Raw genomic sequence first — 47562 nt, 5'->3', positions numbered from 1 at the left:
GGGTTGGGTTGTTGTGTTTGGGGGGGGGGGGGGGGGGGGGGGGGCGGGGGGGGGGGGGGGGGGGGGCCCCCCCCCGGGGGGGGGCCCCCGGCGGCCGGGGGCGGCTCAGCGGGAGTAACGCATCAGCGCCCGCACCATGTGGCACGTCGTGTCGGACGGCGGACGCATCCCGATCCGCTCCGCCGTGGCGTGGATGGTCTCGTTCCGGGCCTCGCCCGGCTGATGGACGCCCGAGTCGAGCAGGGCTATGGCGAGGCGCATGGCCTTCAGGCGCCGGTTGTGCGCGACGTACCACTCGCGCGGCCGTCCGGCCGGCAGGGGGCGCTTGACCACGGGCTCGTAGGGCGAGTCGAACAGCACGGATCGCTGGGCGGTGGACTGGGTCGGCAACGGCTTCGGCCTCAGGGCGGCAGCGGGCACGGGCATCCTCCTGTCGCGGTCAGGGCGACCGCCGGGGGTCCCGGCGTCCACCCTCGAACACTGCTTCCATTCTACTGCCGGGCACTGACAACCGGGGGTGCATGGACATCGACAAAGCCGCAGGTGACGACGGGAATTGGAGCTCCGTCACGGCAGGTGGCGGTGGGGCTGACGAGGCGCCGCGAATTCGAACAGAGGCGGAGCCGGGTACGGTGTGCCGCATGGAGATCTGGATCAATCCGGCCTGCTCGAAGTGCCGTGCCGCGCTCACCCTGCTGGACGCCGAGAAGGCGGAATACACCGTCCGCCGCTACCTCGAGGACGTGCCCGGCGAGGACGAGATCAGGGCCGTGCTGGAGCGGCTGGGCCTGGAGCCGTGGGACATCACCCGCACCCAGGAGGCGGTCGCCGAGGAACTGGGGATGGGTGGCTGGGCGCGGGACGAGGCGTCACGGGGCCGGTGGATCACGGCCCTCGCCGAGCACCCCCGGCTGATCCAGCGGCCCATCATCACCGCCGACGACGGCACCGCCCTTGTCGGGCGCACCGAGGAGGCCGTACGGGAGGCGGTGTCCCGCGGCAGCGGGAGCTGAACGCTTCTCAACTCCGCTGTGATCCAGGTTACTTGAGTCGGCACCCGGACCACTGAGTCACTTCGTTCGGTATCTCGTACATAGCGGCGTACGCTCCCCTAGCTCTTCAGGAGGCGCGCATGTCGCGCAGGAGAAGTCCCGGTACGAAGAAGAAGATCGCGCTGCTCGTCGGCGCCGCGGCGGTGGCGGGCGGTGGGGCCTTCGCGCTGGCCGGCACGTCCGGCGCCGCGCAGCCACCGCAGGCGAGGACGCTCTCCGCCGGTGACACGACGGTCTGCCAGGGGCTCGCCACCGCTCTCGGCAACAACCAGAAGTTCATCGACGGCCAGAAGGCGAACCCGGACGCGCAGTCCGCGGCCCGGATCGCCAACCGGCAGGCGGTCATCGCCCAGATCAAGGTCCAGCAGAAGGCGTCCGGTTGCACCGTCGGGGAGTCGGCTCAGGACTCCCAGTCGGCGCCGGCCGGGGGTGCCCAACAGGGTGCCGGCCAGCAGGCGGGAGGCGCCGAGCAGGGCGCCGGGCAGCAGGGCGCGGGCCAGCAGGCCGGGGACGCCGGGAAACCGGCGGGAGGTGCCCAGCAGGGTGCCGGCCAGCAGGTGTGCAAGGGGTCCACCGTGACGCTCTCCGGTGAGGGCGGCGCCCCGGCCGCGTCCAGCGGCCAGTTCCCGGCGGGGACGACGCTGAAGGTCACCAACCTGGACAACAACAAGTCGACCACGGTGAAGGTGACGTCCGTCTCCGGCAGTTGCGTGCTGCTGAACAACGCGGCGTTCGAACAGGTCCGCGAGCCGGGCAAGTTCCTCATCCGGCGGGCGGTGATCGAGAAGGTGGGCTGACACCCCGGCCCGGTCGCCGGTGAAGGACGGCGGTGCCGCCTGGAGGACCGCCGCCCGCACCGAAGGGGCGCCCGCCGTCACGGCGGGCGCCCCTCACGCGTTCCACCGCCCCCGGCGGTGGCCGTACCGTCCGGACAGTGAGACGGATTCCCGGACGTCCGAACCGATCATCACGCCTGTGACCAGTGGTTTCGTCCGGTGCCGTGGTCGCGCGCAACGTCAATTTCATGCCAAGGAAGCGTCCAAGCAGTGAGAGGAGACTCCTTCCGGACGTGCGCCTCTGCTTCAATGGGCCCATGGTCGGCTTCCAGAAGATCCCCGCGACGGGTCGTCACGACCTCGAGCCGTTCTGGCCTTCCCGCCAACACCACGACTTCGACCGTGTGTGTTGCCGCGCGATGAACGCGCGGGCCCTCTAAAGCCGTACCCCCGGCCTTCGGCCAGCGCGAAACGACGTACGTCCCCGGCGCGCCCGACCACGAATCGCGGCCGCCGTCCTGCCCGACGAACCTCTCGCGCGAAAGAGCTGACCTCTCATGGCGACCACCCGTTCCCTCTCCACCGCCACCGTCGACTCCCCCGCCCAGAACACCTCCCGGCACCGGCTGCGCGCCGTCGACCGGGACGAGGTGGTGGACGTCGCGGACTTCCTGCCGCCGGGCGCCACCTGGCTGCCCGCGCCGCAGCACACGCTGCCCACCCTGCCCGGCCAGCCGCCGATGGTCGGCTACCTGGTGCTGGTCCCCGCCGACCAGCGGCCCCCGTTCCTGCCGGTCGCGGTCCCGGACCGGCCGACGGCCGAGCGGGACACCGAGCCCGGTGACGAGACCGGGGACAGCGGAGGCACCGAGCCGCTGGTGCGGATCGACGCCGTGCAGCGCACCGCCAGCGTCAACGGTCGCGAACTCGACCTCACCTACCTGGAGTTCGAACTGCTGGCCCACCTGGTGGCGCACCCGCACCGGGTGCACACCCGCGACCAGCTGGTCACCACGGTGTGGGGGTACGGCCACGTCGGTGACGGCCGCACCGTCGACGTCCACATCGCGCGGCTGCGCCGCAAGCTGGGCGCCCAGCACCGGCAGACCATCCAGACGGTGCGCCGCGTCGGCTACAAGTACACCCCGCCGACGGGCCGTTGACCCCAGGGCCTGTTCGTTCGGATCATCCCGGCGTCGCGGGGCCCGGCACGCGCAGGTGGGCTGACAGGCACCGCACTGCATGGCCGGCCTAATCCGAACGAAAGGTCCTGGCTCTGCCCTCGGCAGAGTCCGGTTCCGGTCCGCCCCCGGACGGGGCACTCTCCCGGCATGAGACTTCTGGTGCTGGGCGGTACGGAGTTCGTGGGGCGGGCCGTCGTGGAGGGCGCGCTCGGGCGCGGCTGGGAGGTGACCGTCTTCCACCGGGGACGGCACCGGCCGCCGCCGGGCGCGCGGGTGCTGCACGGTGACCGGACCGCCGCCGGCGGTCTCGCCGCGCTCGCCGCGGCCGGCGGCGGCTGGGACGCCGTGGTCGACACCTGGTCGGGCGCGCCGCGTGCCGTGGACGCGGCGGCCCGGCTGCTGCGCGGCCGGGCCGGGCGGTACGTGTACGTCTCCAGCCGGTCGGTGTACGCCTGGCCCCGGGTGGCCGGCGACGCGGAGGACGCCCCGCTGGTCGAGGGTGCCGCCGCCGGCGCGGAGTCGACGGACTACGCCCGGGACAAGCGGGGCGGTGAACTGGCCGCCGTCGGGGCCTTCGGCGCCGCCGGTTCCCTGCTGGTACGGGCCGGGCTGATCCTCGGTCCGTACGAGAACGTCGGCCGGCTGCCCTGGTGGCTGAACCGGATGGCCCGCGGCGGCCCGGTCCTCGCCCCGGGACCGGGCGGGCTGCCCGTCCAGTACGTCGACGCGCGTGACCTCGCCGACTGGCTGCTGGGCGCCGTGGAGGGGGAGTTGGGCGGACCGTACAACCTGGCCGGTCCGCTCGGCCACACCACGACCGAAGAGCTGCTGCGGGCCTGTGCGCGCGTGACCGGCGCGCGGGCGGAGCTGCGCTGGACCGACCCGGAGGTGATCCTCGGCGCCGGGATCGAGCCGTGGACCGAGCTGCCGGTGTGGGTGCCGCCGGACAGCGAGCTGCACACCGCCGTGTACGGCGCCGACGTGTCGCGGGCGCTGGCGACGGGCCTGGTCTGCCGGCCCGTCGCCGAGACGGTCGCCGACACCTGGCGGTGGATGACGGAGGCCGGCGGCACGGTGCCGCCGCGGCCGGACCGCCCCGCGCCGGGCCTGGACCCGCGGGTGGAGGCCAGGGTGCTGGCGGGCGCCGGGGGTGTACCTGGCACCACCCCCTGACGTGGGGCTCCGCCCCGTGACCGGGCGGGCCGCGCCGGACAGACTGGCGTCATGGAAACGGACACCCACGAGGACGACTTCCGCGGCCGCGCCCGGCAGGCGGTGCTGGCAGCGGTACGGGGACTCGTCCTCGCCCTGGTGATGCTGCCGGTGACGCTGCTGTGCCTCATCCTGACCCTGGTCTCGCTGGAACTCCTGCCGGTCGGCCTCGGGTTCCTGCTGGCGCCCCGGATGCTCGGCGTGCTGAGGGGCTACGCGGACACCCGGCGCCGGCTGGCCGAGGAGTGGTGCGGGGTGCGCATACCGGTGGCGTACCGGCCCGTCCCGGACGGCGCCGGCCCCTGGACGCGCACCCGCACCCTGCTCAGCGACCCGCAGACCTGGCGGGACGTGCGCTGGCTGCTGGTCGACGCGACGGCCGGTTTCTTCACCGCCCTGCTCCCGGCCCTGGTGCTGTTCTTCCCGCTCCAGGGACTGCTGCTGCCGGCGGGACTGTGGCGCGCGTACGTCTCCGGTCCGGCCGACACCTACTGGTACGCCTTCGTGCCGGTCACCGGCGAGGCCACCGCCTTCCTCGCCGCCGCGCTCGGCGCCGCGGTGCTGGTCCTCGCCCACCGGTTCGCCCCCCGGCTGCTCCTCGCCCACTTCCGGCTCACCCGGGCCGTCCTCGGCGGCGACCAGGGGGAACTCGTGGAGCGGGTGCGGGTGCTGACCGAGACCCGGCAGGACGCGGTCGACACCTCGGCCGCCGAACTGCGCCGCATCGAACGGGACCTGCACGACGGCGCCCAGGCCCGGCTGGTCGCGATGGGCATGGACCTGGGCACCATCGAGGCGCTGGTCGACCGGGACCCGGAGCGGGCCAAGGGGCTGCTAGCCCAGGCCCGGCGGAACTCGGCGGAGGCCCTGGAGGAGCTGCGCGACCTGGTGCGCGGCATCCACCCGCCGGTCCTCGCCGAACGGGGACTCGGGGACGCGGTGCGGGCGCTGGCGCTGCGGCTGCCGACGGCCGCGGAGGTGTCGGTGGAGCTGTCCGGCCGGGCGGAGGCGCCGGTGGAGTCGGCCGCCTACTTCGCGGTCGGCGAGGTGCTCACCAACGCGGTCAAGCACTCCGGGGCCGACCGGATCTGGATCGACGTGCACCACGACGGGGGCCGGCTGCGGATCACCGTCACGGACAACGGGCAGGGCGGCGCGGCGGCCGGGCCCGGCTCGGGGCTGGCCGGTGTGGAGCGGCGGCTCGGTACATTCGACGGCGTCCTGGCCGTCAGCAGCCCCGCCGGCGGTCCCACCATGGTGACCATGGAGATCCCGTGCGTGTTGTCCTAGCCGAAGACCTGTTCCTGCTGCGCGACGGACTGGTGCGGATGCTGGAGGCCTACGGCTTCGAGATCGCCGCCGCCGTCGGGTCGGGCCCCGAACTCGCGCGGGCGCTGGCCGAGTCGGCGCCGGACGTGGCGGTGGTGGACGTACGGCTGCCGCCGACGCAGACCGACGAGGGTCTCCAGTGCGCGCTGGCGGCCCGGCGGGAGCGGCCCGGGCTGCCGGTGCTGGTCCTCTCCCAGCACGTCGAGCAGCTGTACGCGCGCGAGCTGCTCGCCGACGGCGACGGCGGCATCGGCTACCTGCTCAAGGACCGCGTGTTCGACACGGACCAGTTCGTGGACGCGGTGCGCCGGGTGGCGGCGGGCGGTACGGCGATGGACCCGCAGGTGATCCAGCAGCTGCTGTCGCGGCGGTCGGCCGGCGACCGGGGGCTGGCCCGGCTCACCCCGCGCGAGCGGGAGGTGCTGGAGCTGATGGCGCAGGGCCGGTCCAACGCGGGCATCGCGGCCCAGCTGGTGGTGACGGAACGGGCCATTGCGAAACACACCTCCAACATCTTCGGCAAACTGGGCCTGGAGGTGTCGGACGATGACAACCGGCGCGTTCTGGCCGTGCTCGCCCACCTGGACCGCGACCGCTGATTCTTTTCGGAACTTCCGCTGGTCAAACGCCTGTTGGGACGCGGATCGCGTGGTGGTCCGGTGAAGAACCGGCGCGAGGGCTGAACACCTCGGCGGCGGCGTGCGTATGGAAGGGCGCCGCTTCACTCCTGTCGGGCGCCTCGATGCTGCCCCGCAAGGAAGTCAGAGGAGTTCCATGGGACGCAACACACGAAAACGCCGTACGCCGCTGGCCACCAAGGCCATAGCCGCATCGGCGGCCCTAGCGCTCGGCGGGGGCGGGCTGATCTGGGCGAATTTCTACGCCTCGGCGCACGAGCCGGACCATCAGACGTGGGGAGGCAACCAGACCAAGGCCGCGACGGCGCAGGTCGCGACCATCTCCTGCCCCGATGTCGGGCAGAAGCTGACCAACGTGCCGAACGCGGCCCGGCAGGGCGTGGCGACGGAGCTGGCCAACCTCGACAAGCAGATCACCGAGGCCTACACCCGGCTCGCCGCCACCCGTAACGCCCAGTCGAGGGACGCGAGCTTCGTGCAGAACGCGATCGTCGGCCCCCTGAAGGAGAAGCGGGCGGCGACGATCGACCGGATCCGGATCGACATCCGGCGGGTCGGCGGCTCCTTCAACGACGCGCTCCGGCAGCTCGCCGCGTGCACGACGCAGGCCGCCAACCAGACCAACGCCGGCGGCCAGCAGAACGGCGGTCAGCAGAACAACAACGGTGGCCAGCAGAACAACACCGGCGGGCAGCAGCAGAACGGCGGCCAGCAGAACACCGGCGGCCAGCAGCAGGGCCAGAACGGCCAGCAGCAGGGCAATGTCGGCGGCCAGGCCGGCAACGGTCCGGCGGCGGCCGACTTCGTCGACATCACCAAGGTGGCGCCGAACGTCCAGGGCAAGCCGCGCCGGAGCGGCAACGCCTCGACCGGCACCTTCACCACGCGCTGCGGGGTGAACGCCAACAAGAACCACAACACCGACAACGTGATCGTGGCGCCCGGCGTGACCAACGGCGCGCACCACCTGCACGACTACGTCGGCAACCAGAAGATCGACGCCTTCGCCAGCAACAACACGTTCCTCCAGGGCGGCACCAGCTGCCAGAACCGGAGCGACCTGTCGTCGTACTACTGGCCGGTCGTACGGGTCCAGGACGGCAGCCAGGACTTCGACCAGAACAAGGACGGCGGCGGCAAGGAAGGCAACGTCGGCAAGATCCTCACCCCGTCCCAGGCCCAGATCAAGTACGTGGGCAGCCCGGCCGCCAAGGTGGTCGCGATGCCGCAGTTCCTGCGGATCATCACCGGTGACGCCAAGACCACCACCAACGGCCTGGCCAACGCCAACGCCCACTGGAGCTGCACCGGCTTCGAGAACAAGGTGCAGCTGACGCAGCAGTACCCGATCTGCCCGCAGGGCAGCAAGGTGGTGCGCACGTTCGCCTTCCAGAGCTGCTGGGACGGCCAGAACACCGACAGCGCCAACCACCGTACGCACGTCGCGTTCCCCGACCCGGCGAGCGGGGTCTGCCCGAACGGCTTCAAGGCCATTCCGCAGCTGACGATGCGGCTGGTGTACGACATCGCCCCGCCCACCGTGCAGAACGGCCAGGTGAAGAACGCCTACGCGGTGGACGGCTTCCCGGAACAGCTGCACAAGGCGGCCACGGACCACGACGACTTCATCAGCATCACGAAGAACGGACTGGCCAACAGGATCGCCAACTGCCTCAACCGGGGCCAGAACTGCTCCTGATCCCTCCGAGGGGCGCATGACAGAAGGCCGGTGACGAGACCCCCTCCCGTCACCGGCCTTCGCCGTGCCCGCGGCGCCGCCGGATCAGCCGCCGTGCGCGTGGTGGTCGGTGCCGGTCTCCAGGTCGCCGCCGAGCGTGCCGCGCAACGCCTTGACCACCCCGTCGTCGCCGACGGCCACCCACTTGCGGCCGACGAGGTAGTGGCCGCCGTAGTCCTTGGCGTCGTTGATCCATTCGCGCTGGCCGCGGTCGGTGGCGAAGGTGGCGAGGATGAACCGCCCGTCGTCGTTGCGGCAGATGGCCTGCCGGATCTCGTCGGCGTCGGTCTGCATGTCCGGCGCGCAGCGCACCTCGGCGGCCAGGTGCTCCAGGCTGCCGGTGGCGGTGGGCGGCACCGCCTCGGTGCGACCGTCCGGGGCGCAGCCCGCCAGCGCCGTCACGGCGGCGGCGCCGAGCAGCAGCCTTGTCAACCTCATCTGTTCCTCCGGGTCCGGTGCGCCGGGCGTGCCCCGGCGTCCACGGATACGGCTCCCGGCTCCCCCGCGCTCAAATCCCTCGCCGCGCCGCGTACTCGTGTGCGAGGGTGGCGCGGTGAACGAGGACTGGGAAGACCGCGTGGCCGCCGCCTGGGCGTCCTTCGCCGATTATCCGCAGGAGCGGGCGGAGGAGTTCCGCGGGGTGATCGAGGGCCTGGTCGCCGAGCTGCCGGCCGAGAGCCCGCTGGGCCCCTTCGAGTCGGCCTGTGCCTGGGACTCGACCGGCCACTCGGACCGGGCGGTGCCGCTGTACCGGCTGGCGCTGGCCCGCGGCCTGTCGGGGTACCGGGGCCGCCGGGCCCGCATCCAGCTGGCGAGTTCGCTGCGCAACACCGGGCAGGCGGCGGAGGGTGTCCGCCTGCTCACGCCCGAACTGGACGCGCCGTCGGACGAGTTGGACGACGCCGTCCGCGCCGTCCTCGCCCTGTGCCTGTCCTCCCTCGGCCGGGACCGCGAGGGGCTCGCCCTGGTGCTCGGCGCCCTGGCCCCGCATCTGCCGCGCTACCAGCGGTCGATGGCGGTCTACGCCCGCGCCCTCACCGCACCGGAGGCGTGAACCACTCGTCCGGCGGTGACCAACCCACGGCTCACTCGTTCTTCCGGACGTGCAGTCACAGGATGTAGCCCCGCGTCACGCACCCGCCACCGCCGCTCCCGTCGGCGCCGAGCAGGCCGAGGCCGCGCTCGTCGAGCACTACCCCCGGCTGGTCCGGCTCGCCTACCTCGTGCTGCCGCCGGGCCCCGGCCGCAGTCGCCGGGTGCTGACCGCACACGCCCTCGCCCAGCGCGCCCTGCCCCGCGGCCGCAAGCGGCCGGCCGTGCTCCCGGCCCAGGCGGCGGGCCGGACGGACGACCCCGGCTACGCCTACCTACGCGGCCGGGTCGTGCGGGCGGCCCTGGAGGCGGCCCGCCCGCGCACGGGCCTGCCCCGGCTCTCCCAGCTGCCGCCGCCGCTGCCCCTGGTGTGGGGCCTGCGGCTGTTCCCGCGCTCGGGCGGCGCGGACGCGCTGGCGCTGGACCAGCGGCTGTCCGCCCTGTCCGCCCCGGCCCGCGCCGCCTACGTGCTGCGCGGCCTGGAGCAGCTGTCCGACCGGGACGTCCGCGAGGTGCTGGAGGCCGCCGGCGTGGACGACCCGGGCGGCGCGCTCGCCTCGGCGAAGAGCGTGCCCGCCGAGCCGGGGCTGCTCGCCTCCCCCGAGTTCGACCCGTGCGCGCTCCAGGCCCGGCCCACCGACCTGGCGCGGCGCCGCCAGCACGCCAGGGCCGCGCTCGCCGCCGCCGCCGCGCTCGCGGTGTGCGGCGTGCTGGTGGCACTGCCGGGCGGCGGCTGGGGCCCGGACGGCGCCGCCGCGCCCGTCTACGCGGAGAACCCGGCCGCCGAGGCCGCCCTGGACCCCGGCAGGCTGACCCGGGTCTCCCCCACCGCCTGGCAGACCTCGGCGCGCACCGACTTCTCGGTGTGGCCGGCGCGCGGTCCGCTCACCGGGGACACGGCCCTGCTGCGCCGCGCGCTCGCGGTCTGGGCCCGCCCCGGGGGGACGGTCCGCATCTCGGCGACGCCGGGCACCGCGACCGGCGGCCCGGCCGGCCCGCCGCAGCTGCTGTACGCGGGCGAGGTCGACACCGCCCGTGTGGTGCTGCTCTACGACGGCCTGCGCGTCGCCCGGTACGCCGAGCCGAGGGACGGCACCCGCGGCGCGGCCCTCGACTTCGCCCGGGTCGACGGCGCGACGGGCGCCGGGGCGAGCGCGCTGGTGCTGGGCCGTGCCGACGGCAACGTCCGCTACCTGACCGCGCCGTGGGTGCGCAAGGCTGCCCAGCGGGACCTGACGAAGCCGCAGGCGCCCGCGAGAGCGCTGGCCATGACCGACGGGGTGACCGCGCCGCTGGCCAGCCCCGCCCTGCGGGCCGGTGCCTGCACCTCGTGGACCGTGCTCCAGCTGACCGCCGGTCCCTCCGGCACCCAGGTGGTCGGCGACCTCGGCGAGCTGGTCCCGGCCCACCTGACGACCGGCCGGCCCGGCGCGCCCGGGGAACTGACCGGCGCCGCACGGCTGCGCACCTGGGCGCCGTTCGCCTGCTCGCTGGCGGCCGAGCGGTCGGCGGGCATCCGGAGCGTCAACGCCTGGGCCTACGCCGAACAGCCGCTGCCCGACGGCAGCGGGGACGGTGCGTGGGTGTGCACCCGGGCGGAGACCTGGCGCGGTGACGGCACCGCCGCGCTGGCCCAGTTCCGTACGCCGGGCGGGGCCACCGGGGCGGTCGTCGCCAAGGCCACGGACGTACCGGCCTGCGGGCCGCGCGATCCCCACGTGCTGGCCGGGGTGCTGTGGAAGTCGGCGGGCGGGCACTGGTACCTGCTGGCCGCGGGCGGTCCGGGGACGGCGTCCGTCGCGGCGACGGGCGGGGTGACCGCGTCGGCGCGGGGCCCGCTGCTGGTCGCCGGGGCCACCCGGGGCGCCCAAGCCGAGCTGGCCGGCACACTGGCGGACGGGGAGCGGATCGCCGGACTCCACTGACCGGCGCCGGTGCCCGACGGCCGGACACCGGCGGCCGAATCCGGTCGGTAAGGTGTTCGCATGAGTACCGGGGTTCGCCGCAGGATGGGCGTCGAGGAGCGGCGGCAGCAGCTGATCGGTGTCGCCCTCGACCTCTTCAGCCGGCGTTCGCCCGACGAGGTCTCCATCGACGAGATAGCGACGGCCGCCGGCATCTCGCGGCCGCTCGTCTACCACTACTTCCCCGGCAAACTCAGCCTGTACGAGGCGGCGTTGAAGCGGGCCGCGGAGGACCTCGCGAGCCGTTTCGACGAGCCCCGCGAGGGTCCGCTCGGCGCGCGGCTGCTGCGGGTGATGCGCCGCTACTTCGACTTCGTGGAAGAGCACGGACCCGGTTTCTCGGCGCTGATGCGCGGCGGGCCTGCCGTGCCCGCGGACGGCGTCGGCTCCCGGGAGCACACCTCGGCGACCAACGCGCTCATCGACTCCGTACGGCAGGCCGCGTACGACCAGATGCTGTCGCACCTGGGGGTGACCGAGGCGTCCGCGCGGCTGGAGCTGGTCGTGCGCTCCTGGATCTCGCTGGCCGAGTCGACGGCGCTGCTGTGGCTGGACGGCCGCCGTATCCCGCGGACCGAACTGGAGCGGCAGCTCGTGCACGACTTCGCCGCGCTGGCCGCCGTCTGCGCCGCCCACGACCCGGACACGGCGACGCTGATGCGCACGATGATGCGGGACGAGCCGGCCGACGGCCCCTTCGCGGAGCTGGCCGGCCGGCTCGTGTCGCTGGCGTCCTGAAGGACGCTCAGCCGTCGTACTTGCGGTACGAGGCGTCGAGGTCGCGGACCTCGGCGGAGGCGTGCACGGTGACCGCCGTCCCCGCCACGTGCTCCCGCAGGAGTTCCAGGACCGCCTCGGTGAGCTTCGCCTTGGTCTCCTCGGCGCGGCCGGCGAGGAGCCCGATCGTCACGTGCACGACGGCGTGCCCGCGCGCTTCGGGATCCTCGTACCCGAACACCGTGTAGGCGCCGGGCCGGAACTGCGTCTTGCAGGCCTCCGGCTCGGCCGCCGCGATCTCCACGGTCGCCCGGTGCAGCGCCCGCGCGAAACCCGCGCGGTCGAAGGCGTCCCCGACGGTGTCGGAGTAGTCGATGGTGATCTGCGGCATGCGCGCTCCTGTCCTGTGGCTACGGCCTCACCCTAGGCCCTCTCGTTCGGATCATGCCGGGCTCACGGGCCCGATCCGAACGAAGGACCCTGGCTCCCGGTCCGGGTGAACACCGCCACGGTCCGCGCCGGGACGGTGAAGGTGCCCGGGCCGGCCGCGTAGGAGGCGGTCCTCACCACCGGGTCGGCGCCGGCCGCCTGCACCGGGTGCAGCCGGTAGTGCTCGCCGGCGAGGGCGCCGACGGTCTGCTTCTGTTCGTGCGGGGTGGCGTTGAGGACCACGACCAGGTCGCCGAGGCGCATGGTGATCACGCCGGGCGTCTCGTCCTTGCCGGACAGCGGGAAGGAGAGGTGCCGCTGGACCTGGGCGGCGGTGGCGAGGGAGAAGGCCTTCTCGGTGGTACGGATCTTCAGCAGGTCCCGGTAGGCGGCGGAGGCCCCGGTGATCTGCGGGCAGCCCACCTCGACGCTTCCCAGCAGCGGCCTGGCGTAGTCCCACTTGGACTTGTTGCCGGCGGCCGGGGGAAGGCCGCGGCCGAAGCCGTTGCCGTCGGCGCAGTTCCAGTGGATGGCGTTGAACCAGTCCCCGCTGTCGAAGGAGTCGCGGTCCAGGGACTTGGAGCGCAGCAGGTCGGTGCCGGCCTGGGAGAGGGACGGTCCCTGGGAGAGGGTGGCCGTGGCCATCGCCAGGACCTGCATCCGGGCCCGGTCCGCCGGGCTCGTCGAGGCGGGCAGCTTGTAGGCCAGCGCGTCGAAGAGCGACTCGTTGTCGTGGGCGTCCGCGTAGGCGACGGCGTCGCCGGGTGCCGCCGCGTATCCGGCGGGTGAGCCGTTGTAGTCGACGCCGGCCCCGGTGACCTCCTTGCCGTCGGTGTCGGTGAAGGTGAACGACTTCAGGCTGCCGGTGAGACCGATCTTGATCAGGTCCTGGTAGTGCAGCAGCCGGGCCTTCTGCTCCTCCTGGGAGCCGTTGGCGGTGGAGGAGTTGGGGTCGGTGTAGAGCCCGGAGGCGAAGCCCTGGACGCCGGGGTCGGCGTCGAAGGGGCTGCCGCCGCGCACGGCGTCACGGGCGCGGTCGGAGAAGGTGGCGATGCCGGTGCCGGCCATGTTCTTCTGCGTGGCCTGCACGAACCGGGCGTCGTCGGCGACCTCGCCGAAGTTCCAGCCCTCGCCGTAGAGGATGATCTTCTTTCCGTCGACGCCGTCCTTCTGCGGCGTCAGCGCGTCCAGGGCCTTGCGGACGGCGAGGATGTTGGCCTTGGGGTGGTGGCCCATGAGGTCGAAGCGGAACCCGTCGACCTTGTACTGCCTGGCCCAGGTGACGACCGAGTCCACGACCAGCTTGCCCATCATGGCGTTCTCGGGCGCGGTGTTGGCGCAGCAGGTGCTGTTGGCGACCGAGCCGTCGGCCAGCAGCCGCTGGTAGTAGCCGGGCACGATCCGGTCCAGGACGGAGGTGTCCGCCTGGCCGCTCGCCGCGGTGTGGTTGTAGACGACGTCCATGACGACCCGCAGGCCGTCCTGGTTGAGCGCCTGCACCATGCGGCGGAACTGGACGGTGCGGGCGGTGCCGTCCGGGTCGGTGGCGTACGACCCCTCGGGCACGGTGTAGTGGTACGGGTCGTACCCCCAGTTGTAGGCGTCCTTCGCGGCGGTCTTCGCGACGCACGCCTGCTGCTGGTCGGAGTCGGCCGGGTAGGACGCCAGGTCGCAGTCCGGGACGGCCTGGTCGGCTTTCTTCTCGGGGATCGTGGCGATGTCGAACGCGGGCAGCAGGTGCACGTAGGACGTGCCGGCCGCGGCCAGCGCCTTCAGGTGCCGGGAGCCGTCGCTGTCCTTGTCGGTGAAGGCCAGGTAGGTGCCCGGGTGCCGGGCGGTGGGGTCCCCGACGGAGAAGTCCCGGATGTGCAGTTCCTGGATCTGCGCGTCCCGCAGCGGTACGGCCCGGGGCTTGCGCAGCGCCGACCAGCCGGCCGGTGCCAGGGACCTGTCGGCCAGGTCCACGACGAGGCTGCGCCCGGAGTCCGCGGTCAGGGCGACCGAGTACGGGTCGGTGACCTTGTTGGTGACCAGCTTGCGGACGCTGGGCGCCCACACCCGCACGACGTACCGGTAGGGCTTGCCCTTCCAGGAGGCGGGGCCGGTGACGGACCAGACGCCGGTGGCGTCGTCGCGGCGCATGGACTTCACCGAGCCGTCCAGTTCCAGCGCGACGGAGCGTGCGGTCGGCGCCCAGACGGAGAGGGTCGGCCGGCCGTGGTGGAAGACGGGACCCAGCCGGGCCTTGGTGGCGCCCGGGTAGAGGTCGTCCAGCACGCCGGCGGTCTGCACGCCGGTCGCGGCGAGGACGGCGCCGTTGGCGGCCCGCTGCGAGGCGACGAGCTGGCCGGTGAGCGCCTCGCGCACCCGGTCCCGGTCGCGCGGGTCCACGGACCAGGCGGTGTAGCCCGACAGGTGCGGGAACCGCGCCTTCTGGGCGTCGGTGAGCGTGGTCCTGGTCAGTCGCAGCCAGCGTTCGTCGTCGCTGGTCAGCGTCGCGTCCTTGACGGTGATCGAGCCGTCGCGGGAATACAGCAGCTGGGTGGAGGCGGCGCCGTCGGCGCCGTTCCAGACGAGGGTGTCCCGGTCGATCCAGACGGCCTTGGAGGTGGTCAGGTCGAGGGCGGCGGCGTTGCCCGCGGGCTGCGGCAGCAGGTACTTCTCCTCGCCGTTCACCAGCCACGCCTCGTGGCCGTCGGCGGTGAGGTCCAGGGACCGGTCGGTGGCGAGTTCCTTCTCGTCGCCCTTGTGGATGATGTAGCTGAGGCTGCCGGCGCCCTCGGTGAGGGGCACCTCGAAGACCGCGCCATAGGCGTCAGTCTTCACCGGCTCCAGGGGTTTCGACCAGTCGGTGGGGTGCGCGGCGCCCGTCCAGACGTGCAGTCCCCAGCCGGCGTAGTTCCCGTCGGCGCGGTGGTAGTGCAGGACGGCCTTGGTGGCGTCCGGGGCCGGTAGGTCGGGCCGTTCGGTGCGGACGTCCGCCTTGCCCTGCTCGATCCAGACCTCGCCCGTCCTGGTGACGTCGATCGACCGGTCGGCGGAGACGTCCTTGTCGCCGTCCTTGTCGATGACCAGGAAGCTGACGTTCGAGGCGCCCGGGCGGAGCTTGACGTAGGCGAAGGCGCCGTAGGCGTCCCGGCCGGTGAAGGGGTGGCTGGCCGGCCAGTTCGTGGCCTCGCCGTCGGCGAGGTCGCCCCAGGCGTACAGGCCCCAGTCGGCGTAGTCGCCGTCGGTGCGCCTGTAGTGGACGACCGCGTAGTCCCGGGAGGTGGCCGTGGGGACCTCGGGCGCGGGCGGGGTGCCCGTGGTGCTGCTCGTGGTGGCGCTCGCGGTGTGCCCGGCCGCGTCGACGACGACGGCCTTGTAGCCGAGGGCGGTGCCGGCGGGCAGGTCCGCGCCGAGGGTCTGGGTGACCTGGTAGGGGGCGTGGTCGGCGGAGCCGAGGACGCGCCAGGGGCCGTCGCCGGTCCGGGCGGCGAAGACGACCCGGTCGAGGGCGCCGCCGCCGGTGCCGGCGCTGACCGTGACGGTGCCGGTGGCGCCGGCGGCCGGGGCCTTCAGGGTGATCGTGGGCGCGGTGGTGGGGGCGGCGAGGCGGCCGGACGCCTTGTAGACGACGGCGGAGCCGGCCGGGACGGTGACGGTGACCTCGCGGTCGGCGCCGGAGGTCACGGAGCCGCCGGCCCCGTGGATGCCCCGGTAGGTCATGCGGGGGGAGCCGGTCGGGAAGGTGGCCGTCTTCGCCGTGCCGGCGTTGTTGAGGGCGACGACGTACTCCTGGCCGGTGCGGGCGTCCGTCCGGGTGAAGGCGTAGACACCGGGGCCGTCGGCCGCGTACCGCTCGGTCTGCACGCCGTCCGTCAGGGCCGGGTTGGCCTTGCGGAGCCTGGCGAGGTCGGCGATCTGCCGGTAGAGCGGGGCGGAGGTGTCGTAGGAGGCGCCGGCGTGGGTGCGGTCGGTGCCGATCTCGTCGTCGTCCAGGTAGTCGGCGACCTTGGAGGCGAACATGGTCTGGCGGGCGTCCTTGTCTCCGCCGGAGCCGGTGAAGCCCTGCTCGTCGCCGTAGTAGACGACCGGGTTGCCGCGGCTGAGGAACATCAGCTCGTTGGCGAGTTCGTCCTTCTTCAGGATCTCGGCGTCGGTCGCCTCGGGGTTGTCCTGCTTCAGGAAGTACCCGAAGCGGCCCATGTCGTGGTTGCCGAGGAAGGTGACCTGTTCGTAGGCGTTGGCCTTGTCGGTCGTGTACCGGTAGTCGTCACCGAAGACGCCGGCGAGCCGCCGGGCGCTGCCGCCCTGGGAGGCGTAGGCGCGGGCCGCGTCCTGGAAGGGGAAGTCGAGGGTGGCGTCGAGGCGGCCCTGGGTGACGTACGGGGAGGTGACGGAGGTGTCGGCGGAGTAGACCTCGCCGAACATGAAGAAGTTCTTCCGGCCGTGCGCGGCGGCGTACCGGTCGAGCGCGGTCGCCCACTGGGTCCAGAAGGGCAGGTCCACGTGTTTGACGGTGTCGATCCGGAACCCGTCGACGGCGAAGTCCCGCACCCACCGCTCGTAGATGCGCTCCATGCCGTGGACGACCTCGGGGCGCTCGGTCCACAGGTCGTCCAGACCGGCGAAGTCGCCGTAGGTGGCCGACTCGCCGGCGTAGGTGGAGTCGCCCCGGTTGTGGTACATCGTCGGGTCGTTCAGCCAGGCGGGGACCTTGTCCCGGGCGGTGACGCGGGGGGTGCGCGGGAAGGAGTCGGCGTCGACGGCGGGGAAGCCCTTGCCGCCTGCCGCGCGGTCGGCGTCGTCGAAGGGCCTGCCGTCCTCGGTCAGGTACGGGAAGGCGCCCTTGGAGAGGTAGCCGTAGGACTTCTCCTCGTTGTCCACGAGGTCGGCGGTGTGGTTGGTGATGACGTCGAAGAAGACCTTCATGCCCTTGGCGTGGGCCTTGGAGATGAGCTTCTTCAGGTCCTGGTCGGTGCCGAAGTGCGGGTCGACCTGGGTGAAGTCGGTGATCCAGTAGCCGTGGTAGCCGGCGGAGGCGTCGGCGCCGGTGCCCTGCACGGGGCGGTTCTTGAAGATGGGGGCCATCCAGATGGCGGTGGTGCCCAGGCCCTTGATGTAGTCGAGCTTGTCCGTCAGGCCCTTGAGGTCACCGCCCTGGTAGAAGCCCTTGTCGGTGGGGTCGTAGCCGGTGCTGAGGCGGGAACCGGTCAGTCCGCCGCGGTCGTTGGAGGTGTCACCGTCGGCGAAGCGGTCCGGCATGACGAAGTAGAACTGCTCGCGGGTGTCGTCGTGCCGGGCGGGCTGGGCGGCGAGTCGCGCGTCCGAGGGGGGCGCGGGCGGGGCGGCGGCGCGGGCGGCCAGTGGCTGGACCAGGGCCGCGGCCAGGGCGACGACGGTGACCGCCGCCGCCCTCGCGTGACGCGGGGTACGGCGCCCGCGGGGCGCCGGCCATCTCGGTATCACAGGCGGTAACTCCTTGCGGTTGCGGCTCTTCGGGGGGCGACCCCGACGCCGGCGGCGCGCCGCGCCGCCGGGCGTCCGCGCGACCGTACCGCCGGCGAAAAGGTTTCAGCAAGAGTCTTGAAACCACGAGAAAGAGGTTTCAGGGACCGGGGGGTGACGGGTCAGCAGCCCGTTCTGCCGGCGTAGAGCGCCAGGGCGGTGTCCGGGGCCAGGGTGGCGGTGAACTGCCCGCCGGAGCCGACGGTCACCGTGGTGTTGTGCTGCACGTCGCAGTACGTGCCGGGCGCGAGGGAGGTCTGGTAGGTGCGGGTCAGCGAGGAGGTCTCGTGGTTGATCGCCACGTACCCCTTGGTGCCGCGTCCGAAGGCGATGGCGTTGTTGCCGTCGTCCCACCAGTTGGTGACCGCCTGGCCGCGGGTGGCGTTGCGGAAGGCCACCATGGACCTGATCTCCGGCCAGGCGTGCTGGCACTTCCAGCCGTCCTGCCAGCAGGCGTTCACCTTGCCCCCGTTGGGCGGCCCGGCGTCGGCGTCGGTCCACTCGTAGCCGGAGTTGATGTCGGGGGCGCCGTAGGGCCAGGCGAGCATGAAGACGTTGGCCAGGGTGTAGCGGGCGCCGGCCTTGTAGTTCAGGGTGCTGCCGTTGCGTTCGGTGTCGTGGTTGTCCACGAAGACGCCCGCCACGGAGCTGTTGAGGTAGCCCCAGCCCTCGCCGTAGTTGCTCAGGTAGGCCAGTTTCTCGCTGGTGAAGACGCGCTTGAGGTCGTAGGCGTAGCGGAACTCCTGGACGTCGCCGTTGCCGGTGTACTCAGTGGGCTGGACGGCTTCGCCGGCGCCGTAGATCACCTCCTGCTTCCAGTAGACGCCGGGGTTGGTGAGGCGGCTCTTGATGTTGGCCAGGTCGGCGCTGTCGATGTGCTTGGCCGCGTCGATGCGGAAGCCGTCGACGCCGAGGGAGAGCAGGTCGTTCAGGTAGCCCGCGATCGTCTTGCGGACGTACTCCTCGCCGGTGTCCAGGTCGGCCAGGCCGACGAGTTCGCAGTGCTGGACGTTCCAGCGGTCGGCGTAGTTCGAGACCGGGGAGGTGCAGTCGTCGAAGTCGTAGGAGGAGTACAGCCCGGGGTAGGCGTACTTCGTGTACGACGTGCCGCCGGTGCCGGTGCCGCTGCCGGCGGACATGTGGTTGATGACCGTGTCGGTGACGACCTTGACGCCCGCCGCGTGGCAGGTGTTCACCATGTTCTGGAAGGACGCCCGGTCGCCGAGGCGGCCGGCGATTCTGTAGGAGACGGGCTGGTACGACGTCCACCACTGCGGGCCCTGTATGTGCTCGGCGGGCGGGGAGACCTGGACGTAGCCGTATCCGGCGGGGCCGAGGGTGGTGGTGCACTCCTTGGCGACCGAGGCGAAGTTCCACTCGAAGAGGACGGCGGTGACGTCCTTGGTGCCGGGCGGGGAGGCCTCGGCATTCGTCGAGTTCATGCCAACCGTGAGGGCGGCGGCGAGGGCGAGCCCCGCGGGGAGGATCCTGCGTGCCATGTGGGGTTCCTTCGACGGTGAAGGTTCTTGCTGCAATGTTTCGAAAACTTGCGGTGACGCAGATGTTAAAGGCCCGCTGCCGGAAAGGCAGCGGGCCGTCATGAAGTTGATGCAAGAACTTTCGGACGGTCCGTCAGACCGCGGCGGCCGACCACCACACGGTCGTGTCCGCGGGCACCTCGACCTCCTCGCCGGCCTGCGTGACCTCCCCGCTGCCGAGCAGCACGCGGCCGTGGGCCGGGACCCGTACCGGCGCTCCCGTGGTGTTCGCGACGCACCCGAAGTCGCCGCGCCGGAAGGCCAGGACGCCCTCGGGCGCCGCCAGCCACTCCACCGCGTCGCCCGCGCCGAGGTCCGGGCGGGTCCGGCGCAGCCGCAGCGCGGTGCGGTACAGCTCAAGAGTGGAGCCGGGCGCGCCGGTCTGCGCCTGCACGCTCAGGGCGCCCCAGCCCGCCGGCTGCGGGAGCCAGCTGCCGCCGTCGCCGAAGCCGTACGACGACCCCTCGCGGGTCCACGGGATCGGCACCCGGCAGCCGTCGCGGAAGCCGTCCTGGCCGGCACCGCGGAAGTACGCCGGGTCCTGGCGCACCTCGTCCGGCAGGTCGACGACGTCCGGGAGGCCCAGTTCCTCGCCCTGGTAGACGTAGGCCGAGCCCGGCAGGGCCAGCATCAGCAGGGTCGCCGCCCGGGCCCGCCGGAGCCCCAGCTCGCGGTCGCCGGCGGTGCGGATCTGGGTGCCGAGGCCGGGTGGGTTGGCGAAGCGGGTGGCGTGCCGGGTGACGTCGTGGTTGGACAGCACCCAGGTCGCGGGCGCGCCGACCGGACGCATGGCCTCCAGGGTGCGGTCGATGACCCCGCGCAGTTCCTCCGCGTCCCACGCCGTGCCCAGGTACTGGAAGTTGAAGGCCTGGTGCAGTTCGTCGGGGCGGACGTAGTGCGCGGTGCGCTCCACGGTCGGGGTCCACGCCTCGGCGACGAAGATCCGCTCACCCGCGTACTCGTCGAGGATGCCGCGCCACTGGCGGTAGATGTCGTGCACGCCGTCCTGGTCGAAGAACGGCATGACATCGTTGCCCAGCAGTTTCAGCTGTTCGTGGGAGCCCAGGTCGGGCAGGCCCTCCGCCTTGACCAGGCCGTGCGCGACGTCGATGCGGAAGCCGTCGACGCCCATGTCCAGCCAGAAGCGCAGGATGGAGCGGAACTCGTCCCCGACGGCCGGGTGGTTCCAGTTGAAGTCGGGCTGCTCGGGGGCGAAGAGGTGCAGGTACCACTCGCCCGGGGTGCCGTCCGGCTCGGTCACCCGGGTCCAGGCCGGACCGCCGAAGATGGACTCCCAGTCGTTGGGCGGCAGTTCGCCGCCGGCACCCTTGCCGGGCCGGAAGTGGTAGCGCTCCCGCAGCGGCGAGCCGGGGCCCTCGGCGAGAGCGCGCTTGAACCACTCGTGCTGGTCGGAGGAGTGGTTGGGGACCAGGTCCACGATGATCCGCAGCCCCAGTCCGTGCGCGTCGCGGATGAGCGCGTCGGCATCGAGGAGGGTGCCGAACATGGGGTCCACGGCACGGTAGTCGGCGACGTCGTAGCCGGCGTCGGCCTGCGGGGAGGCGTAGAAGGGGCTCAGCCACACGGCGTCGACGCCGAGGTCGCGCAGGTACGGCAGGCGGGAGCGTACGCCTTCCAGGTCGCCCATGCCGTCGCCGTTGCTGTCGGCGAAGCTGCGCGGGTAGACCTGGTAGATGACCGCGTCCCGCCACCAGTCGCGGCGGTCGGCGACGGTGCCGGCGAGGTGGCGGGCCGGTGCGGCGGAGTGCTGCTGGCTCATGGCGTCCTTGATACGTGACAGGGGCATGGTGGGCGTGGGGTACGGCGGCGGACGGGGAGCACGGGGCGGGCCGCGGGGCCGGCGGGGCTGGTCGCCCCCCGCCCGGACGGCGGGGGGGAGGCCACCGCGGCCCGCCGGCCCGCGCGGCCGGGCCGCGCGGGAGTCGCTCCCCGGCGGGCGTCAGCCCTTGGTGCCGCCGGCGGTGAGGCCGGTGACGAGGTTCTTCTGCACGAGGTAGAAGAACGCGGTCACGGGTATCGCGATCAGCACCGCGGTGGCGGCCATGTAGTTCCACTGGGCGTCGTGCTGGCTGACGAAGGTCTGGAGGCCGACGGCGAAGGTGTACTTGGAGTCGTCCAGCAGGAAGGTGGTCGCGAAGGCGACCTCGCCGACGGCGGTGATGAAGTTGTAGAACGCGGCGACGGCCAGGCCCGGGCGGGCCAGCGGCAGGATCAGCCGGAAGAACGTGCCGAACGGGGTGAGCCCGTCCACCCGACCGGCCTCGTCGATCTCGAAGGGGATGGTGTCGAAGTACCCCTTGAGCAGCCACGCGCTGTACGGCACGGCGGTGGTGCAGTTGACGATGATCAGCGACCAGTAGCTGTCGATGAGGCCCAGCTCGCCGAAGATCTCGTACATCGGCACGATCAGGATGGCGATCGGGAAGGCCTGCGTGAGCAGCAGCACCCACATCAGCTGCTTGTAGCCGGGGAAGCGCATGCGGGAGACCGCGTAGCCGGTGGTCGCGGCGACGAAGACACCGATGACGGTGGTGCCGAGGGCCACGATCATCGTCGACTTGAACCAGTCGAAGAAGGCGGTGTGCTCCAGCACGAAGCGGTAGTTGCCGAGGGTCAGTTTGTTCGCGATCTTGCCCGGGTGCAGGTAGTCGTCCTTGTCCGGGCCGAGGGACAGGTAGAACAGCCAGGCCACCGGGGCCAGGGCGATCAGGCTCGCCACGGTGAGCCCGCCGTGCAGCAGGGCGGTGCCGAGCGGGCCGCGCTCCCCGCGCCGGCGGGTGCGGTCCCGGGGCGCGGCGGCGGGGGCCGGTGCGGCCACGGTCTTTTCCAGGATCGGGGTGCTCATGGCGGCGGCTCCTGCGGCGTCAGACGGCGAGCTGGTCATTGCGCTTCAGCCAGCGGAAGTAGAAGGAGGTGAAGACGGTCAGGATCGACAGCAGCAGCACGCCGTACGCGGCGGACTGGGCGAAGTCGCGCGGCTGCTGGCCGAAGCCGAGGTAGTAGGCCCAGGTGACGAGGATCTGGGCGTCGGGCGCGCCGGTCGGGCCGAACAGCAGGAAGATGATCGCGAACTGGTTGAACGTCCAGATGACGCCGAGCAGCACGACGGTGGAGCTGACCGAGCGCAGGCCGGGCAGGGTGACGTGCCGGAAGCGCTGCCAGGCGGTGGCACCGTCCATCTCCGCGGCCTCGTAGAGGGTGGAGTCGATGGACTGGAGCCCGCCGAGCAGGGAGAGCATCATGAACGGCACGCCGCACCAGGTGTTGACCATGATGGCGGCGAACCGCTGCCAGAAGGTGTCCTCCAGCCACTGCGGCTGCGGCAGGTGCAGGGCGCCGAGGAACTGGTTGAGCGCGCCGGAGTCGGCGAGCATGATCCGCCAGGAGAAGACGGTCACGAAGGTCGGCACGGCCCAGGGCAGCACGAGCAGCAGCCGGTAGACGGTGCGGCCGCGCAGCTTCTGGTCGAGCATGAGCGCGAGGCCCAGGCCGAGCGCGTAGTGCAGGACGACGCAGGCGGCGGTCCAGAAGACGGTCCACAGGAAGTGCGACCAGAACCGGTCGTAGGCCGTCGGACCGAACAGGATGTCCTTGTAGTTGTCCAGGCCGATGAACCGGTAGGTGGCGGCGATGTGGTTGACGCCGATGGTGCGGGCCGAGTTGAGGCTGTTGGCGTCGGTGAGGGTGAGGTAGACACCGCGCAGCAGCGGGTAGGCGACGATGCCGCCGAGTACGGCGACGACCGGGGCGATCATCGCGTAGGCGTACCAGTGCTTCTGGTAGCCGTTCCTGATGCGCCGGCCCAGCCCGGGCCGAGGCGCGCGGTCACCGCGGCGCTTGCCGGTCGCGCGGTCGATGGCGACTGTCATGGTTCGACACCTTCAAGAGTTCCGGGGTTGGGCCGGGCACAGGGCGGTGGCCGCCGGATCCTTCCCCTCCTGACGAGAGGATCCGGCGGCCACCGGGGGCTCACTTGCTGAAGTCGGGCACCAGCTTGGCGATGGCCAGCTCGGCGTCGGCCAGGCCCTTGTCCAGGGACTCCCGGCCGCCGGCGATCTTGGGCAGCTCGGTGTCCAGCGGACCCCACAGGGAGCTGTACTCGGGCAGCGCCGGGCGCGGCTGCGCGGCGGCGAGGACGCCCTGGTAGCCGGCGATGCCGGGGTCGGCCTTGACCTGGGCGGTGTAGGCGTCGGAGCGGGTCGGCAGGGTGGAGTTCTTCAGGGCGACGGCCGCCTGGGACTTGGCCGAGGTCATGAACTGGACGAACTTCAGGGCCGCCGCCTGGTGGGCCTTGTCCGAGCCGGCGTAGACCGAGAGGTTGTGGCCGCCGGTCGGGGCGCCCGCCTTGCCGGAGGAGCCGGCCGGGACGGTGGCGATGCCGAGGTTGGACTTGTCCTGGAAGGCCGAGCCCTTGTAGAAGTTCGTGATCTCCCAGGGGCCCTGGATGATCGCGGCGACCTTGCCGTTGACGAACGCGTCCTGGATGTGGGCGTAGGCGTCGGCGGTGGTGTCGGCCTTGTGCAGGCCCTTGCCGGAGAACGTGCTCAGCCAGGTGCCGTAGGCCTTCTTGGCGGCGGCGGAGTCGACGGTGATCTTCTTGGCGGCGACGTCGACGGTGTCGGTGCCCTCGCCGTAGAGGAAGCTCTGCGCGTAGTAGGCCTGGGTGGAGCCCCAGTACCCGTCGACCTTGGTCTTGGCCTGGACCTTGGCGGCGTCGGACTTCAGCTCGTCCCAGGTCTTGGGCGGCGCGGTGATGCCGGCCTTCTTGAACAGCGCCTTGTTGTAGACCAGCGCCAGGGTGTCGGTGACCAGCGGGACGCCGTAGGTCTTGCCCTGGTACTGGGCCTGCTTGATCAGGCTGGACTGGAACTTCGCCCGGTCGGCGAGGGCCTCGGTGCCGTCCAGCGGCAGGAAGAAGCCCTTCTTGGCGAAGGCGGGGGTCCAGCCGACCTCGGAGCGCAGCACGTCGGGGGCGCCCTTGGAACCGGCGGCGGTGTCGAACTTGTTCTGCGCCTGGTCGAAGGGGACGTCGACGTAGTTGACCTTGATGTCCTTGTGGGCGCTCTCGAACTGCTGGACCAGGGCCTTGTACGTCGGCGCCTCGTTGGTCGCGTTGGAGGTGTCCCACCAGGTGATGGTCACGGGGCCGTCCGACTTGCCGCCGTCGCTGTCGTCCCCGCCGCACGCCGTCGCCGTGAGGGCGAGGGACGCCACCAGCGCGGAGGCCGCTATGCCACGCCGCATGAGTTCTCCTTGAGGGTTGAGCCCGAGTGGTGCAGGAGGCGGTACCGTCCGCCGGCCCTGCGACTTGCCGACTGCGCCGTTGCCACGGCCGGGCGACAGGGAACGTAACAGCGATGTAAGCGTTGCGAAAGACCTTGCAGAAAAAAAGTGCAAGGAGACAGGATGGTTACCACCCCGTGATCGGGTCTCGACCGCGGCGCGACCCAACGGGGGCATGGCTGAGCGGCGAGGACGACTCCTGTGCAAGACTCTGCAAGCTCTTGCCACCATGTAACCGAGGGAGCGCGATGAGGCAGCAACCCACGGCAGGCCCCCCGGCCGCCCGCGCCCGGCGTCCGGCCGGTGTGCAAGGGGACATACGACCGGTACAGTCCAGTGGCGTGACCACACGGCTTGCCGATATCGCTACGCAGGCGGGGGTGAGCGAAGCGACCGTCAGCCGGGTCCTGAACGGGAAGCCGGGCGTCGCCGCCGCCACCCGCCAGTCCGTGCTGGCCGCGCTGGACGTGCTCGGCTACGAGCGCCCGGTGCGGCTGCGCCAGCGCAGTGAGGGCCTGGTGGGCCTGATCACCCCGGAGCTGGAGAACCCGATATTCCCGGCCCTGGCGCAGGTCATCGGCCAGGCGCTGACCCGCCAGGGGTACACCCCGGTGCTCGCCACCCAGACCCCGGGCGGGTCCACGGAGGACGAGCTGACCGAGATGCTCGTGGACCGCGGCGTCGCCGGGATCATCTACGTCTCCGGGCTGCACGCGGACACCACCGCCGACATGCAGCGCTACGACCGGCTGCGCGCGCAGGGCGTGCCGTACGTGCTGGTGGACGGGTTCTCGCCGAAGGTGCAGGCGCCGTTCATCTCCCCCGACGACCGGGCGGCGATGGCGCTGGCGGTGACGCACCTGGTGTCGCTGGGGCACACCCGGATCGGGCTGGCCCTCGGGCCGAAGCGGTTCGTGCCGGTGCAGCGCAAGATCGAGGGCTTCGTGCGGACCGTGCAGGAGCAGCTGGGCATTCCCGCGCAGACCGTGGAGACGGAGCTGGTCCAGCACTCGCTGTACACCCTGGAGGGCGGTCAGGCGGCCGCGACGGCGCTGATCGAGCGGGGCTGCACGGCGGTGGTCTGCGCCAGCGACATGATGGCTCTGGGGGCGATACGGGCGGCGCGGCAGCGCGGCCTGGAGGTGCCCCGGGACGTGTCGGTGGTCGGCTTCGACGACTCCCCGCTGATCGCCTTCACCGACCCGCCGCTGACGACCGTGCGCAAGCCGGTCCCGGCGATGGGCCAGGCCGCGGTGCGCACGCTGCTGGAGGAGATCGGCGGGACGCCGGCGCCGCACAGCGAGTTCGTCTTCATGCCGGAGCTGGTGGTGCGCGGGTCCACCGCCTCCGCCCCGCACACCCTGCGTACGCCGTAGAAGGTGCGCCGCGGATCCGCCCGGGGGATGATCGGGCGGGGAAACCTTTTCTGGCAGACTCTGTGTCCATGGGTGACTCGACCGTGACAGAGCCGGAAGGTCGCGAGCAGGTGGCCGTTCCGCGGGTCGTCACGGGCGAGGCCGGACGGGGTCCGCTGGGCCGGCTGCGGCGTCCGCGACGGCCGCGGCTGTGGTTCGAGGTCCTTCTGGTCGCGGTGAGTTACTGGACGTACTCGCTGATCCGCAACGCCGTGCCGGAGCAGCGGGCCGAGGCGCTGCGCAACGCGCGCTGGATCTGGCGCGTCGAGCACGATCTGGGCGTCGCCGTCGAGCAGTCGGTGAACCACGCCGCCAACTCGGTGACTTGGCTGATCGTCGGGATGAACTACTACTACGCCACGCTGCACTTCGTCTTCACGATCGGCGTCCTGGTGTGGCTGTACCGGTGGCATCCCGGGCGGTACGCGGCGACCCGGCTGGCGCTGTTCGCGACGACCGGCGTGGCCCTGGTGGGGTACTACCTGTTCCCGCTGGCGCCGCCCCGGCTGATGGGCGGCGGGCGCTTCGTCGACACCGTGCTGACGCACCACACCTGGGGCTCGATGGCGTCCGGCGACCTCAAGCACATGTCGAACCAGTACGCGGCGATGCCGTCGATGCACATCGGCTGGTCCCTGTGGTGCGGGCTGACCGTCTTCGCGCTGGCCTCGGTGCCGTGGGTCCGGGTGCTGGGGCTGGTGTACCCGGCGGCGACCCTGCTGGTGATCGTGGCCACCGCCAACCACTTCTGGCTGGACGCGGTGGGCGGCGTGGTCTGCCTGTGCTTCGGCTTCGCGGTGGCCCGCCTCTGGTACGGCCACCTGCCCCATGCCCTGCCGCGGCGGGTGGCGGTGCCCGCGGGCGAGCCGGTGCCCGCCGTCCGGTCCGCGTGACCGTACGGCACCGCGCCCCGCGCCGGCCCGGGGCGCGGGCGCCGGGTCAGTCCGCGTAGAACAGCTCCTCCACGACCGTGCGCGCCCGGCGGGCGGTACGCCGGTAGGCGTCCAGCATGTCCCCGGCGTGCCCGGCGCCGTGCCCCAGGTAGCGGCCGACGGCGGCCAGCTCGCGGGGCTCGGTGGGGAAGGTGTCCCCGGCCCGGCCGCGGACCAGCATGACCGCGTTGCGTACCCGGGTGGCCAGCACCCAGGCCTCGTCCAGGATCTCCGCCTCCGCCGCCGGCAGCAGCCCGGCGTCACGGGCGGCGGCCAGGGCCTCGCGGGTGCGGGTGGTGCGCAGGCCCGGCTCGTGGTGGGCGTGGCGCAGCTGGAGCAGCTGGACGGTCCACTCGACGTCGGACAGGCCGCCGGGGCCCAGCTTGGTGTGCAGCTTGGGGTCGGCGCCCCGGGGCAGCCGTTCGGACTCCATGCGCGCCTTCAGCCGGCGGATCTCGCGGACCGCGTCCTCGCCGAGGCCCCGGGCCGGGTAGCGCAGCGGGTCGACGAGGGCGGTGAAGCGCCGGCCCAGCTCCTCGTCCCCGGCGACCGGCTCGGCCCGCAGCAGCGCCTGCGACTCCCAGACCAGGGACCAGCGGCGGTAGTACGCCTCGTACGACTTCAGGGTGCGCACCAGCGGGCCCGACTTGCCCTCGGGGCGCAGGCCGGCGTCGATGAGCAGCGGCGGGTCGGCGCTGGGCAGCTGGAGCAGGCGGCGCATCTCGGCGACGATCCGGTTGGCGGCGGCGGACGCCTCCTGCTCGTCCGCGCCCTCATGGGGTTCGTGCACGAACAGGACGTCCGCGTCGGAGCCGTAGCCCAGCTCGTGCCCGCCGAAGCGGCCCATCCCGATGATCGCGAACCGGGTGGGCAGCGCGTCGCCCCAGCCCTCGCGGACGACCGCGCGCAGGGTGCCGGCGAGGGTGGCCGCGGTGAGGTCGGAGACGGCCGCGCCGACCCGGTCGACGAGGGCGCCCTGGTCGGTCTCGGGGGCGTTGGCCTCGGTGCCGTAGGAACCGACGATGTCGGCGGCGGCGGTGCGGAACAGCTCGCGGCGGCGGACGCCACGGGCCGCGGTGACGCCCTGCCCGGCGTCGGCCGCGCGGCCCACCGCGGCCATGATCTCCTGTTCCAGCGGGACGCGGTCCCGGGGCGCGAGGCCGCCGGAGTCGCCGTCGCCGAGCAGGGCGACCGCCTCGGGGGCGCGCATCAGCAGGTCGGGGGCGAGCCGGCCGGCCGACAGGACGCGGGCCAGGTTCTCGGCCGCCGCGCCCTCGTCGCGCAGCAGACGCAGGTACCAGGGGGTCTTGCCGAGCGCGTCGGAGACCTTGCGGAAGTTGAGCAGGCCGGCGTCGGGATCCGCGGAGTCGGCGAACCAGCCGAGCATGACCGGGAGCAGGGTGCGCTGGATGGCCGCCTTGCGGGTCACCCCGGAGGACAGGGCCTCCAGGTGGCGCATGGCGGCGGCCGGGTCGGCGTAGCCGAGGGCAACCAGCCGGGCGCGGGCCGCCTCGGGGCTCAGCCGGGTCTCGCCGGGTGCCAGCTGGGCCACCGCGTCCAGCAGCGGGCGGTAGAACAACTTCTCGTGCAGCCTTCGTACGACGCCGGTGTGGCGCCGCCACTCGCGGTTCAGCCCGGTCACCGGGTCGGTGCGCAGGCCCAGGGAGCGGCCGAGGCGGCGCTGGTCGGCCTCCGCCTCGGGGACGAGGTGGGTGCGGCGCAGGCGGTACAGCTGGATGCGGTGCTCCATCGAGCGCAGGAAGCGGTACGCCTCGTCGAGGCGGGCGGCGTCCTCCCGGCCGACGTAGCCGCCGCCGGCGAGGGCCTGGAGGGCGTCCAGGGTGGTGCCGCTGCGCAGGGTGGGGTCGGTGCGGCCGTGCACGAGCTGGAGGAGCTGCACGGCGAACTCGACGTCGCGCAGGCCGCCCGGGCCGAGTTTCAGTTCGCGGTCGACCTCGGCCACGGGGATGTTCTCCACCACGCGGCGGCGCATCCGCTGCACGTCCGCCACGAAGTTCTCGCGGTCGGCCGCCTGCCACACCAGGGGGTGCAGCGCGTCCAGGTAGGCCCGGCCGAGGTCGGGGTCGCCGGCCACCGGGCGGGCCTTGAGGAGCGCCTGGAACTCCCAGGTCTTCGCCCAGCGCTGGTAGTAGGCGAGGTGGCTGCTGAGGGTGCGCACGAGGGGGCCGTTGCGGCCCTCGGGGCGGAGGTTGGCGTCGACCGGCCAGATGGAGCCCTCGACGGTCGTCTCGGAGCAGATCCGCATGAGGTGCGAGGCGAGCGCGGTGGCGGACCGGAGCGCCTTGGGCTCGGGGGTGCCTTCGGCCGCCTCGGCGACGAAGATGACGTCCACGTCGGAGACGTAGTTCAGCTCGTGGCCGCCGCACTTGCCCATGGCGATGACCGCGAGGCGGCAGGCGGCGGCGTCCTCGGGGGCGGCGCGCCGGGCCATGTCCAGGGCGGCGCGAAGGGTGGCGGTGGCCAGGTCGGCGAGTTCCGCGGCGGTCTCGGCGACGTCGGTGGTGCCGCAGACGTCGCGGGCGGCGATGGAGAGCAGGCAGCGGCGGTAGGCGACGCGGAGGGTGACCGGGTCGGTCGCCTCGGCCAGACCGCGTTCGAACTCCGCGAGGCCGGGGTGCAGGTCCTGCGGCTCGTAGGTGACCAGGACCTGCCAGTCGGTGGGGTGGCGGGCCAGGTGGTCGGCGAGGGCGGCGGAGGCGCCGAGGACGCCGAGGAGGCGGTCGCGCAGGGGCTTCGCCGCGATGACGGTGTCCAGCAGGGAGCGCCGGGCGCCGGGGTCGTCCTGCGCCTCCAGCAGGCGGACCAGGCCGTCCAGGGCGAGGTCGGGGTCGGCGGTGGCGCCGAGGGCCTCCAGGAGCACCGGGTCGTCGCGGACGGGGCCGAGTTCGGGGCCGTCCAGGAGGCGCTCGGCGGCGGAGGGGTCGGTGAAGCCGTGCCGCAGCAGACGGGTGAAGGTGCTGCTCCTGCGCCCCGGCGTCATCTCCGTGGTCTCCCCTCGGGATCTTCGGTCGTCCTGGCCAGAGCCTAACGGCAGCCCGCCGAGGCAGCTCCGCCCACGGCCCAGCGGGGCGGGGCCGGGTTTCCCCGCCGCGGGCGGGACGTACACCGGGGCGGCCCGGCAGGTCCCGCACGGCTCGGGGAGGCGGTTCGCGGACCACCTCGAAGATCGGCCCCGGGGCCGCCCGGCCGCGCTCACCTCCGGACGGACCGGACGCCGCGCCGGCCCGGACGCCGGGGACCGTGGTGGATGCGTTTCTCGCCGGGCATCGGACACCGGGCGTGCCGCGTGCCCCGCGGGTGGGCGGGTCCGGGGGATGCGGTTCGCGGGCGTACAGCGGGGACATCAGCGGCCGTGGGGACCACCTCGAGGAACGAACCCGGCGCCGCCCGGCCGCTGCTCGCCTCCGGACAGGCAGGCGCCGGGGCCCGTCCTTCGCGGCGGGGCCGCGTCTCCTCGTCGGGTGTCCGGCGCGGGGCGTGCCGCGTGCCCCGAGGCCCCGGCGGGTCCCGCACGGTCCGGGGAGGCGAGACGCGGGCGCAGTGCGGAGTCCATGACGGCGGCGGCCGGTTCGACTGCCGGCGGGAGCAGTGGCCGGGGGGGACCACCTCGACAGCCGGAACCGGCGCCGCCCGGCCGGTGCTCGGTGCTCGCCTCCGGACGGACCGGGGTTCCGGCGGTCGCCCGGGCGCCGGAGGCTCGTCGTGCGGGGCGGGGCCGCGTTCCTGGCCCTGCCGCCCCCGGCCGGGTCAGGCGGTGACCCGGCCGGCGGGGTGGCGCTGGTGGGGGAACGCCGTCGTCAGCAGGTCGTGCATGGCCCCGGCCGCCCTCGGTGCCGCGTCGCCGCAGCAGTTGTTGAAGAGAAGGTGCACCTCCTCGGCGTGCCGGGACAGGTCCCGGACGCGGGGCAGCCATTCGGTCAGTTCGGCGGGTGTGTAGGTGTGGCGGAAGCGCTCCTCCTTGGTGCCCGTGCCCCACAGGGGACTGCGGCCGTGGAAGCGGACGACGGCGAGCCGGGGGGTGGTCACGACGGCCGGGCTCATGCCCTCGACGGTGTCGGTGGCCACGGCGGTGGCGTCGATGTCCGCGAGGAAGGCGGCCGTACGGCCGGTGCGCCACCAGGCGGGGTCGCGGAACTCGGCGGCGAACGGCCAGTCGCGGGCGCGTTCGCGCGCGGCGCGCACGAACCGCTCGGCCGGGGCGCCGGGGGTGAGGGACGGCGGGAACTGGAAGAGGAGGGTGCCCAGGCGGCCGGCGTCGCGCAGGGGGGTGAGCGCCTCGGCGTAGCGGGTCCAGACCTCGGCGCGCAGGGCCTCGTCGCGGGGGTGGCCGCGCAGGTCCGGGGGGAGCGCGGCGGGGCGGGTGGGGTGGCCGGTGAGGAGGGAGAAGGCCTTGACGTCGAAGCGGAAGCCGGGGGGCGTGCGTTCGGCCCACTGGGCGGTGGTGCGCGCGGCCGGCAGGGCGTAGTACGGGGAGTCGACCTCGACGACGGGGAAGCGGGTCGCGTAGTGGCGCAGGCGTTTCTCGGCGTCGCGGTGGCCCGGTGGGTACCAACCGCTGGTGAGCAGTGCCGGGTCCGTCCAACCGCAGGTACCGATGAGGATGTCCGCCATGGGGCGCGGGTACCCGGCGTTCATCGGGTCTTCACCCACGGGGACGGCTCGCGTGGGCCACCGGAATATTGGCGTGCGCATGCTCTGAACGCGCACCGCCAACCGCCCACCCACACTCGGAGGTCGATGTGTCCGGCAGTTCCGTGTACCGCCGTGCCCGTACCGTCGTCGCGGCCACGTCCGCCCTCGCCGCGGCCGCGTTCGGGCTGTGGACCGGGCTCGGCAGCGGGTCCGCGCACGCCGCGGCCACCGTGCCCAGCCCGGACCACGTCGTCGTCGTGGTCTTCGAGAACCACGCCTACAGCCAGGTCATCGGTTCCTCCAGCGCGCCGTACCTCAACTCGCTGAAGACCGGCGGCGCGAACCTCACCCAGTCGTACGCCGAGACCCACCCGAGCCAGCCCAACTACTTCGCGCTGTTCTCCGGTTCGACCCAGGGCGTCACCGACGACAGCTGCTACACGCCGGGCTTCTCCTCCGCGCCCAACCTGGCGTCCGAGCTGATCGCCGCCGGGCGCAGCTGGGCCAGCTACAACGAGACCCTGCCGAGCCAGGGTTCGACCACGTGCAGCAGCGGCAACTACGCGCGCAAGCACAACCCCTGGTTCGGTTTCAGCAACGTGCCGGTGTCGTCCGCGAAGACGTTCGCACAGTTCCCCGCGGACTACTCGACGCTGCCCAAGGTGTCCTTCGTCGTGCCGAACCTGTGCAGCGACATGCACGACTGCTCGGTGTCCACCGGCGACACCTGGCTGAAGAACAACCTGGGCGCGTACGCGACCTGGGCCAGGACCCACAACAGCCTGCTCGTCGTCACCTTCGACGAGGACAACCGGCTCAGCGGCAACCGCATCCCGACCGTGCTCTACGGACAGCCCGTGACCCCCGGCTCCAGCTCCGCGGTCACCTACGACCACTACGACCTGCTGCGCACCCTGGAGGACACCCAGGGCCTGACCACGCACGCCGGCAACGCGGCCGGCGCCGAGGACATCACCGGCGTCTGGGCGTCCTGACGTGTACGTAGCGGACAGTCGCGCGTCCGCGCCCGCCCACGGCACCGCCCGGCCCACCGCCGGGCGGCGCCGTGCCGCGGTCGCGCCGACGGTGGTCGCGCTGGGGACGGTCAGCCTGGTCACCGACGTGTCGTCGGAGATGGTGACGGCGGTGCTGCCGCTGTACCTGGTCACCGGACTCGGCCTGTCGCCCCTGGGATTCGGGCTGCTCGACGGCGTCTACAACGGCTTCTCGGCGCTCGTCCGCCTCGTCGGCGGGCACCTCGCCGACCGGGGCGGCGGACGGCACAAGTGGGTCGCCGGACTCGGGTACGGCATCTCGGCCCTGTGCAAGCCGCTGCTGCTGGTCGCGCACTCGCTGACCCCCATCGGGGCCGTGCTCGCCGCCGACCGCACCGGCAAGGGGCTGCGCACGGCCCCGCGCGACGCGCTGATCTCGCTGTCGAGCACGCCTCAGACGCGCGGGCGGGCCTTCGGCGTGCACCGCGCGATGGACACCGCCGGTGCCCTGCTCGGACCGCTGGCGGCGTTCCTCATCCTGCGGGCCACCGTGGACGGGTACGACGCGGTGTTCGCCGTCAGCGGCTGCGTGGCCGCGCTCGGCCTGCTGGTGCTGGTGCTGTTCGTACCGGGCGGCCGGCGCACGGCGCCCCCCGGTGAGCGGCCCACCCTGCGGGCCGCCGTCGCGCTGCTGCGCCACCGCGACCTGCGCCGGATCACCGTGTGCGCGCTGCTGCTGGGCCTCGCGACGGTCAGCGACTCCTTCGTCTACCTGCTGCTGCGGCGCCGTCTCGGGGTGCCCGACCGCTGGTTCGCGCTGCTGCCGCTGGGTACGGCCGCCGCGTTCCTGCTGCTCGCCGTGGTGTTCGGCCGGCTCGCGGACCGGGTGGGCGGCTGGACGGTGTTCCTGGCCGGGCACGGGGCCCTGCTCCTCGCCTACGCCCTGCTGCTGACCTCCTGGCACGGCATCGGGCTGCCGTACCTCGTCCTCGCCCTGCACGGCGCCTTCTACGCGGCCACCGACGGGGTGCTGATGGCCGCCGCCTCCGGGAGCGTCCCGGAGCGGCTGCGCTCCTCCGGTCTCGCCGTCGTCCAGACCGGGCAGGCGCTGACCCGGTTCGCCTGCTCGCTGCTGTTCGGGGCGGCCTGGACGGCGTGGGGCGACCGGGCGGCGCTGGCGGGCGCGGCGGTGGCACTGGCCGGGTGCGCCGCGTTCTCCCTGACCCTGCGCCCGGCGAGGACGGTGACCGCGTGACCGTACGCTCACGTGTCCTCGTCCTCGTCGCGGCCGTCGCCGTGCTGGCGGCGGTCGGGCTGGCCGCCGTGCTGCACGCCTCCGCGCGCGCCGAACGCCGTGACCACACGCGGGCGGGCGGTCCGCGCGTCACCCCGGGGACGGTGACGCTGAGCGGGCCCGGACGCCTCGTCTTCCGCAACATGGCGTGGGGACCGCACCGCGACGAGCTGACCGCCGTCCCGGCCGCCGAGCCGGGCGGACCGCGCACCGCCGCCGGCCTCAAGTGCCTCCGCTTCCACGCCGCCGCGGGCACCGGCGTGTGCCTCCAGGCGGTGCACGGGCCGGTCTCGGACACCTACCGCGCGCTGGTCCTGGACGCCCGGCTGCACATCGTGGACCGCTACGACGTGCCCGGCATACCCTCGCGCGCCCGGACCTCCCCCACCGGGCACTTCGTGTCCTGGACGGCGTTCGTGGGCGGTGACTCGTACGCCGGGACGGACTTCTCCACGCGCGCCGCGATCGTGGACACCCGCACGGGGAGGCTGATCCCGTCGTTGGAGTCCTTCCGGATCGTCCGGGACGGGCGGACCTACCGGGCGGCCGACGCCAACTTCTGGGGCGTGACCTTCGCGGCCGACGACCGCACGTTCTACGCCACCCTGGCCACCGGGGGGCACACCTACCTGGTCCGCGGCGACCTGCGCGACCGCACGGTCACCACCCTGCACGGCAACGTGGAGTGCCCGTCGCTGTCCCCGGACGGCACCCGGATCGCGTACAAGAAGCGGGTGCCCGGGCTGCCCGCGGACGCGCCCTGGCGGCTGTACGTCCTGGACCTGCGCACGATGCGGGAGACCCCGCTCGCCGAACCGCGCAGCGTGGACGACCAGGCGCTGTGGCGGGACACGCGCACCCTGGTGTACGCCCTGCCCGGGGACTACGGCGCCGACCTGTACGAGGTCCCGGCGGACGGGTCGGGACGGCCCCGGCGGATCGCCGCGTCCGCGGTGTCACCGGCGTACCTCGGATAGCCGCGCCCCGGGTCAACACGCCGGCCGCCCTTTCCGCCATCACGGTGTCTTCCCGACCCGGGCTCCCGCGCTCGCGGCGCGCCGCCCCCGAGACTGCCCGGGGTGGCGGCCGGTGGGCTGCCGGGAGAGACGAGGGCACGGATGTCCGACAACAAGATCCTGGTCGCGGTGGCCGAGCATCCGCGTGCCGAGGGCGCCGCGGCGGAACAGCTGCGCAAGATCCGGGACGCGGTGGAGGCGGGCGGCTTCGGGGTGCGCTGGGCGGTCACCGCCGAGGACGCGGAGGCGGTCCTGCGCACCGAGGCGGGACTGGCGGCGGCCCTGGTCGCCTGGGACCTGCCCGGCGACGGCACGCGGCCGCGGATCACCGGCGACGGCCCCGGGGCCGCGCTCGCCACCCCGCCCGTGCTGGACGGCACCACCCACCCGGGCGCGGAAGCGGCCACGGGCGGGGCGGCAGTGCTCCGCCGGATCGGGCGGCGGTTCCGGGACCTGCCGGTGTTCCTGGTCATGTCCGACGAGGGCGTGCAGGACCTGCCGCTGTGGGTGTCGGAGACGGTCGTCGGCTACGTGTGGCCGCTGGAGGACACCCCCGGGTTCATCGCCGGACGGATCACCACCGCCGCCCGCGCCTACCGGGAGGAGGTGCTGCCGCCGTTCTTTCGGGCGCTGCGCCGCTTCGACGACGCCCACGAGTACTCGTGGCACACCCCCGCCCACTCCGGCGGCGTCGCCTTCCTGAAGTCGCCCGCCGGACGCGCCTTCCACGACTACTTCGGCGAACGGCTGCTGCGCAGCGACCTGTCGATCTCCGTGGAGCAGCTCGGCTCGCTGTTCGAGCACACCGGCCCCATCGGCGACGCCGAACGCAACGCGGCCCGCGTCTTCGGCTCGGAGCTGACCTACTTCGTGCTGCACGGCGACTCCACCTGCAACCGGCTGGTGGGCCACTTCAGCGTCACCCGTGACGAACTGGCCCTGGTGGACCGCAACTGCCACAAGTCGGTGCTCCAGGGGCTGGTCGTCTCCGGTGCCCGGCCGGTCTACCTCATCCCCACCCGCAACGGCTACGGCCTCGCCGGCCCGCTGCCCCCGGCCGAGCTGGCCGCGGACTCCATCGCCGCCCGCATCGCCGCCCACCCGCTCGCCGAGGGCGCCGTCTCCCGGGACGCCCAGTACGCGGTGTTCACCAACTCCACCTACGACGGCCTCAGTTACGCGGCCGTCCCGGCGGCGCGGGCGCTGTCGGCCAGCACACCCCGGGTGCACTTCGACGAGGCGTGGTTCGCGTACGCCCGTTTCCACCCGCTGTACGCGGGCCGGTACGGCATGTCGGTGGACGCCGAGACCTTCCCCGGCCCGGACCGGCCGACGGTCTTCGCGACCCAGTCCACGCACAAGCTGCTGGCCGCGCTGTCGCAGTCCGCGATGGTGCACGTGCGGCCGGCGCCCCGGGCCCCGGTGGAGCACGACCGCTTCAACGAGGCCCTGATGATGCACGGCACCACCTCCCCCCTCTACCCGATGATCGCCTCGCTGGACGTGGCGACCGCGATGATGGACGGGCCGCAGGGCGAGTGGCTGATCGACGAGGCGCTCACGGAGGCGGTCCGCTTCCGGCAGGAGATGGTCCGGCTGCGCCGGCGGGTGGAGAGCGCCGGGGACCGGCCGCCGTGGTTCTTCGGCGTGTGGCAGCCGGAGGAGGTCACCGACCCGGCGACGGGCGAACGGCTCGCCTTCGACGCGGCCCCGCCGGAGCTGCTGCGCACCGAGCAGTCGTGCTGGCTGCTGGAGCCGGACGCCGCGTGGCACGGGTTCCCGGGGCTGAGCGAGGGCCACTGCATGCTGGACCCGGTGAAGGTCACGCTGACCTGTCCCGGCATCACCGCGACCGGTGAGATGGCCGACGAGGGCATCCCGGCGCGCGTCCTGACCGCGTACCTGGCCACCCGGAACATCGTGGTGGAGAAGACCGACAGCTACACCACCCTGGTGCTGTTCTCCATGGGCATCACCAAGGGCAAGTGGGGCACGCTGCTGGACGCCCTGATGGACTTCAAGGCCCTGTACGACGGTGCCGCCCCGCTGGACCGGGTGCTGCCCGAGGCGGTCGCCGCGCACCCCCGCCGCTACTCCGGGATGACCCTGCCCCAGCTGTGCCGCGAGATGCACGAAGAGCTGCGCTCGGCCCGCCTGGTGGAGCTGCTGGACACCGCGTTCCAGCAGCTGCCCGAGCCGGTGTTCCCGCCGCACCACTGCTACCAGCGGCTGGTGCGGGGCGGCACGGAGCGGGTGCGGATCGCCGACGCGGCGGGCCGGGTGGCGGCGGCGATGGTCACGGTGACCCCGCCCGGCATCCCCGTCCTGATGCCCGGCGAGTCCACCGGCACGTCCGACGGTCCCCTCCTGCGCTACCTCACCGCCCTGGAGACCTTCGACCGCCGCTTCCCGGGCTTCCGCAGCGAGACCCACGGCGTGACGATCGACGAGGACACCGGCGACTACGAGATCGAGTGCCTCCGCAGGGACTGACCCGCCGAAGTCCCCCCGGAACGACCACCTCGGCCGGCTCCGGGGGGACTTCCGCGTTCCCCTAGGGTCTACGTGTTCGGCCGCTACGAGCATCGGGGAACCACGTCATGACCTGTTCCAGCCTTCGAGCGGCCCGGTTCGCCGGGTGTTCCGTCCTGTTGGCGGCGTTCCTGCTCACCTCGTGCACGACGTCCGGCAGCGGCGGGGACAAGGCGGGTGCCTCACGGTCGCCCACACCGAGTTCGGCCCGGACGGCGACCGAGCACTCGGAGAAGGAACTCGGCAAGCAGGCCCGGGCGGCTCTCGCCGCCGTCCGCGGCGGAACACCGGTCGAGTCCGGCGCGGAGCGCGTGACCGACGGCATCCACAGCGAACCGACGCTGAGCAAAGGCAAGACGTACCGGATCAGCCTCGCGTGTGCCGGTAAGGGGAACGCGCGGCTGACGTTCGTGCCCGCGGACGCCGGCAGCGGGACCACGGTGCCGTGCGACAAGTCGGTGGTCCAACAGCGGATCACCGCGGACAGGCCCGTCCGCGTCGACGTGGACGGCACCCGGGGATCGACCGGCGTGATCGCCTGGCAGATCAACGCCGTGTGATCCGCCCCCCGTGAACGTGTGGCCGGCCGCTCCGAGCGGCCGGCCACACGCACGTCCGGGGCTCGTGAGGCCCCGACCTTCGCCTACAGCACCGGCAGGTTCTTGCGGAGCTCGAAGGCCGTCACCTCGGAGCGGTACTCCTCCCATTCCGACTTCTTGTTGCGGAGGAAGAAGTCGAAGACGTGTTCGCCGAGGGTCTCGGCGACGAGGTCGCTGCTCTCCATGAGGGTCAGGGCCTCGCCGAGGTTCTGCGGGAGGGGTTCGATGCCCATCGCGCGGCGCTCGGCGTTGGAGAGGGCCCAGACGTCGTCCTCGGCGCCCGGCGGGAGTTCGTAGCCCTCCTCGATGCCCTTCAGGCCGGCGGCGAGCAGTACCGCGTACGCCAGGTACGGGTTGGAGCCGGAGTCGATGGAGCGGACCTCCACGCGGGCGGAGCCGGTCTTGCCGGGCTTGTACATGGGGACACGGACGAGGGCGCTGCGGTTGTTGTGGCCCCAGCAGATGTACGAGGGGGCCTCGCCGCCGGCGCCGGCGGTGCGCTCGGAGCCGCCCCAGATGCGCTTGTAGGAGTTGACCCACTGGTTGGTGACGGCGGAGATCTCCGCCGCGTGCCGCAGCAGGCCCGCGATGAAGGAGCGGCCGACCTTGGAGAGCTGGTACTCGGAGCCGGACTCGTAGAAGGCGTTGCGGTCGCCCTCGAAGAGGGAGAGGTGCGTGTGCATGCCGGAGCCGGGGTGCTCGGAGAACGGCTTGGGCATGAAGGTCGCCTGGACCCCCTGCTCCAGCGCGACCTGCTTCATGACCAGGCGGAACGTCATGATGTTGTCGGCCGTGGAGAGGGCGTCGGCGTAGCGGAGGTCGATCTCCTGCTGGCCGGGGGCTCCCTCGTGGTGGGAGAACTCCACGGAGATGCCCATGGACTCCAGCATGGTGATCGCCTGGCGGCGGAAGTCCATGCCGACGTTGGTGGGCGTGTGGTCGAAGTAGCCGGAGTTGTCGGCGGGGGTGGGGCGGGAGCCGTCGAGCGGGCGGTCCTTCAGCAGGAAGAACTCGATCTCCGGGTGGGTGTAGAAGGTGAAGCCCAGGTCGGAGGTGCGGGCGAGGGCGCGCTTGAGGACGTAGCGCGGGTCGGCGAAGGACGGGGAGCCGTCCGGCATGAGGATGTCGCAGAACATGCGCGCCGTGCCGGGGGTCTCCGCGCGCCAGGGCAGGACCTGGAAGGTGGACGGGTCCGGCTTGGCGATCATGTCGGACTCGTAGACCCGGGCGAAGCCCTCGATGGCGGAGCCGTCGAAGCCGATGCCCTCGTCGAAGGCCTGTTCCAGCTCGGCGGGGGCCACGGCGACGGACTTGAGGAAGCCCAGCACGTCCGTGAACCACAGGCGTACGAACCGGATGTCGCGCTCCTCCAACGTCCGGAGCACGAACTCCTGCTGCTTGTCCATCTTCCGCTTCCCCATCCTTGCTGGTCAGGCCGCCTGTCTCCCGTAGCACGGGAGGCGGTCGGGCACCTGAGCATCCCACCACAACACCATTTCACGCGCGTTGCGGACCTTGATCGCCCGAGCGTCCTGGGTGTGAACGCCTCTCCTACGGCAGGTGTACCGCTCTGCCGCCCATCTTGCCTGCTCGGGCCGTCATCCGTAATGGCCGGTCCGGCGTGCGGCGACCGGTCCGGCGGCGGTGGGCCTCCGGCGGGGGTGTCCGGTCCGTTCCGGTGGTGAGCGACACCACGCCCGTTTAATTTGCATCCAATATGCAAGTTTACCTAGCGTGCCGGTCGGCCGAGTCGTATCCCCCGAGGAGCCCCGATGCTGACCGAGCAGTCCGCAGCCACCGTCCGCGCCACCCTCCCCGCCGTCGGCGCGGGGCTCGGCGAGATCACCGAGCGCTTCTACGGCCGCCTGTTCGCCGCCCGGCCCGAGCTGCTGCGGGACCTGTTCAACCGCGGCAACCAGGCCTCCGGGACCCAGCAGCGGGCCCTCGCCGGTTCGATCGCCGCGTTCGCCTCCCACCTGCTGGACCACCCGGACCGGCGGCCGGACGCGATGCTCGCGCGGATCGCGCACAAGCACGCCTCCCTCGGGATCACCGAGGAGCAGTACGAGGTCGTGCACGAGCATCTGTTCGCCGCCATCGCCGAGGTGCTCGGCGACGCCGTCACGCCCGCGGTGGCCGCCGCCTGGGACGAGGTGTACTGGCTGATGGCGCACGCGCTCGTCGCCGTCGAGAAGCGGCTGTACGAGGAGAGCGGCGGCCCGGGTTTCCGGGAGTTCGAGGTCGTGGAGCGGATCACGGAGACCGCGGACGCCGTCACCTTCCGGCTGCGGCCGGCCGACGGGGGCCCGGTGGCCGCCTTCCGCGCCGGGCAGTACGTGTCCGTCCGCGTCGCCCTGGCCGACGGGGCCCGGCAGATACGGCAGTACAGCCTGTCCGGGGCGCCCGGTGAGACGGTGCGGCAGATCACGGTCAAGCGGGTGCGCGGCGGCGCGGCGCCCGACGGCGAGGTCTCGCACCACCTCCACACCCGCGTGCACCCCGGTGACCTGCTGGAGCTGTCCGAACCGTTCGGCGACCTGGTCCTGGCCGGTGGCCCGGACACGCCGCTGCTGCTCGCCTCGGCGGGTATCGGTGTGACCCCGATGGCCGCGATGCTGGCCGACCTCGCCGCCTCCGGCCACCGCGGCCCGGTCACCGTCGTGCACGGCGACCGCTCCCCCGCCGACCACGCCCTGCGCGCCGACCAGAGGGCGTACGCCGACGCGCTGCCGGACGCGTCCGTGCACCTCTTCTACGAGCGGGACGCCGCACCGGGCGAGCGGACCGGCCTGGTCGACCTGGCCGGCATCGCCGTGCCGCCCGGCACACACGCGTACCTGTGCGGCCCGCTGCCCTTCCTGCGCGCGGTCCGCGCCCAGCTGATCGGGCGGGGCGTGGCTCCGGCGGACGTGCACTACGAGGTGTTCGGCCCCGACCTGTGGCTGGCCCAGGACTGAGCGGCGGCACCCGGGGGCGGGGGCCGGGAGCGGTCAGGCCGGTCCGGGCCCCTGGGAGATGCCCAGCAGCAGCGCGCCCGTCGGCTCGGCGGCGATCTCGGCGACCGTGACCGGGTCCAGGCTGGCGAAGAAGGCCTCCTGGGCGCGGCGCAGGGCACCGCGCAGGCGGCAGCCGCCGCGCAGCGGGCAGGGGGTCGTCCCGTCGCAGTCGACCACGTCGCCGTCGCCCTCGAAGGCGCGCACCACCGCGCCGACCGACGCGGTCCGCCCCCGCTCGGTCAGAGCGATGCCGCCGCCCCGGCCGCGGCGGGCGTCGACGAGGCCGAGGTGCTGGAGTTCGGCGACGACCTTCGTGGCGTGCGTGTAGGGCACGTCCATGTCCGCGGCGACCTGGCGGGTGGTGGGGGTGGTGCCGGCGGTGACCGCGAGTCGCATCAGGACGCGCAGCGCCAGGTCGGTGGAGCGCAGGAGCCGCATACCGCGAGGGTAGGCAACGCGCATCCCCGCTTCAAATCAGCCGGTTCCCGCGTCCGCCCTACGTGATCGCGGGGCCCGCGCACTACGATCAGCGGGCCCCACCTTCCACGTCTCGCTTTCGCAGAAGGACACGCCTCATGGGTTCCGGCAAGAACAGCAGCACCGCGGCGCGCAAGGCGCGTATAGAGGAGATGCGGCGCGCGGACCGGGTGCGCGAGCGCCGCAACCGGGCACTGACCGTCGCCGCGAGCGTGGTCGTCGTCGCCGGTCTCGCCGTCGGCGGTGTGGTCCTCGTGCACAAGCAGTCCGGCGACAAGGACACGGCCGCGAGCGGTGACGCCAAGGGTTCCGGCGACTCCGGGCACTTCACCACCGGCAAGGACGGGGTGCGGACCTGGTCGGGCAAGCTGTCCCGGACCCACGTGACGACGAAGGTGTCGTACCCGATGCACCCGCCGGTCGGCGGCAACCACAACCCGGTGTGGCTGAACTGCAACGGCGACGTGTACACCAAGCCCGTGCAGGACGAGAACGCCGTGCACGCGCTGGAGCACGGCGCGGTCTGGGTGACGTACACGGGCAAGGCGGCGAAGGCGGACGTCGAGGCGCTGGCGGCGAAGGTTAAGAAGACGCCGTACTCGCTGATGAGCCCGTACGAGAACCAGGGCGCCCCGCTGCTGCTGTCGGCGTGGGGCCACCAGGTGGCGGTGAAGAGCGCGAAGGACCCGGAGGTCGACAAGTTCTTCGCCGCCTACGTGCAGGGCAGCCAGACGCCCGAGCCGGGTGCCTCGTGCACCGGCGGGGTCATGAAGTGAGGCGGCGGCGGGCCGGCTGGATCGCGGGGGCCGCGGCGGCGGTGCTCGTCGCGGCCGGCGGGATCACCTACGCGGTCGCCGGAGAGTCGGGCGGGGCGGGTACGGGGGTGCCGGGCGCGGAGTCGGCCGACGCCGGGTTCGCCCGGGACATGGCCGTCCACCACCAGCAGGCGGTGGAGATGTCGTACATCGTGCGGGACCGCACGAAGAACGCCGAGGTCCGGCGGCTCGCCTACGACATCGCGCAGACCCAGGCCAACCAGCGCGGCATGCTGCTGGGTTGGCTGGACCTGTGGGAGCTGCCGAAGGTGTCCGCCGAGCCGCCCATGACGTGGATGGGCATGGGGGACATGCCCGCCGGCCGGGACGGCGCGCTGATGCCGGGCATGGCGACCGACACCGACCTGAGGAAGCTCGGGACGCTGAGCGGAAAGCGGGCCGAGGTCTTCTACCTCCAGCTGATGACGGAGCATCACAAGGGCGGTGTCCACATGGCCGAGGGGTGTGTCGCCAGGTGCACCGTGGGCGTGGAGAAGCGGCTCGCGCGGGGCATGGTGGAGGCCCAGCAGTCCGAGATCCAGCTGATGGCCGGCATGCTCGAGGCGCGGGGCGCGCAAGCCCCTTCGTAACACCACCGTAAGGACGAAAGGCTCAAAGCGCCCTTGTGGGCGACTCCTTGAGCTTCTCTTGACTTTTACGTTCCCCTGACATGAACGGTTCATCGCAAGAGTGACCCCCATCGTGTGATCCCTTCGCCGGCCGACACCGCCGCGGGCCGGCGCGCGGAACCACGACGTACCGACCACTACATGCATGCGAAACGCATCGCAGGGGGTTCTATGAGATCCAACCGTGCCACCATGCGCGCCGGTGTGAGCATGGCAGCGACACTGCCCATGATCGCCGGTGCGCTGGCGCTCGGCATACCCGCGGCGCACGCCGCGGGCTCCCCGGCCCGCGACACGCTGAAGGGCACCAAGCCCGCGTGGGCCACGGCCAAGGCGGACAAGGGCGCGACCTCCGACAGCGCCCAGGTCAAGGCCCGGGTCTACCTGGCCGGCCGGGACGCGGCGGGCCTCGCGGCCTACGCCAAGCAGGTGTCCGACCCCGCCTCGCCGCTGTACGGCAAGTACCTCGGCGCCAAGAAGGCGCAGGCCCGCTTCGGGGCCACCAAGGCCCAGGTGGCCGCGGTCACGTCCTGGCTGAAGTCGGCCGGTCTGACCGTCACCGGGGTCACCGCGCACTACGTCGCCGTCTCCGGTGACGTGGCCGCCGCCGAGAAGGCGTTCGGCACCCAGCTGCACAACTTCGCCAAGGGGGCCAAGACCTACCGCGCCCCCGCGGTGACCGCGTCGGTGCCGGCCGGCCTGAAGGGCGCCGTCCTCACCGTCACCGGTCTGGACAACGCCCCGCACAAGGCGAACCACGAGGACCAGCTGCCGCCGCCGGACGCCGTGTTCAAGAACTCCGGGCCGTTCTCCTCGTACTACGGCTCGAAGACCGCGAGCACGCTGCCGGACGCCTACGGCCACAAGATTCCGTACGCGGTCAAGGGCTACACCGGCAAGCAGCTGCGCGCCGCGTACGGCGCCGGCGCGTACACCGGCAAGCACGTCCGCATCGCCATCACGGACGCGTACGCCTCGCCCACCATCGCCTTCGACGCGGGCAGTTACGCGAAGAAGCACGGTGACGCGGCCTGGAAGACCGGCCAGCTGCACCAGTCGCTGCCGGCGAACTACACCAGGACCGAGGAGTGCGGGGCGGCCGGCTGGTACGGCGAGGAGACCCTCGACGTCGAGGCCGTGCACGCGGTCGCGCCGGCCGCCGACGTCACCTACGTGGGCGCCGCGTCCTGCTACGACGAGGACCTGCTCGACTCGCTCGACAAGGTCGTCGACAACCACCTGGCCGACATCGTCTCCAACTCGTGGGGCGACATCGAGGCCAACCAGACGCCGGACCTCGCCGCCGCGTACGACCAGGTCTTCCAGCTGGGCGCGGTGCAGGGCATCGGCTTCTACTTCTCCTCGGGCGACGACGGCGACCAGGCCGCCAAGAGCGGTGCCAAGCAGGTCGACACCCCCGCCAACTCGGCGTGGGTGACGGCGGTCGGCGGCACCTCGCTCGCGGTCGGCAAGGGCGACGCCTACCAGTGGGAGACCGGCTGGGGCACCCAGAAGGCGGCGCTGTCGGCCGACGGCAAGAGCTGGACCAACTTCCCCGGCGCGTTCACCTCGGGCGCGGGCGGCGGCACCAGCAAGACCGTCGCCGAGCCGTACTACCAGAAGGGCGTCGTCCCGGACTCGCTCGCCAAGGCCAACAACGCCTCCGGCAACCGCGTCGTCCCGGACATCGCGGCCATCGCCGACCCCAACACCGGTTTCCTGGTCGGCCAGACCCAGTCCTTCCCCGACGGCACCCAGCAGTACAGCGAGTACCGCATCGGCGGCACCTCGCTCGCCGCTCCGGTCATCGCGGCGGTCCAGGCCCTGGCCCAGGAGGCGCGCGGCGGCAAGGCGATCGGTTTCGCCAACCCGACGATCTACGCCAAGTACGGCAAGAAGGGCGTCTTCCACGACGTCACGGACAACCCGACCGGCTCCGGCCTGGCGGTCGTCCGCGTGGACTTCGCCAACGGCCTCGACAAGTCGGGCGGCCTGCTGTACTCGGTCCGCAGCCTCGGCAAGGACAGCTCGCTGTCCGCGGTCAAGGGCTACGACGACGTGACGGGCGTCGGCTCACCGGCGGACGGCTACGTGAAGTCGTACGGCAAGCACTGACGCTCCGCTGAACGGCAGGGGGCGTGTGGTCCGCGTGGACCGCACGCCCCTTCGCGTTTGCCCCTACGCCGACTTCAGGGAAGCGATGAACGGCGCCCAGGCGGTGGCGGGGAGGAGGAGAGTGGGTCCGCCATGGACTTTGGAGTCGCGTACGGGCACGAAGTTGGGGACGTTGGAGGCGACTTCGACGCAGTCTCCGCCGGTTCCGTTGCTGTAACTGCTCTTCAGCCAGAGCGCGTCACTCAAGTCGATCCGGGCGATGGCCATTTCGATAGTCCCCTGCCGCAGCTTTGATCAGGTCAAGGGACGCCACCGGTGACAGCGCGGCGGCCCTCAGCCGATCGTACGACCTTCGGTACGCCCTCACGAGAGCCGGATCGTCGATGGTGTCACCGCTGTGCAGCGCCTCCGTATAAAACAACGGCGGGGCATCAGCGAACGTCATGATCTTCGCCGAGCCGGTCATGAACGGGTGGGCTCCACAGTTCCGCGGCAGAACCTGCGAAGTGATCCGGCGGCGTTCAGCCAACTCCACGATGCGCTCCAACTGCTCAGCCATGCCTTCGGGTGGCAGTACCGAGTCGGTGATCAGCGATTCGTGCAGGATCACCCAGTACTCCGGTGTGTCGTGGTCTGCCTCGAAGAGATCGGCGCGTGCCATTCGGGCACTGACTCTCTCCTCCACCGCGTCATCGAGGCACGTCGGAACAGCCGCCAGGACAACGACTCGCGCGTAGGCCGGAGTTTGCAGCAACCCCGGGAAGAGCATCGGGCACCACTCCTCAATGGTCGTCGCGTGTCTCTCCGCCTCCAATACCTTCTCGAAGTACGCGGCATGCCCGCCCCTCCGTGCCTTCCGCACATCCTCGCAACGCCGCTCGAAGAAACCGTCCGTCCCCAGTACCCGGTCCGCGTGCCGGGCCAGCTCGACCGGCATCCTCCGTTCCCCGTGCTCGATGTCGCTGAGGTACGTCTTGCCGTAGAAGCTGCCTTCGAGGAACGTCTCCAACGACATTCCCGCCGCCTCCCTCTTCCACCGCAACTCCTTGCCGTAGAAGGTCGGGACGCTGACCGAGCCGTCGATGTCCTTGCCGCGAGCCACCACTCACCCTCCTCCGCTGCCCTGGTCGCGAACGCGAAACCTCTTTCACCGTAGCGAGCCGGACGACACTCTGTGAGGTGTTCGTCACAGACCGCACAGAAGGTCATCCACCCCCATGCCCGACCGCTCCCCCACCGCCTACGACGTCACCCTCTGCGTCGAGGAACTCCGCACGGCACTCGCCCTGCACGACATCACGCTGCCCTCCCTCCGCGTCGACCTGCCGAGCTTCGCGGGTGGCTACGAGCCGCCCGCCGGGCTCGTCGTGCTCGGCAGCTGCAACACGGCCACCGCCCGTGCCCTCGCCGCCGCGCTGCGGAAGACGGCGGCCGGGTGATGGCGCCGCTGGAACTGCGTCTGCTCGCCACACCGAAGGCCGCGCCGGAACTGCGCCACCACCTGAGGGAGCACGACTTCGACGTCCGGCTGTGCGCCACGGAGTTGCTGACGAACGTCATCGACCACCTGGGCGAGGGCACGCCGGTGACCGTACGGGTCAGGGCCGCGGCTCACCGCCGTACCCGGGTCGAGGTCACCGATCCGGACCCGCACGCGCTGCCGGTGGTCCTGTCCGCCGCCGGCACGGCGGAGTCCGGCCGCGGCCTGGCCCTGGTCGCCCGGCTCGCCGCCTGCTGGGGAGTGGTCCGGGAGGCGGACCGCAAGACGGTCTGGTGCGAGCTGCCCGAACCGGAACAGCGGGCTGGAACAGGCGAGTGAGAGGCGTTGCCGTGCGTTGGAGTCGAATCACATGACTGAACCCGAATGCGACCTACATCGCCCGCACGGCCGGCCCGGCGTGGACGTACACGTGGAGCCCTTCACTGTGCGGATCCGCCCTCGGTCGTCCGCCGTCACAACAGCGCCTCACAGGCACCGGAGCATGGTGCACGTGAAGGGACTCCGGACCTGAGCCACCCGCGTGCGAGCGCGCCCCGGAGCCGTTTCATTGCCTGAAGCTCCTGTTCTGCGAGGTGCGTCGAACTGTCGCATATTGGCAGGTGATGACCTTTTCCAGGGACGAGGTGGCACCCTGTGGCGCCGCCGCCCCGGCATACCGACTTCGCTCAGCGGCCGGCCGTGTCGGCGCCTTTCCGTGTCGCCCCCGGGATCCACGGCCGTCACCCTCGCAACGCCCTCGGAAGTGACGCGCCCAGCGGCGCACCAAGGAGGCTCTATGTCGTCCCAGGACCCGACAGTGCTCGACTGCCCCTTCGACTTCGCCGACGCGCTCGAGTTCGACCCCTCGCTGGCCTCGCTGGCGGGGCGCGGCCCGGTCAGCCGCATCCGGCTGCCCTACGGCGAGGCCGAGGCCTGGCTGGTGACCAGCTTCGCCGGTGTGCGGCAGGTGACGTGCGATCCCCGGTTCAGCCGGGCGGCGATCATCGGGCGGGACTATCCGCGGATGACGCCGGAGCCGATCGTGTCACCGGAATCGATCAACGTGACCGATCCGCCGTACGTGACCCGGTTGCGGCAGGCGGCGGCGCAGGCGTTCACCCGGGAGCGGGTGGCGGCGATGCGGCCGGCCG

39 protein-coding genes (1 of these 39 cut by a window edge) are annotated in these 47562 nt (G+C 72.5%); 24 read left to right on the top strand and 15 right to left on the bottom strand.

The features are described from left to right. Positions 1 to 105: 105 nt before the first annotated feature. Positions 106 to 420: a hypothetical protein gene (locus tag ACIQVT_RS07630; RefSeq protein WP_403749035.1), complete on the bottom strand. Its 315-nt coding sequence runs from the start codon at positions 418 to 420 to the stop codon at positions 106 to 108. Positions 421 to 641: 221 nt separating this feature from the next. Between ACIQVT_RS07630 and ACIQVT_RS07625 the strand changes: the two genes are divergently transcribed. The 7 genes from ACIQVT_RS07625 (at position 642) to ACIQVT_RS07595 (ending at position 7890) form a co-directional block, all read left to right on the top strand. After that, on the top strand, positions 642 to 1013 hold the full coding sequence (locus tag ACIQVT_RS07625) for an arsenate reductase family protein (protein ID WP_403749033.1): 372 nt from the start codon (positions 642 to 644) through the stop codon (positions 1011 to 1013). Positions 1014 to 1132: 119 nt separating this feature from the next. Continuing rightward, entirely contained in the window at positions 1133 to 1849 is a 717-nt protein-coding gene (locus ACIQVT_RS07620) for a hypothetical protein (RefSeq protein WP_403749031.1), read from the top strand. Between the two features lie 536 nt (positions 1850 to 2385). Then, positions 2386 to 2991 carry a winged helix-turn-helix domain-containing protein gene (locus tag ACIQVT_RS07615; protein ID WP_403749028.1) on the top strand — a complete coding sequence of 202 codons (606 nt, stop codon included), beginning with the start codon at positions 2386 to 2388 and terminating at the stop codon, positions 2989 to 2991. 168 nt (positions 2992 to 3159) lie between these two features. Beyond that, positions 3160 to 4185, top strand: coding sequence for an NAD-dependent epimerase/dehydratase family protein (locus ACIQVT_RS07610; RefSeq protein WP_403749025.1), 1026 nt, complete (start codon positions 3160 to 3162; stop codon positions 4183 to 4185). 51 nt (positions 4186 to 4236) lie between these two features. After that, the gene (locus ACIQVT_RS07605; protein WP_403749023.1) at positions 4237 to 5514 is read left to right on the top strand and encodes a sensor histidine kinase; all 1278 of its coding nucleotides are present in this window, start codon (positions 4237 to 4239) and stop codon (positions 5512 to 5514) included. Further along, on the top strand, positions 5499 to 6152 hold the full coding sequence (locus tag ACIQVT_RS07600; protein ID WP_403749020.1) for a LuxR C-terminal-related transcriptional regulator: 654 nt from the start codon (positions 5499 to 5501) through the stop codon (positions 6150 to 6152). Before ACIQVT_RS07605 ends, ACIQVT_RS07600 begins: the two co-directional genes overlap by 16 nt. Before the next feature lie 175 nt (positions 6153 to 6327). Continuing rightward, on the top strand, positions 6328 to 7890 hold the full coding sequence (locus ACIQVT_RS07595) for a DUF1996 domain-containing protein (protein ID WP_403749017.1): 1563 nt from the start codon (positions 6328 to 6330) through the stop codon (positions 7888 to 7890). An 84-nt stretch (positions 7891 to 7974) separates the two neighbouring features. Here the strand turns inward: ACIQVT_RS07595 and ACIQVT_RS07590 are convergent, their stop codons facing one another. Next, on the bottom strand, positions 7975 to 8367 hold the full coding sequence (locus tag ACIQVT_RS07590) for a hypothetical protein (RefSeq protein ID WP_403749015.1): 393 nt from the start codon (positions 8365 to 8367) through the stop codon (positions 7975 to 7977). A 97-nt stretch (positions 8368 to 8464) separates the two neighbouring features. Between ACIQVT_RS07590 and ACIQVT_RS07585 the strand changes: the two genes are divergently transcribed. Genes ACIQVT_RS07585 through ACIQVT_RS07575 form a run of 3 tightly spaced genes read left to right on the top strand, consistent with a single transcriptional unit; the run spans position 8465 to position 11723 of the window. Then, on the top strand, positions 8465 to 8983 hold the full coding sequence (locus tag ACIQVT_RS07585; RefSeq protein ID WP_403749013.1) for a tetratricopeptide repeat protein: 519 nt from the start codon (positions 8465 to 8467) through the stop codon (positions 8981 to 8983). Between the two features lie 49 nt (positions 8984 to 9032). Further along, positions 9033 to 10946, top strand: coding sequence for a hypothetical protein (locus ACIQVT_RS07580; RefSeq protein ID WP_403749010.1), 1914 nt, complete (start codon positions 9033 to 9035; stop codon positions 10944 to 10946). Between the two features lie 60 nt (positions 10947 to 11006). Next, on the top strand, positions 11007 to 11723 hold the full coding sequence (locus ACIQVT_RS07575; RefSeq protein WP_403749008.1) for a TetR/AcrR family transcriptional regulator: 717 nt from the start codon (positions 11007 to 11009) through the stop codon (positions 11721 to 11723). Between the two features lie 7 nt (positions 11724 to 11730). On the opposite strand, the gene ACIQVT_RS07570 is transcribed toward ACIQVT_RS07575, so the two are convergent. The 7 genes from ACIQVT_RS07570 to ACIQVT_RS07540 form a co-directional block, all read right to left on the bottom strand. Further along, a complete protein-coding gene (locus ACIQVT_RS07570; protein ID WP_403749006.1) occupies positions 11731 to 12093 on the bottom strand; it encodes a 5-carboxymethyl-2-hydroxymuconate Delta-isomerase in 363 nt (120 codons plus the stop codon). Positions 12094 to 12155: 62 nt separating this feature from the next. Then, positions 12156 to 17582, bottom strand: a complete 5427-nt coding sequence (gene pulA / locus ACIQVT_RS07565) for a pullulanase-type alpha-1,6-glucosidase (RefSeq protein ID WP_403749004.1) — start codon at positions 17580 to 17582, stop codon at positions 12156 to 12158. A gap of 161 nt (positions 17583 to 17743) precedes the next feature. Next, the gene (locus ACIQVT_RS07560) at positions 17744 to 19120 is read right to left on the bottom strand and encodes an alpha-amylase family protein (protein ID WP_403749001.1); all 1377 of its coding nucleotides are present in this window, start codon (positions 19118 to 19120) and stop codon (positions 17744 to 17746) included. 133 nt (positions 19121 to 19253) lie between these two features. Continuing rightward, positions 19254 to 20939 (bottom strand): glycoside hydrolase family 13 protein, encoded by a 1686-nt coding sequence (locus tag ACIQVT_RS07555; protein WP_403748999.1) that lies wholly within the window; start codon positions 20937 to 20939, stop codon positions 19254 to 19256. A 180-nt stretch (positions 20940 to 21119) separates the two neighbouring features. Further along, the gene (locus ACIQVT_RS07550) at positions 21120 to 22025 is read right to left on the bottom strand and encodes a sugar ABC transporter permease (RefSeq protein WP_403748997.1); all 906 of its coding nucleotides are present in this window, start codon (positions 22023 to 22025) and stop codon (positions 21120 to 21122) included. Positions 22026 to 22044: 19 nt separating this feature from the next. Next, on the bottom strand, positions 22045 to 23049 hold the full coding sequence (locus tag ACIQVT_RS07545) for a carbohydrate ABC transporter permease (protein ID WP_403748994.1): 1005 nt from the start codon (positions 23047 to 23049) through the stop codon (positions 22045 to 22047). Between the two features lie 100 nt (positions 23050 to 23149). Further along, entirely contained in the window at positions 23150 to 24424 is a 1275-nt protein-coding gene (locus ACIQVT_RS07540; RefSeq protein WP_403748991.1) for an extracellular solute-binding protein, read from the bottom strand. Between the two features lie 380 nt (positions 24425 to 24804). Here ACIQVT_RS07540 and ACIQVT_RS07535 point away from each other — a divergent pair, with 380 nt between their 5' ends. After that, on the top strand, positions 24805 to 25839 hold the full coding sequence (locus tag ACIQVT_RS07535; RefSeq protein ID WP_403748989.1) for a LacI family DNA-binding transcriptional regulator: 1035 nt from the start codon (positions 24805 to 24807) through the stop codon (positions 25837 to 25839). A gap of 68 nt (positions 25840 to 25907) precedes the next feature. Next, complete coding sequence (locus tag ACIQVT_RS07530) at positions 25908 to 26771, top strand: phosphatase PAP2 family protein (protein ID WP_403748986.1); 864 nt, start codon at positions 25908 to 25910, stop codon at positions 26769 to 26771. 46 nt (positions 26772 to 26817) lie between these two features. On the opposite strand, the gene ACIQVT_RS07525 is transcribed toward ACIQVT_RS07530, so the two are convergent. Both ACIQVT_RS07525 and ACIQVT_RS07520 read right to left on the bottom strand, forming a co-directional pair. Then, positions 26818 to 29811 (bottom strand): bifunctional [glutamine synthetase] adenylyltransferase/[glutamine synthetase]-adenylyl-L-tyrosine phosphorylase, encoded by a 2994-nt coding sequence (locus ACIQVT_RS07525; protein WP_403748983.1) that lies wholly within the window; start codon positions 29809 to 29811, stop codon positions 26818 to 26820. Between the two features lie 767 nt (positions 29812 to 30578). Then, positions 30579 to 31442, bottom strand: a complete 864-nt coding sequence (locus ACIQVT_RS07520; RefSeq protein WP_403748981.1) for a DUF72 domain-containing protein — start codon at positions 31440 to 31442, stop codon at positions 30579 to 30581. 128 nt (positions 31443 to 31570) lie between these two features. Here ACIQVT_RS07520 and ACIQVT_RS07515 point away from each other — a divergent pair, with 128 nt between their 5' ends. The 5 genes from ACIQVT_RS07515 (at position 31571) to ACIQVT_RS07495 (ending at position 37860) form a co-directional block, all read left to right on the top strand. After that, positions 31571 to 32458, top strand: a complete 888-nt coding sequence (locus tag ACIQVT_RS07515; protein WP_403748978.1) for an alkaline phosphatase family protein — start codon at positions 31571 to 31573, stop codon at positions 32456 to 32458. Position 32459: 1 nt separating this feature from the next. After that, entirely contained in the window at positions 32460 to 33713 is a 1254-nt protein-coding gene (locus tag ACIQVT_RS07510; protein ID WP_403748974.1) for an MFS transporter, read from the top strand. Further along, positions 33710 to 34729 (top strand): TolB family protein, encoded by a 1020-nt coding sequence (locus ACIQVT_RS07505; RefSeq protein ID WP_403748971.1) that lies wholly within the window; start codon positions 33710 to 33712, stop codon positions 34727 to 34729. Before ACIQVT_RS07510 ends, ACIQVT_RS07505 begins: the two co-directional genes overlap by 4 nt. A gap of 141 nt (positions 34730 to 34870) precedes the next feature. Next, complete coding sequence (locus ACIQVT_RS07500; RefSeq protein WP_403748968.1) at positions 34871 to 37261, top strand: Orn/Lys/Arg decarboxylase N-terminal domain-containing protein; 2391 nt, start codon at positions 34871 to 34873, stop codon at positions 37259 to 37261. A gap of 107 nt (positions 37262 to 37368) precedes the next feature. Beyond that, positions 37369 to 37860, top strand: coding sequence for a hypothetical protein (locus tag ACIQVT_RS07495; protein WP_403748966.1), 492 nt, complete (start codon positions 37369 to 37371; stop codon positions 37858 to 37860). Positions 37861 to 37943: 83 nt separating this feature from the next. On the opposite strand, the gene glnA is transcribed toward ACIQVT_RS07495, so the two are convergent. Next, on the bottom strand, positions 37944 to 39305 hold the full coding sequence (glnA, locus tag ACIQVT_RS07490) for a type I glutamate--ammonia ligase (RefSeq protein WP_403748963.1): 1362 nt from the start codon (positions 39303 to 39305) through the stop codon (positions 37944 to 37946). Between the two features lie 366 nt (positions 39306 to 39671). Here glnA and ACIQVT_RS07485 point away from each other — a divergent pair, with 366 nt between their 5' ends. Next, on the top strand, positions 39672 to 40856 hold the full coding sequence (locus ACIQVT_RS07485; RefSeq protein WP_403748961.1) for a globin domain-containing protein: 1185 nt from the start codon (positions 39672 to 39674) through the stop codon (positions 40854 to 40856). A gap of 33 nt (positions 40857 to 40889) precedes the next feature. On the opposite strand, the gene ACIQVT_RS07480 is transcribed toward ACIQVT_RS07485, so the two are convergent. Beyond that, positions 40890 to 41333: an RrF2 family transcriptional regulator gene (locus ACIQVT_RS07480; RefSeq protein WP_403748959.1), complete on the bottom strand. Its 444-nt coding sequence runs from the start codon at positions 41331 to 41333 to the stop codon at positions 40890 to 40892. 137 nt (positions 41334 to 41470) lie between these two features. Between ACIQVT_RS07480 and ACIQVT_RS07475 the strand changes: the two genes are divergently transcribed. From ACIQVT_RS07475 to ACIQVT_RS07465, 3 genes are all read left to right on the top strand, one after another. Further along, positions 41471 to 42148, top strand: coding sequence for a DUF3105 domain-containing protein (locus ACIQVT_RS07475; RefSeq protein WP_403748957.1), 678 nt, complete (start codon positions 41471 to 41473; stop codon positions 42146 to 42148). Beyond that, complete coding sequence (locus ACIQVT_RS07470; protein WP_403748955.1) at positions 42145 to 42777, top strand: DUF305 domain-containing protein; 633 nt, start codon at positions 42145 to 42147, stop codon at positions 42775 to 42777. Before ACIQVT_RS07475 ends, ACIQVT_RS07470 begins: the two co-directional genes overlap by 4 nt. A 210-nt stretch (positions 42778 to 42987) precedes the next feature. After that, the gene (locus tag ACIQVT_RS07465) at positions 42988 to 44931 is read left to right on the top strand and encodes a protease pro-enzyme activation domain-containing protein (RefSeq protein WP_403748952.1); all 1944 of its coding nucleotides are present in this window, start codon (positions 42988 to 42990) and stop codon (positions 44929 to 44931) included. A 63-nt stretch (positions 44932 to 44994) separates the two neighbouring features. Here the strand turns inward: ACIQVT_RS07465 and ACIQVT_RS07460 are convergent, their stop codons facing one another. Together ACIQVT_RS07460 and ACIQVT_RS07455 are read right to left on the bottom strand one after the other, a co-directional pair. Next, on the bottom strand, positions 44995 to 45198 hold the full coding sequence (locus ACIQVT_RS07460; protein ID WP_403748949.1) for a DUF397 domain-containing protein: 204 nt from the start codon (positions 45196 to 45198) through the stop codon (positions 44995 to 44997). Next, entirely contained in the window at positions 45170 to 46033 is an 864-nt protein-coding gene (locus ACIQVT_RS07455) for a helix-turn-helix transcriptional regulator (RefSeq protein WP_403748946.1), read from the bottom strand. Before ACIQVT_RS07455 ends, ACIQVT_RS07460 begins: the two co-directional genes overlap by 29 nt. A 115-nt stretch (positions 46034 to 46148) precedes the next feature. Here ACIQVT_RS07455 and ACIQVT_RS07450 point away from each other — a divergent pair, with 115 nt between their 5' ends. The 3 genes from ACIQVT_RS07450 to ACIQVT_RS07440 all read left to right on the top strand — a co-directional run. Further along, positions 46149 to 46370 (top strand): hypothetical protein, encoded by a 222-nt coding sequence (locus ACIQVT_RS07450; RefSeq protein ID WP_403748943.1) that lies wholly within the window; start codon positions 46149 to 46151, stop codon positions 46368 to 46370. Then, positions 46370 to 46750, top strand: coding sequence for an ATP-binding protein (locus ACIQVT_RS07445; RefSeq protein WP_403748940.1), 381 nt, complete (start codon positions 46370 to 46372; stop codon positions 46748 to 46750). The genes ACIQVT_RS07450 and ACIQVT_RS07445 overlap by 1 nt, the downstream gene beginning before the upstream one ends. 457 nt (positions 46751 to 47207) lie before the next feature. Further along, positions 47208 to 47562, top strand: partial view of a cytochrome P450 gene (locus ACIQVT_RS07440; protein WP_403748937.1) — the beginning only. 860 nt of this gene lie beyond the right edge of the window; only the first 355 of its 1215 coding nucleotides appear in the window; the start codon lies at positions 47208 to 47210; its stop codon lies off the right edge, out of view.

Origin of the sequence: Streptomyces sp. NPDC100445, from assembly GCF_044759735.1 — a bacterium.
In the GTDB taxonomy this organism is placed as follows: domain Bacteria; phylum Actinomycetota; class Actinomycetes; order Streptomycetales; family Streptomycetaceae; genus Streptomyces.
Note: the sequence above shows the minus strand (reverse complement) of the source record. Positions and strands in the feature narration are given on the sequence as shown.

Coding starts and splice junctions, on each gene's coding strand:
- ACIQVT_RS07520 (WP_403748981.1), bottom strand. CDS start 31,442: ATGGCGGACATCCTCATCGGTACCTGCGGTTGGACGGACCCGGCACTG.
- ACIQVT_RS07465 (WP_403748952.1), top strand. CDS start 42,988: ATGAGATCCAACCGTGCCACCATGCGCGCCGGTGTGAGCATGGCAGCG.
- ACIQVT_RS07590 (WP_403749015.1), bottom strand. CDS start 8,367: ATGAGGTTGACAAGGCTGCTGCTCGGCGCCGCCGCCGTGACGGCGCTG.
- ACIQVT_RS07540 (WP_403748991.1), bottom strand. CDS start 24,424: ATGCGGCGTGGCATAGCGGCCTCCGCGCTGGTGGCGTCCCTCGCCCTC.
- ACIQVT_RS07460 (WP_403748949.1), bottom strand. CDS start 45,198: ATGGCCATCGCCCGGATCGACTTGAGTGACGCGCTCTGGCTGAAGAGC.
- ACIQVT_RS07485 (WP_403748961.1), top strand. CDS start 39,672: ATGCTGACCGAGCAGTCCGCAGCCACCGTCCGCGCCACCCTCCCCGCC.
- ACIQVT_RS07570 (WP_403749006.1), bottom strand. CDS start 12,093: ATGCCGCAGATCACCATCGACTACTCCGACACCGTCGGGGACGCCTTC.
- ACIQVT_RS07625 (WP_403749033.1), top strand. CDS start 642: ATGGAGATCTGGATCAATCCGGCCTGCTCGAAGTGCCGTGCCGCGCTC.
- ACIQVT_RS07615 (WP_403749028.1), top strand. CDS start 2,386: ATGGCGACCACCCGTTCCCTCTCCACCGCCACCGTCGACTCCCCCGCC.
- ACIQVT_RS07555 (WP_403748999.1), bottom strand. CDS start 20,939: ATGAGCCAGCAGCACTCCGCCGCACCGGCCCGCCACCTCGCCGGCACC.
- ACIQVT_RS07445 (WP_403748940.1), top strand. CDS start 46,370: ATGGCGCCGCTGGAACTGCGTCTGCTCGCCACACCGAAGGCCGCGCCG.
- ACIQVT_RS07480 (WP_403748959.1), bottom strand. CDS start 41,333: ATGCGGCTCCTGCGCTCCACCGACCTGGCGCTGCGCGTCCTGATGCGA.
- ACIQVT_RS07495 (WP_403748966.1), top strand. CDS start 37,369: ATGACCTGTTCCAGCCTTCGAGCGGCCCGGTTCGCCGGGTGTTCCGTC.
- glnA (WP_403748963.1), bottom strand. CDS start 39,305: ATGGACAAGCAGCAGGAGTTCGTGCTCCGGACGTTGGAGGAGCGCGAC.
- ACIQVT_RS07595 (WP_403749017.1), top strand. CDS start 6,328: ATGGGACGCAACACACGAAAACGCCGTACGCCGCTGGCCACCAAGGCC.
- ACIQVT_RS07575 (WP_403749008.1), top strand. CDS start 11,007: ATGAGTACCGGGGTTCGCCGCAGGATGGGCGTCGAGGAGCGGCGGCAG.
- ACIQVT_RS07560 (WP_403749001.1), bottom strand. CDS start 19,120: ATGGCACGCAGGATCCTCCCCGCGGGGCTCGCCCTCGCCGCCGCCCTC.
- ACIQVT_RS07620 (WP_403749031.1), top strand. CDS start 1,133: ATGTCGCGCAGGAGAAGTCCCGGTACGAAGAAGAAGATCGCGCTGCTC.
- ACIQVT_RS07475 (WP_403748957.1), top strand. CDS start 41,471: ATGGGTTCCGGCAAGAACAGCAGCACCGCGGCGCGCAAGGCGCGTATA.
- ACIQVT_RS07605 (WP_403749023.1), top strand. CDS start 4,237: ATGGAAACGGACACCCACGAGGACGACTTCCGCGGCCGCGCCCGGCAG.
- ACIQVT_RS07450 (WP_403748943.1), top strand. CDS start 46,149: ATGCCCGACCGCTCCCCCACCGCCTACGACGTCACCCTCTGCGTCGAG.
- ACIQVT_RS07525 (WP_403748983.1), bottom strand. CDS start 29,811: ATGACGCCGGGGCGCAGGAGCAGCACCTTCACCCGTCTGCTGCGGCAC.
- ACIQVT_RS07530 (WP_403748986.1), top strand. CDS start 25,908: ATGGGTGACTCGACCGTGACAGAGCCGGAAGGTCGCGAGCAGGTGGCC.
- ACIQVT_RS07545 (WP_403748994.1), bottom strand. CDS start 23,049: ATGACAGTCGCCATCGACCGCGCGACCGGCAAGCGCCGCGGTGACCGC.
- ACIQVT_RS07610 (WP_403749025.1), top strand. CDS start 3,160: ATGAGACTTCTGGTGCTGGGCGGTACGGAGTTCGTGGGGCGGGCCGTC.
- ACIQVT_RS07550 (WP_403748997.1), bottom strand. CDS start 22,025: ATGAGCACCCCGATCCTGGAAAAGACCGTGGCCGCACCGGCCCCCGCC.
- ACIQVT_RS07500 (WP_403748968.1), top strand. CDS start 34,871: ATGTCCGACAACAAGATCCTGGTCGCGGTGGCCGAGCATCCGCGTGCC.